Source organism: Acinetobacter sp. YH12233 (genome assembly GCF_013417725.1).
Taxonomy (GTDB): Bacteria; Pseudomonadota; Gammaproteobacteria; order Pseudomonadales; family Moraxellaceae; genus Acinetobacter.
In genome coordinates, this window is record NZ_VPDK01000001.1 from 171087 (window position 1) to 228757 (window position 57671).

Sequence of the window (57671 nt, forward strand, 5' to 3'; positions counted from 1 at the left end):
CCGAAAAGCAGCAGCCTGGCATTGGTCCCTGTCTAAACTCACCTTGCCACATCCGCTAGTCCGTGTAATGCTGATTGAACAACTGTATCGCGCCATGAGCATCAACCATAATCATCCTTATCACCGTGCAGGCTGATCTGTTGATGCGTTCTGATTATGCAACGTTTTGTTGAACAATCCCCCCTGCCTTTGCTTCTCTTTTTATTGCATGATTAAAACATTGAATTAATGTGGTTTGACTTATGAACTTACAGACTTTGCCCGGCTTATTTATTTCTCATGGTTCCCCTATGCTCGCGCTCAATTCTGAGCAGGTTGGCCCGGCATTGCACCGTTTAAGCCTGAATCTGCCACGTCCAACTGCCATTATTGTTATGTCGGCACATTGGGAAAGTGAAGCTCTGGAAGTCAATACAGGTATTCGTCCTGAAACCTGGCATGACTTCCGTGGCTTTCCACCTGAGTTATATGAGTTACGCTACCCTGCTCCCGGCAATCCAGAGCTGGCTGAGCAAGTCTTGGGCTTATTGGCCAATGCCGGGTTCTCTGCACATGCCAACAGCACCCGTCCACGTGATCATGGCGTCTGGATGCCGCTCTTACATATGTATCCAGAAGCAGACATCCCGGTGGTTGAAATTTCTTTACCAATGTCGATGAGTGCAGAAGAGATTTACAAGATTGGCCAGACGTTGGCGCCACTTCGTGAGCAGCAGGTTTTTCTGATCGGGTCAGGCAGTATTACCCATAATTTGCGTGAATTGTCCTGGCAGGGAAATAGCGATGAAGTTCCGGAATGGGCATCGACCTTCCGCAACTATGTGGCCAATAAATTAACCCATAGCGATTTTGATGCCGTTCTGGACTGGCAGTCTATTCCTCAGTTAAAACGTAATCACCCAACGCTGGAACACTTTGCGCCGCTATTCTTTGCCATGGGCACCGGCAACCGTTTCAGTATCGTGCATAGCAGTTTTACGATGGGCGCTTTGGGAATGGATATTTATCGTTTTGACTAACCGATAGCTCCGCTTATTTAAAATCTGACTTTTTAATTTGGATACATTTTGTTAGCAAAAGCTACGATTTGTATCCATATTTTTTGTTAATCTCTTGATTATAATCACGTTGAAACTTTAGCACATAGAATATAAACCAATGAAATTCAGTATTTTTGCGCTTGCCCTGCTCCCTTTGGCTTTAACTGCATGTCAATCTTCACATCTTCCTGCCACTTCAGGAGATCCGGCTATTTCTACTCTATCCACCACATTAAAAACGCCTACACAAATTTTGCCCGCTTATACTTGGGAACTTGATCGTGGGCTGCAACGCCCGATTGTTCTGAGCTTTGATCAGCAAGGCAGACTGAGTGTAGCTTCTGGCTGTAATGGCCTTGGCACGAGTTGGACTGTTAAAGATAATACCCTGAGTACTGGTGACATGATGGGCACCATGATGGCGTGTGATGCACCATTAATGGAACAGGAACGTTTTATCAGCCAGCTTCTGCAAAAGCGTGATATTCCGTTTAGTCTAAATCTAAGTGATGCCAATCAGCCGAAACTGAGTATTACTACAGCTGATGGTCAAAAATATGTCTTTACCGGAAAAATGACACCGGAAACCAAATACCAAGGTCAGGCAGAAACCATTTTCCTGGAAGTTTCGCCACAGACTAAAGCCTGTACGGGTGTAGCTCAGCAAACCTGCTTACAGATGAAAGAAATCAAATATGATGAAAAAGGTTTAAAGACTCAAGTAGATAAAGACTGGACTTTATTTTACGATCAGATTGAAGGTTTTCAGCATACACCGAATGAGCGTCAGATTATTCGGGTCAAACGTTATGAAATCAAAAATCCGGCAGCTGACCAGTCTAAATATGCCTATATATTCGACATGGCTGTAGAGCGTGAAACAGTCAAAGGCACTCTTTAAAGATAAAATCTGAACATAAAAAACCGAGGCATTCGCCTCGGTTTTTTTTAAGCTTAAACTAAGTCAGACTTAGAATACGCCTTGAGAAAGCATTGCATCAGCAACTTTTACGAAGCCAGCGATGTTTGCGCCGTCTACATAGTTTACAGTACCGTCTTCTTTAGTACCGTATTTCACACAGTTGCGGTGAATTTCTTTCATGATCGCATGCAGACGTTCGTCAACTTCTTCGAAAGTCCAGCCTAAACGCAATGCGTTTTGAGACATTTCAAGACCAGAAGTTGCTACACCACCGGCGTTAGATGCTTTACCTGGAGCATAAAGGATTTTCGCTTCAACGAATTTCTCAACTGCTTCAAGTGTAGAAGGCATGTTCGCGCCTTCAGCAACACAAATTACGCCGTTTGCAAGAAGCGCTGCTGCATCATTCGCATCAAGTTCGTTTTGAGTCGCACATGGAAGCGCGATATCACATTTGATACCCCAAGGACGTTGACCTTCAAGGTATTCAAAACCGTGTTTAGATGCAAATTCAGAGATACGGCCACGTTTAATGTTTTTCAGTTCCATCACTTCAGCAAGAAGCTCTTCAGTGAAACCGTCTTTAACGTGAACAGTACCCGCAGAGTCAGATAGAGAAACAACTTTAGCACCCAGGAACATTGCTTTTTCAGCAGCATACTGGGCAACGTTACCAGAACCAGAGATTGTTACCACTTTATCTTTGAAGCTTTCGCCACGAGTTTTCAGCATCTCTTCAGCGAAATACACTGTACCGTAACCAGTTGCTTCTGGACGAGCCAGAGAACCACCGAAAGTCAGGCCTTTACCAGTGAATACACATGAAGTGTCATTGCTGAGTTTTTTCATCATACCAGCCATGTAACCAACTTCACGGCCACCCACACCGATATCACCCGCTGGGATATCTGTATTAGAACCAAGATGACGATAAAGCTCGATGATTAACGCTTGGCAGAAACGCATGATTTCGCCTTCTGATTTGCCTTTAGGGTCAAAATCAGAACCGCCTTTACCACCGCCCATAGGCAATGTAGTCAGGGCATTTTTGAAAGTTTGCTCGAAACCGAGGAATTTCAAAATAGAAAGGTTCACTGACGGGTGGAAACGCATACCACCTTTGAATGGACCAATCGCTGAGTTGTACTGTACGCGGAACGCACGGTTAACCTGTGTTTGACCTTGGTCATCTACCCAAGCAACACGGAACTGGATCGCACGCTCAGGTTCAACTAGACGTTCTAGTAAACCATGTGCTGCGTATTGTGGATTCTTTTCAATGAATGGCCACAAACTGGTCATCACTTCTTCTACAGCTTGAAGAAATTCGGGTTGATGTGCATCACGTGATTTTACGTAATCTAGGAACTCATTAAGTGTGTTGTATTTCAACGCTTAATCCTCAGCAGAAAATGGATCAAAATTGGTCAAATTTACAATCAATGTTAAATTTTGGCGCAAAATATTAAATATCTTTTGTAACTAATCTACAATACTTTTTTGAAAAATAGTTTAAATTTAATTTGATAACAATTATTTATATTGATTATGAATATTTTTTCTGTGTGCTTAAATGCCAATTGAATCAATGCTTAATTGTTAATTTATGCCTGATAATAATGCACAAAGTGACCTTTAATCGTGCATAACTTAGTTCCTTAAAAACATGTTAAAATTGTTAAATTGACATATTTTGTTTCATTCACTCTAAGGCTCAGCCCGAGCAGCCTAGGTTATTCATGAATTCGCAGATCTCTCTAGTCCAGTCTATTGATGCTTTATTGCCTCAAACCCAGTGCGGTTTATGTGGTCATCGTGATGGCTGCTTGCCCTATGCTCAATCCATTGCTAAGGGCGAAGATGCCAATAAATGTGTACCGGGTGGACAGCCCGTCGCTGATGCTCTGGCAACATTGTTAAATCGTTCTAAATTGCCCGCTGAAGAAAGTGTCTGGCCCATTCAGACGGATGGTCGTCCTCAGCGCATGAAAGCCATCATTCGTGAAGATGAATGTATTGGTTGTACCAAATGCATCAGTGCCTGTCCGGTCGATGCGATTATTGGCTCAGGTAAATTAATGCATACTGTGCTCACTGACTTGTGTACCGGCTGTGGACTCTGCATTTCGCCTTGCCCGGTAGACTGTATTGATCTGGTCGAAGATCTTCAGCCTTTGCCAACTGAAGCTCAGCGTATTGCTGAACAGGATGACTTGCGTAAACGTTACTATGCGCATATTCAACGCGAAGAAAAACGTCGCATTGACCGTAAGGGCCCTGTCGTTCGTGCCGAGATTAATACTGCCCTATTTGCCCAGTTCTCTGCTCAGGTCGATCAGGTTCCTGTCATTGAAATCGTGCAAAAACCAGCTGATGAAGTGGTTACACTTGATGCCAAAACCACGATTGAGCTTGCCAAATTACGCACACAAATCAAAAAGTTAGAAAAACAGCTTTCGGTCCGCGAGGATGTACGCAAACGTCTGCAACTTGAAGAACTGACCCAGCAATTACAGGCTTTACAGGGATAAGATCATGACTACAGTAACAGCTAAGCCTGTAAAAAACATGACTAAAAAACAGATTCAGACTTTCTTTGAGCGCCTGCGTGAGCAGCGTCCGAATCCAAAAACTGAATTGAATTATTCCAGTCCATTTGAATTACTGGTTGCAGTGACCCTGTCTGCCCAAGCTACGGATGTGAGCGTGAATAAAGCCACCGATAAACTGTTTCCGGTCGCCAATACACCGGAAGCGATTTATGCACTCGGCGTGGATGGGCTGAAGGAATATATCAAAACGATTGGCCTGTATAATTCCAAAGCTGTGAACGTCATTAAAGCCTGTGAAATGTTAATCAAGAAGCATAACAGCTTAGTACCGGACAATCGTGCAGATCTGGAAGCTTTACCGGGTGTAGGACGCAAAACAGCGAATGTGGTGCTAAATACCGCCTTTGGCCAACCGACCATGGCTGTGGATACGCATATTTTTCGTGTTGGTAACCGTACCGGTTTGGCGGTGGGTAAAAACGTGCTTGAGGTCGAGCATCGTCTGGTCAAAGTGATTCCAAAAGAATTTATTATTGATTCACATCACTGGTTGATTTTACATGGTCGCTATTGCTGCATCGCACGTAAACCGAAGTGTCATGAATGTGTGGTCGCCGATGTCTGTAACTGGCCAGACCGTTTTGAATTTGGCGCAGGTCGCGCAATTCCGGTGAAAAATATTGAAGCTGAACGCTAGGTTCAGCTTTTTAATTTAAGTACTCGAAAAGTTTTTTATTTTTTATTTTTTATTTTGCTCAGCCTGTTCTTGCTTGCGCTTTTGCTCAAGCTCGGCCTGTAATTTGGGATGCAGCTGACGCTCAGGCACCTTACCCACATTCTCAGCACGTTCTTCCTGACGTACTTTTTTCAGCATCTTGAAGCTGACATAGAACAGCGCAAACAGTACTGCCAGAAATACAATCATCAATCCCAATACAGCAAATTTCACAGCAGATCCTTTTGAACAACGCAATAAAAAGAGCCCTAATATGACTTAGGGCTCTTTGAAAGTCAAAATGATCGGAAACCGATTATTTTGCTTGATCCAGAATCGCGAAAAGCTCTTTTTGAACTTCTTCGATTGGACGTAGACCATTTAACTTGTCATAAGTCGGTGCATTTTCGCCTGAAGCTGCACGGCCTTGATAGAAGCCAACCAGCTGTTCAGTTTCAGTGTGGTATGAACCTAAACGGCGACGAATAGTTTCTTCCTGGTCATCTGGACGTTGTACCAGATCTTCACCAGTTTCATCATCTTTACCTTCCACTTTTGGCGGGTTGTAAACGATGTGATAAACGCGACCAGACGCCGGGTGTTGACGACGACCAGATAGACGTTGAACGATTTCTTCATCCGGCACATCAATTTCAATTACATGATCAATTGCAATGCCTTCTTTTTCCAGCGCTTCAGCTTGAGGAATCGTACGTGGGAAACCATCAAAGATACAGCCATTTGCACAGTCAGGTTGTGCAATACGCTCTTTGACCAGACCAATGATCAATTCATCAGAAACCAAACCGCCATTGTCCATGACGCTTTTAGCTTGTAGACCTAATTCAGTTCCTTCACGAATTGCAGCACGGAGCATATCACCGGTTGAAATTTGTGGGATATTGTAGCGCTTACAGATCAACTGAGCTTGTGTACCTTTACCTGCTCCAGGTGGTCCGAGTAAGATAATGCGCATATATAAACATCCTCATTTTTTAACTATGTATAAGATACCCAGCTGCACACGACCAAAACGTGTGCTGCTCTTTGGCATCTAATTATAAGAAAGCCACAAACAAATGGATTAAACCCGCAACAAAACCGGTAACTCCCCCCAGGACAATCAAGATCCATTCATCTTCCTGAAAAGCAGGACGTAATAGATTCTGAAACTCGTTAGGCGTCAAATCACGTATGCGGTCTCTAAACATTTGATAGATCTTCTGTGCACGGCTCGCATTAAACGCAGGGTCGCTTACAGGCACCATCGTAATTTCAATCGAGCGATCGATCAAGTCTGTCTTGAGTTTTGCATACTCTTTTGGTCCTAAAGACAACTGTAAAGAGGTCCGAACCAGCGGTGTTTCCATAATTTCGTTAATATGACGTTTGACAATACGGCGGGTTTTATCTTTTTTACCACCATACATCATTTCTGTCATGATCGATTTTAGCGTAATCAGATCTTCTGTGACCACACTTGCAAATACGTCAGAGACTTCCTCCTGACGTTTCATAAATGCGCCTTGTATGTTATAGGTGCCAATTCTTGGAATCACCGGCTTGATCCAAGGGAATCTATGATCGGCTGTACGCTTAAAGAATTGCGGGTATTTAATATAATGCGGTTCTACCGGATTAAACACCATCCAGATCGCAATCCAGTTAGTCAGGAAGCCCCAGATAGCCGCCCAGAACGGTACGGTCCAGTGCCATGGCACCACAAACCAGACCACCATCTGGAACAGGCCAAAGAACATCCCGATCAGGGCACTGATATGCCAGATAAAGTTGATTTCTTTTTGGCCAACTTTCAGGAACATGCGCACCATTAAACGGCGATCACCTTCCATTTGACTGACCACCATGTCGCGCATATCCACTAGTGACTCGACGTTCATGGTCAGTTCAGTCACCAATTCTTTTAATACCTGTGGCAGCTGTTTATGGGCTTGGGCATAAATACGGCGCTTGATTGAATAAGGCAAGTTTTCCCATAACACCGCATTTCGGTCCATCATGACTTCATCAATCAGATGTTCCAGTTCAAAACCGACCTGTTCCCCGATAATACGTGCCATATCATCCGGGTCCATTGCCTGCAAGAACTCTTGGATAGAACCCAATTTAGACAAGGTATTATCCGTGATAATTCCTGATATTCTTCCAGCTTTACGCGGCACAATACCTTGCCAGCCAACAGGAACAGGCCCGACATGAAAACCCCAAAAATTAATTGGATAAAACACCATTTTTAGCGCCATCCACACGTGAGCCCATGTTACGAATGCGGTCACCGGGATAATGCTGAGCACTGCCCAAAAATCTGGGCGATTCAAGAAGGCTTGCCACAATTCATTGACGTACTCAAGCATGCATAAATTCCATATTTAATTTTTTGTTCACAGAATACAGGTATTAATAAAGTTGAATATTTTGTCTATAAACCGATACTTAAAGTATAGGAGAATTGTAGTCTGGGTTCAGTTTCGGCTACAACGCGACCATTACTGTCCTGTAATTTCTCCCCCGCCCCAATACCGATACTGAAACTGCTGATCCGTTCTGAACTAAGCAAAACATACGCCAGATCAATGCCCCCACCTAAACGGCTTTCGTATTTGCCATCAACCTGTTTGCTATCGATATGACCGGCATAAGCCCCTACATAATAACCATTTTTGTCCTTGCCGGTGAGGTGTGCAGGATAACGAAAGCCAACTTGTGCTCCAACTGTACGATCATCGTTGAGAAAAGCACCACCTTTCACATAAGCAATCCCATAAGGATTCACCCATTCAGTGTTTAGATGGATAAGTTTTTGGGTAAAACCGACCCCAACATTAAATGCTTTAGGCTCACGATCCTCAGTTCTGTTTGTCGTATTATTCACTTGATCATGTGCATATACCCCATTTGCAAAGAATGCAAATGCCAACAAAGGGTAAACTTTGTTCATTCCTTCACCATCTTCCTTAATTATAGTTTTTGGTAGAGTCCTATTTTTATTTAATTTTGACTTTATCAGAATTATTAAAACTCTTGTACACAGCACTTTACAATTTTCATGTCTGCAAAGTCAAAGTTTAAACACAGGAATTGCTACAGCCAGTTTTCCATTATCAAATCCCGTACAGTTGCGCTAGAATACTCCACTTTGATTCCTTTCCCTCTGGTCTTAAGTCGATCGCGTATGAAGCAGCACTTTCCTTTAAAAAATGCACAACAAGAAAAGCGCATCTATAGCAGTCGGGTCTGGATCTCTGTCGGTATTGTGGTTTTCTTTATGCTGCTGCTGGTCAGCCGCTATGCCTATTTGCAAATTTTTAATTTTGAAACCTTCTCTACGGCTTCTGACCAGAACCGTATTCGTCTGCAGCCTTTAGCGCCAGCACGCGGTTATATTTACGATCGTAACGGTATTTTACTTGCCGATAATTATCCTGTTTTCACAGCTACCTTAAGCCGCGCCGATGTGCAGGATATTGATGATACGCTGAAACGTCTTACACCTATTCTGGAATTAACCGAAGAAGATATTGAACGTTTTCAGGCACGCATCAAGACGGCGCGTAAAACTGAGCGTGTGTCAATCAAGTTGAATCTGAATGAAAATGATATTGCCCGTTTTAGTGAGGTGAAATATCTATTTCCGGGCGTCAATATTGAAACGCAGATGACCCGTTATTATCCGCATGGTGAACTCTTCGCGCATGTGATTGGTTATGTTGGCCGTATTAATGACAAAGAACTCAAAAAAATTGATAAGGATCTCTATGCCGGATCTAACCTGATTGGGAAAATCGGGGTAGAAAAATACTATGAAGATTTATTACATGGTGTGCCGGGTAATGAATCTGTTGAGGCTGATGCTTTCGGTAATGTTCTGCGTCACTTAGGCCGTAAAGAGCCGGTACGCGGTAATGATCTGTATTTATCACTGGATTATGGTCTACAAACCATTGCCACTGAACAACTGGCCGGTCGTCGTGGTGCTATTGTCGCGATTGACCCACGTACAGGTGAAATTCTGGCGCTGGTTTCCAGTCCAAGTTTTAACCCTAATTTATTTGTCACCGGGATTAGTAGCAAAGACTATTCAGGCCTTCGTGACAGTTTGGATCAGCCACTTTATAACCGTGCGGTTCAAGGGGCTTATCCTCCAGGTTCAACGATCAAACCGATGTTTGGTATGGGCGGTCTGCATTATGGACTGGTCGACTGGAGTACAGCGATTTCTGACCCGGGCTACTTTACCTTACCGGGCGATAGTCACCGCTTCCGTGACCATAAGAAAACTGGTCATGGTGCTGTGAATCTGCATAAGGCGCAAGTGGTGTCCTGCGATACCTATTTCTATGTCATGTCCTACCGCATGGGCATTGAAAAAATGAATAGCTGGATGCGCCAGTTCGGCTTTGGCGAAAAAACCGGTGTGGATTTACCAAGTGAAAGTTCAGGTCTTTACCCAAGTCCTGAGTGGAAAATGCGTACCCGTAAATCTAAATGGTCACGTGGTGAAACCATTTCAGTGAGTATTGGTCAGGGTGCATTTACCGCCACACCATTACAGCTCGCTATGGCAACTGCTATTACGGCGAATCAAGGCTCACATGTTACGCCTCACGTACTACGTGAAAGTAAAGGTGCCAAACCTTTTACAGTACATAATGCCCCTAATGGTAAAATCGACTTTAATGGTCAACCAGATGACTGGATCAAAATGCGTGATGCGATGATCGATGTGGTTCAGTCAGGGACAGGTCGCGGAATCCGCACGCCGATGTATCAAATCGCAGGTAAAACCGGTACAGCACAGGTGAAAAGTATTGCCCAGGGTAAGCGCTATAATGAAGCCCTGCTGACTGAACGCCAGCTGGATCATGGTCTGTTTGTTGGTTTTGCACCTGCTGAAGCCCCTGAAATTGCAGTAGTCGTTGTCTGGGAAAATGGCCGACATGGTGGTTCTGCTGCACAACTGGCTAAACCGTTATTTGACTACTGGTTACTGTCTCGCGATAAAAATCCGATCCATCCTGCCGGCCATCAAATCAGTGGTGGTCTCATGACAGCAGGTATTAAACCAGGCGAATTGCCAAGTGGACCAAACCTGTTAAGTGCAGACCCGAATGCTACCCCAACTCAAGAAGGCAGTCAGGCGACCCATGCACAGCCAAACAATCCGCAACCTGCAACTTCTCGCTCTGCTCCTGCAGCCAATGACGATCAGGAATAATTCATGAAAAACCAACTTAGAATTATTGGTGGTGACTGGAAACGCCGTCAATTGGCTTTTGCCAGTATCGAAGGATTACGCCCCACACCTGATCGTGTGCGTGAAACTTTATTTAACTGGCTGATGTGGGATGTCCAGAATGCCTGTGTCTTGGATCTGTGTACCGGTTCAGGTGCTTTATCTTTTGAAGCATTATCACGTGGTGCAGCTTCAGTGGTGATGATTGAGCCGGATCGTACTCAGGCACAATTCCTCACCCAAAATCTGGAATTACTCAAAGTCACCAAAGCACGTGCGCAACTTAAAGTTGCGACAGCACAACAAGCATTAACCAGCCTGAAACAGCAGTTTGATCTGGTCTTTCTAGACCCGCCTTATAGTTTGGATCTATGGGAAACTCTGGCTACTCAGGCTGATTCACTGATTAAAGAAGATGGTTTTATTTATGTAGAAGCCGATCGTGAACTGAGTACATTAAAGTTACCAAGTTCATGGCGTTTGGTTAAAAATACCAAAGCCGGTACAGTACGCGCAGGGCTATATCAGAAAAAAGCGGTTTAAGACCTACTTATATTCAATGCTCAAATAAAAAAGGACTCCTTAAAGGAATCCTTTTTTATAAATGGAAGGTAACGATTAACGATTACGACGCCAGTCCCGATCGCCTCTGTCGCGTTTCCAGTCACGATGATCTTTATGTTTTTTCCAGTCCTTATCACCACGATCCCGATCATAATGTCCATTACGATCATGATGACCGCGATAACCTTCATCCCAAGGATCAACCACACAGCCTGTTAGCGCTACTGCCAATACAGATGACAGTAATATCATTTTTTTCATGTTCATCACCTCTATACCGCACTCAATTAGTATCAAGTGATTTCATGAAGAGTACGCGGAGCCATTGTTGCACTCTTGTATGATTTTGTTCATTTTCCATACTTAATTAAAGGATTTGTCTCGGATTTAATAAAAATCATTTATGCATATTTACACTTAGATTCGCATAAATACAGCTAAGGATCTGCTTGGTTTTTCTAGCCATATTTTGAATACTACAAACTTTTCCAATATCCTGATTTTTATGACCTGGCTACTCTTTATTCTTGGTGCAATTATCGCAGGATTTGTACAGGGACTTACCGGTTTTGCTTTTGCATTAATTGCCATGTCATTCTGGGTATGGGGATTAAGTCCTCAACTTGCTGCGCCCTTAGTAGTTTTTGCCTCGGTGTGGAGTCACCTCATTTCATTATCCAATGAACCTAGACTTCCTCATCTGCACCGAACCTTATATCTACCTTATTTAATTGCTGGTCTGATCGGTGTCCCACTCGGCACCTGGTTACTGAATATCGTTGAAGCGAGTGCTTTTCGTATTTTGCTTGGTATATTTCTCGTGATCTGGTGTCCACTGATGTTGCTTAATCCACAGATTAAATTGATTCAGCATTCAGGTAAAACTGCGGATGCAGGGATTGGTTTGGTTGGCGGCATCTTAGGAGGTTTAGGGGGATTCTGTGGTTCTGTACCCTCTGCCTGGTTAATGCTGAAGCAACTGCCGAAAGAACAGCAGCGCTATATATTGCGTCATTTTAATTTTGCCATACAGGTGTTTACCTTAGCCGCCTATTTACTGCAAGGCACCTTAAATCAGACTCACCTTCCCTATATGGCGGTACTCATTCTGGCTGTAAGTATTCCCGCTATTTTAGGCGCACGTCTGTTTCATCGAATATCAGAATTACGTTTTAAACAGATTGTCTTAGGCTTACTCTTCAGTTCGGGCTGCTTTCTCCTGATCAAGGAAGGCATTGACTCATTTTCGCGATAGAGCAGCTCTAGAGCCTTACATCACTTTGCTTTCAGCCCTATTACTGTTATGTTAGCCCGAATGATTCTCAGGCGGATATAAGCGATGCAAATTCGTGATCAAATTGTACTTGTGACTGGTGGTGCCCGTGGATTGGGACTAGCCATTACCCAGCTCCTGATTCAGGAAGGTGCACGTGTGGTAGTAAATTACCATAGCAGCAAAACCCAAGCTGAAGCTTTGCAAAATCAGTATCCTGATCAGGTCTTTGCCTGTCAGGCAGATGTAACACAAGCTGATCAGGTACAAGCTTTATTCACTGCCAGCAAGGCCCATTTTGGAGAAGCCATCCATTCCGTCATTAATAATGCGCTGGTGCAGTTTGAGTTTAATGGCGATGAGCGACCTAAAGTTGAAGATCTGACCTGGGAAAGCATGGCCCGTCAGTTTAGTGGAGCAGTTCAAGCCTGTTTAAATACGACGCAAGCTGCATTAGAAGATATGAAACAGGCACATTTTGGTCGTATCGTGAATATTGGGACTAACCTGGTTCAAAACCCTGTCGTTCCTTATCATGATTATACGACTGGGAAAGCGGCGCTATTGGCCTTTACCCGAACTACTGCGCAAGACCTGGGTCAGTATGGGATTAACGTGAACATGCTTTCAGGCGGATTACTGCAAACTACAGATGCAAGTAAAGCAACGCCTGACTTTGTCTTTGACCTGATTGCTCAATCCACTCCTTTACGTCGCGTGATTACACCTGAAGAATTTGCGTCTGCTATTTTAATGTTCCTGTCACCTTATTCACGTGCAGTGACAGGTCAAAACCTGATTGTCGATGGCGGACTGGTTAAAGGTTAAAGATCGCCAAGGAAGAATGAGATTCTGAATTTTATTCTTCTATTTTTTGACCAGTTGTTGAATAAAACTACTTTTGCATAGCGCATTTACTTCTACAATAGTGCGCTCCCCATCAAAGTTCATCTATTTTCTATGAAACTCCTAACGGCATTGCTCAATAGCATGTTACTGGCAGGTTGTATGTCCAATGATCTTAAAAAGTCAGAACAGCTTCTGCGAAACTTCAATTGTGCCAAGATTGATACAGCGCAAATGCCACACAGTAGTATGACGGATTATTATCAACACATGCTATACAGCAGCAAAACCAAGGTCGAATCTTATATTGAGCAATATCATCAAGGAGAAGAGCTTTTTGACCTGCCTTTATATGAAGTGGTAGAACAGCAATACAATCTTTATAAAGATGCCTGCCAGAATCTGGGGGGAATTTTATCTGAAGAGAATCAAAATTAAATTCGGTATTTATATATCGTACAGAAAAGCAGAGTCCATCCCTCTGCTTTTATTTTTCCTGAAATTAAAAATAGCGTTGATCAATACTGAATTTTTCAGGAAATTTAGGTTCAATATTGGCATAGAACGTCATGATCTCAGCCATATCCTGTTCATAATTTCCTGTTGGATAAATGATTTTACCAACACCCGCTTCTTTTTTTGCATAATCCATATAAGCTAGCGCAATCGGCACACCCGCATTGATCGCCACGTGATAAAAACCAGTTTTCCATTGTTCCTGACGGGCACGTGTACCTTCCGGCGTAACCAGCATGACTAGTTTAGGATGCTCTTTAAATAGACCTGTCATGACCTGAACCATGCTTGGACGTGGCTCACCCGGTTGTTTGGGACGACGGTCAATACCAATTCCACCCATTGCACGTACAAAAGGCCCAAATGGAAATTTCATATAGCTGTCTTTAATGGTCAGACGCACATTCACTTTTAATGCCTTTAAGGCCAAACGTGCATATAGTGCATCCCAGTTACTGGTATGTGGCGCTGCAATCATCACACATTGATCAAGGTCTTCGGGCCATTGGTCATCGGTTTTCCAGCCCATTAAATTTAAAGTTTTCTCAGCTAAATTTTCAAACACAGCTACATCACAATCATTATCAAAATTTCGCCACAGTCTAACAATGCAGCAGAATATAGATAGTGCATCCTGATCAATAAAACATCAATTAATATATATTTGTATTTTTAAGCTTTAGGAAGAATTTCAATTTATTGTTATTTGAATATTTCTTCTTTCACTACCTATTGCAAGCTCACTCTTTTAAGCAAATAGTGAGTTCAATTTATTTTACTGATTTATATATTTTTCCATCCTAATTTTAGGATATGTCGATTTTAGCTTTCTTTCTATACTTCGCTGACATAATAAATTTCAGGAAGATTTTCATGAAAAAGACTTTAATTTGTCTTGCCTTAGCGGGGTTACTTACAGCATGTGGCGGTTCAGATAATGATCGTACAGAGGGTTCATCACCTGTTCCACCTACAGCTCCGGTCGGGACCGAAACTGGTGTACTGACAGATGGAATTATCTCAGGGGTAACATATATCACCAGCAGCGGTGCGGAAGGGGTTACTAATGAAAAAGGTGAATTTAAATTTAATGATGGAGAAAAGGTTAAATTCCTGATTGGTGACGTACAACTAGGTCAAGAAATTGAAGCGAAAGAACGTGTTACTCCGTTAGATTTAGCACAAACTGAAAATGCACGTACCAATCTGATGGTGCTTTTACAGTCTTTAGATACAGATAGTAATCATGACAATGGGATTAGCATCAGTACTGAAGCTGCTAATGCCCTTCTTAATAAAAGTTTAGATTTTTCTAAGGCCCCTACAGCATTTGCTACAGACGTGGTATCAACAGGCGTAGTTACCACAGAAAAATTGATTACACCTGAAAAAGCTGCAGAAAACTTCCAGTCAACTTTCTATAAAGATATTGCCGGTACTTGGGAAATTGGCCGTAATGCAAACAGCGCTGTTCTAATCCATATTTTAGAAGATGGCCGTTATGCCTTAGGTCAAGCAGAAGCTGCTGATGGTGATGGAACGCCTGGCATTGAAACTGGAGAGTTAAACTGGAATGCAACTACCAGTGTAATTTCACCGCGTATTATTCAAGACAGTAATGGTGAATGGGGACTCTCACATCCTGCAGGAGGCAAACCTTATACGTTAAACTATGATGGAACGACCTTAATTCTGACAGAACCGGGGATCAATACCGAATACCGTTTAAGCCGCGTCAAACAGTCTGCTAATGGTCTGGTAGGTGCATGGAGATTTAGTGACATCCATTTATTTGCCTTCTTTGACACAAACTATTATTTCTTCCTGGACACTGAAGGCGGAGATGATTGTGGCTGGCCTGGTATTGAATATGGCAAATTTATCCTCTCAGGTAATACACTTACGACCACTGAAGTTTTATTCGATACCAATGAATGTGGCGGATTACAAGACAGTTCCGATGGCAGCAAGACCATTGCAAACATCAATGTATCGGCTGAAACTCTGATCTTGCATCCACAAGGTGAAGGTCCTGTAACATTACAGCGCGTTAGATAATGAGCACTGCCTACCTAAAGAATTATCTTTAGGTAGGTTTAATTAATATGTTCAAAATGAATCGTACATCCCATCAATAAGTGCATCAGCTCAATTTGTGAAGTGCAGTCAGTTTTTTCATAAATATTCTTAAAATAAGTGCGTACTGAACTTAAAGTGATCCCACATTTCACTGCAATTTCTTCTAATTTATAGCCATTGATTAAAAGTTCACACAAATCAAATTCACGTTTTGACAGTTGATATGCTTGCTGCAAATAAGCTCTAGATAATGAATAATGCCGGTTTTTGTCTGTCATAAATACAGCAATCTGATGCTGAGCTTCAGAAAATTGCTGCATTTTTCTCAACCTTTTAAAAGGCACAACAGTGAGCATCAATTGCTGTCCTTTAGAATCCTGCAAAGCCAAGACCCCGCCTATTTCACTCGACATACTGGTATCTTCCAGCAAAGCACTCGATAGCAATCTTTCCAGACGTTCCTGATCACCTACCGGTGTTTTCAGCCGGTTATGCATATCCATTTCCAGACATGTTGAAGCTTCAATCATGCTTTGTGCTAGTGGATTTGAATAAGATAACTTGAGATCCTGATCCAGCAAAATAATACCGATTTTTAAACAGTCTAATACGGTATATAAGCTGATATTGTCTTGTTGTACCAAACTGATTTGCCGATGAATCTGTAAAGAGCGACGCAAATGTATGCCGATCCGTTTGAGAAAATTCAGTTCAGCTGCTTCAAAACCTTGAGTGTGTGGAGCACGATGTAGTCCCATGACTGCCCAGCGATAGTTTCCTCTGTCCAGCAATACTCCCGCCATATACCCTATCCCTGTAGGCTTAAGGCATTTTTCATAAAAAATATACTGTTCTGTTCCAGGTTGATCTGCATAATGACGGCAGTCCTGATTAAGTGCCTCCCCCATATCAATTTTATTCCATAAAGGCATATGCAGCTTCATGTCAATGACCCGAATCCGTTCCTCCTGATAAGCAGCCAGACTTTCTTCCGGGATATTGTAAGTATAAACAAAGTCATAGGCTGGATTGAATTGATCAAGGCCGGTAAAAATTGCACTATGACTCTGGGTATATTGCACAATATCCTGAATGACCTCTAGCCATAAAGCAGGCAATAAAGCAGCATCATATATTTTCGCGATGATATTATTTTCCTGTTCTGCTTTCATGACCGCTCTTATTAATAATTATTTCTATCAAATCATAACCTTAAGGTTTATAAAATAAAACTAAAGAAAACCTATCGCTTATTTTGTATTTTAATTATCTTAGTTTCTCATCTACATATATTTAATCCGTTTCACTTAACGAATCAATTTTTAACAAGATCTCTCTGTATATTGATAGCTCATACTTTTAATGTAAATCCTAATACAGAAGAACAAGAGGATGATCTTCAATGAAAAAAATATTATGGCCTGCTTTATTGGTAGTAACAGTTACTAGTTTAAGTGCATGTTCTAAACAGAATGACCGCGATATGGTCAGTGCAGATACTCAATCTAATACCACAAATGCTCCTGTTACTACAGAGACTACAAATAGTCAAAGCAATATGAGTACTAAGATGAGCAGTAATGCCACTGCCAACTCAAACTGGGCAGGTGAATATGAAGGTGTTTTCCCGTGTGCTGACTGCGAAGGTATTAAAGTTGAACTAGATCTTAATCCTGACAAAACTTATGAATTGAGTGAGGAATATTTAGGTAAAACTGGAAATAATGAAACTGAAACCAAAGGTAGCTTCACTTTCGATCCTCAACAACCTTCTATTATCGTCCTAGATGGAAAAGCTGAAAACCGGAAGTTTTATGTAGGTGATAATTTCGTTGAAGCTCGTGATATAGAAACAGGTAGGGAAATACAGAGTAATCTGAATTATAAATTAGTTAAAAAATCACCTTAATTATTTTCTAACTTAATAAAAAATCCCCGCAAATGCGGGGATTTTTTACATCATATGATCGAACGATGAATTACATCATACCGCCCATACCACCCATGCCGCCCATATCAGGCATAGCTGGTTTTTCTTCTGGAATTTCAGTAATCATACATTCTGTTGTTAACATCAAGCCAGCAACAGAAGCTGCATGCTCAAGTGCAGAACGAGTTACTTTAGCAGGGTCAAGAATACCCATTTCCAGCATGTCACCGTATTCGCCTGTCGCAGCGTTATAGCCATAGTTACCTTCACCGTTCTTCACAGCATTGATCACTACAGATGGCTCATCACCAGCATTGGCTACGATTTGACGAAGAGGAGCTTCGATTGCACGACGAAGAATGTTGATACCTACGTTTTGGTCATCGTTAGCACCAGTCAGACCATCAAGTGCAGATGCAGCACGTACCAGTGCAACACCACCACCCGCAACAACACCTTCTTCAACTGCAGCACGAGTTGCATGAAGTGCGTCGTCTACACGGTCTTTCTTTTCTTTCATTTCAACTTCAGTTGCAGCACCGATTTTGATAACTGCTACACCGCCTGCCAATTTAGCAACGCGTTCTTGAAGTTTTTCTTTGTCGTATTCAGAAGTAGATTCTTCGATTTGTGCACGGATTTGCTGAACACGCTCAGAAATCTGATTTGCATCACCAGCACCATCAACAATCACTGTATTTTCTTTAGATACAGTCACTTTGTGTGCAGTACCTAAGTGTTCAAGTGAAGTTTGATCTAACTGCATACCGATTTCTTCAGAAATCACAGTACCGCCAGTCAGGATCGCGATATCTTGAAGCATTGCTTTACGACGGTCACCGAAGCCAGGTGCTTTAACCGCACATACTTTGATAATGCCGCGCATGTTGTTCACTACAAGTGTAGCCAATGCTTCGCCTTCAACATCTTCAGCGATGATAAGAAGAGGCTTACCAGTTTTCGCAACAGCTTCTAGAACAGTGATCAATTCACGGATGTTACTGATTTTCTTGTCAACCAACAGGATGTATGGGTTTTCAAGTTCAGCAGTTAAAGTGTCTTGTTTATTTGCAAAGTATGGAGAAATATAACCGCGGTCAAACTGCATACCTTCTACAACATCAAGCGAATCTTCAAAGCCTGAACCTTCTTCAACAGTGATTACGCCTTCTTTGCCCACTTTTTCCATTGCTTGTGCAATCAGAGAACCAACAGTGGTGTCAGAGTTTGCAGAGATCGAACCGACTTGCTCAATCGCTTTAGAATCAGAAGCTGGTTTTGCAGTTTGTTTAATATTTTCAACAACAGTTTTCACTGCAAGGTCGATACCACGTTTCAGATCCATTGGGTTCATACCCGCAGTTACTGACTTAATACCTTCGTTCAGTATTGCTTGAGCCAATACAGTTGCAGTTGTTGTACCGTCACCTGCGATATCATTGGTTTTTGAAGAAACTTCACGAACCAGTTGCGCACCCATGTTTTCGAATTTGTCTTTTAGGGTGATTTCTTTCGCAACAGATACACCATCTTTAGTGATGTGCGGTGCACCGAAAGAACGGTCGATTACAACGTTACGGCCTTTAGGACCTAAAGTCACTTTCACCGCATCTGCAAGGATGTTCACACCAGCGATCATTTTTGAACGAGCTGAATCACCAAATTTTACGTCTTTAGCTGACATATTTGACTCCGAATATTGTTATATCTTTACAAAATCTGAATTGGAATGAGTAAAACGATCTGGCGCAGATTAAGCTTCTAATACTGCCAGAATGTCAGACTCTTTCATGATTAAAAGTTCTTCGCCGTTTACTTTTACAGTTGTACCTGCATAAGTACCGAACAATACTTTGTCGCCAACTTTTACGTCTAACGCGCGTACGCCATTGTCAGTGATTTGACCATTACCAACTGCAATGATTTCACCTTGTGCAGGTTTTTCAGCAGCAGAACCTGGAAGTAAGATGCCCCCAGCTGTTTTTGTTTCTTCTTCAACACGACGAATAACAACGCGGTCATGTAATGGACGAATGTTGCTCATAAATAACTCCATCAGACTAAGTCTTTTTTAGATCACCGATGACGACTTATTTATTCCATTGGTCATCATCAAAATTTTTTGATGTCCTTTTTATGGAGATGGAATAAAACGCTTCAAGGGCAAAAATGAAAAAAAATTGGTTTTTTTTTAATTTTTTGATGGATTGCGTATTTTTTGTCTATTTATTTATGGGATCAGGCTGTGGAACAAAGGTTTTTAACTGTTCATCAAAACAATATTGCGTAATTTTTCCTGTTTCATCAATTGCATTAAAGCTATTCGGCTGATTCTTATGGAGCCGATGTGACGCAGAAGTCCCTGCATGTACATCATAAACCGGATGATTTCCTCCCAATTCGAATATACGGTTCAAATCATAGACTGCGGTACGATGCAAATGCCCATGCAATACAGCAAACAGCCCATGCTGCGACCAGGACTCCAATGCAATTTTGGCCATCAGGGGAATATCCTTAAAACCCTGCCTATTCTGAAATGGCACATAAAAAGGTTGATGACTGACAATAATCTTGATTTTGGAATCAGGTGCCTGCTGTAGTTTCAGGTCAATCCTTTGAATCTGTTCGAGTGATAAATGCCCTTTAGTATGATATCGACGTCTAATCGAATTTACCCCAATCAGATAAAAATGTTCGGTTTCTAAAACAGGCTCGAGTTCACCGAAAAATAATTGATAACGGGTAAATGGAGTAAATAATCGATTCCATAAATGATAAAGCGGAATATCATGATTCCCCGGGATCACAAGATAAGGCGTATTCAACTGATCCAGAAACCGTTTACAAGCAAAGAACTGCCCCAAACGTGCTCGCTGGGTGAGATCGCCGCTGACTACCACCGCTTCCAATGCATGATCCCGACAAAATTGTTGGATGGCTTCCAAACATTCAGGCCTTTCTGTACCAAAATGCAGATCAGAGAGATGCAGAATCATGAGGCACCATTACACTTAAACTATTTTTTAAAACTGAAATATTTAAAGGTGGTGTCATTTCTACCGTTTCTCCATCTATAGCTACCATTAATTTTTTGCGTTTAGACTCAATTCGCACCTGATCTGCAGCAAAACTATAGACATCAGAGGCTTGATCAATCTTGCCCCGAATTAACTGATATACCAGCTTGAATAACGTCAGCTTGTCACTTTTGGAGACCACAACCCCAGCCACCTTCCCTTGCTCAGCAGCTTGGGCAATCCGCATTTTCATGTCTGCCAGTTGAAGTGGATTATTACCAAAGAAAATCAGTGGAGTTTTGACCGGATATTTCTTTTGGTCTACCCAGATTTCTAGTTTTAATTCTTTACGGTCACGAATCAACACATCGAGTGCTGAGGTATAGGCATGTAAAGGTAGTCGACCAAAAATACGGTTATAGTCTTCACGTTTTTTAATAAATAAAGGATATAAGCCCAGACTAGCATTGTTCAGGTAGATTTCCTGATTAATACGCGCTACATGGATACATTTGGTTTGACCCGTTGCAATGACTTGTGCGGCTTCAACCAAATCTAAAGGAATATCCAGCAATCTTGCCGCATAGTTAAAAGTCCCTAAAGGCAATATTCCGACTGGAATATCAGTTTCAAGCAGGTGTTTGGCGACTGAATTGAGCGTTCCATCTCCTCCAGCCGCCACGATCACACCATGATCTGGCGATTGTTGATGCCGTTGCAGCACTTCAGCAATGACTTTTTTAAACTGTTCTGGAACGTTGATTTCAAAGGCTTTAGTCTCAAAATCATGCGCTGCAAAAATATCTAGTAATTGCTCATATTTTTCTTGTTGGTCGAATAGACGGAAACCAGAATTATGATTATAAATAATGGATAAGGGTTTAGATTGATTAGACATTTTTTACACAGATTGATGCACACCTATTGGCATTTTGTCCAATTCATAAACAATTAATAGTTGCTTTATGTAAAATTCGAATGGCGACCATTTATTTAATCAATAACAAATATAACTGAACAATTTTATTTAAAGGTTTGATTTAAATAAAAATAATTAAAATAAATACCACACATAAAGCTAATAAATACATATTTAAGATTTTGAATTTATTTATATCTTATTGTTTTATATAAATTTAAACAGAAAATAGCATAATATTCCAAATAAAATCCAGCACTTCTTTAGTCTTATTTTTTTGATGATTTTATGCTTTAATACAGCCACTTTTTTTCATATTTCATCTGGCCAGTATTTTATTGACCAGATTGTACTTTGTACAAAATTTTGTACACATTTGAGATAGGCCTCACCATGACCCAAGTGAACGCACCAGAATTCGTTCGTCACCCTAAGCTTATTGCATGGGTGGAAGAAATTGCTAAATTAACAAAACCAGCAAAAATTGAATGGTGTGACGGTAGCGCAGAAGAATATCAACGTTATATCGACTTGATGATCGCTAACGGCACAATGCAAGCGCTTAACCAAGAGAAACATCCTGGTTCTTATCTTGCAAATTCTGATCCTTCTGACGTTGCTCGTGTTGAAGACCGTACTTTTATCTGTTCTGCAAATAAAGAAGACGCTGGCGCGACCAATAACTGGGAAGATCCAGCAGTTATGTGCGAAAAATTGAATGGTCTGTTTGACGGTTCAATGAAAGGTCGTACCCTGTATGTGGTTCCATTCTCTATGGGTCCTTTGGGTTCACACATTGCGCACATCGGTATCGAATTAACTGACTCTCCTTATGTGGCAGTCAGCATGTCTAAAATGGCTCGTATGGGTAAAGCTGTTTATGACGTTCTAGGTACAGATGGCGAATTTGTCCCTTGCGTACACACTGTGGGTGCACCACTTGAAGAAGGTCAAAAAGATGTTGCTTGGCCTTGCAACAAAGAAAAATACATCGTGCACTACCCAGAAACTCGTGAAATCTGGTCATTTGGTTCTGGTTACGGCGGTAACGCATTGTTAGGTAAAAAATGCCTGGCTTTACGTATTGCATCTTATATGGGTCGTCAACAAGGCTGGTTAGCTGAACATATGCTAATCCTTGGCGTGACTAGCCCTAAAGGCGAAAAACACTACATCGCAGCTGCATTCCCATCTGCTTGTGGTAAAACAAACTTCGCGATGCTGATTCCACCAGCAGGTTATGAAGGTTGGAAAATTGAAACTGTAGGTGACGATATTGCCTGGATCAAACCAGGTGAAGATGGTCGCTTATATGCAATCAACCCTGAAGCTGGTTTCTTCGGTGTAGCTCCTGGTACAAATACCAAAACTAACCCGAACTGTATGGCAACGCTTCATAAAGACGTGATCTATACAAACGTTGCTGTAACTGACAACGGTGAAGTTTGGTGGGAAGGTCTGACTAAAGAAGCTCCTGCGAATCTGACTAACTGGAAAGGTCAACCACACACTGGCGAAGAAAAAGCGGCTCATCCGAATGCTCGTTTCACAGTTTCTGCTGGTCAATGCCCTTCTATCGATGCGGATTGGGAAAATCCAGCGGGTGTTCCAATTTCAGCGTTCATCTTCGGTGGTCGCCGTGCAGACACAGTGCCTCTAATTTCAGAAGCATTTGACTGGGTTGATGGTGTTTATAAAGCTGCAACCATGGGTTCTGAAACAACTGCTGCTGCTGTTGGTCAACAAGGTATCGTTCGTCGCGACCCATTTGCGATGCTTCCATTTGCTGGCTACAACATGGCTGACTACTTCACTCACTGGTTAGAAATGGGTGAGAAAGTTGGCGAGAAAGCTGCTGCTGCTGGTAACAAGCTTCCTGGTATCTACAACGTGAACTGGTTCCGTCGTGATGCTGAAGGTAACTTCGTATGGCCTGGTTTCGGTCAAAACATGCGTGTTCTTGAGTGGATCATCGATCGTTGTGAAGGTCGTGCTGATGCTGTTGAAACTCCAATCGGCCGTGTACCTACTTACGAACAGCTAAACTGGACTGGTTCTGATTTCACTAAAGAACAATTTGACCTGGTAACTTCTCAAGACAAAGATCAATGGATCAAAGAACTTGAAAGCCACACTGAATTGTTCAACAAATTAGGTGATCGTCTGCCAGAAGCGTTGAAAAAACGCCAAGCTGAACTTCTTGAAGCGGTTAAATCTGCTTAATTGCTGATTTAATTTTAAAAAGGTCGCGTAAGCGGCCTTTTTTATTATCTTAAGATAAGGTTAAAGCCAATTTTTTAATCTATTTTACATCTAAATAAAAACTACCTTTACCATTCATTAATCCCCTTAAAGAACAGCATTTAACCAGTTAATCTAATATAAAAATCAAGCAATTACTCTAAACAAATGGTAAATTTATGTTTTATAAAAATATTTGAAAACTACATTATTTATTAAGACTAAAGTCCTATAAAAAGAGAAAACTTGGAGGCGTATAAGTATATGAAATCTCCTCACTTTCTCTCTCACTAAAACATAACTTTTTAGATTTTATAGCAATGAAAATTTAAAAAAGATGTGTTTTACAGCATTCCTTTGGAGCAATGTTGTGAATCAGCCACTTCCTGAAGCTGCTACACCGCAGCTTGATCGTAAAACACGGGTTAAATCTATTCTCGGTGGTTCTGCAGGTAACCTGGTCGAATGGTACGACTGGTATGTTTATGCAGCCTTTACCTTATATTTCGCTTCACAGTTCTTCCCTAATGGCGACAATACCGTCAAACTTCTTCAGGCTGCTGCTGTATTCGCACTTGGTTTCTTGATGCGTCCGATTGGCGCATGGATTATGGGAATTTACGCTGACCGCAAAGGTCGTAAAGCAGGTTTGACCCTATCCGTTTCTCTAATGTGTGTAGGTTCCTTGATTATTGCCTGTGCACCCACCTATGATTCAGTGGGCATGCTCGCCCCTGCGCTGCTGTTATTTGCTCGTTTATTACAAGGTTTGAGTGTAGGTGGTGAATACGGTTCAAGTGCCACTTACTTGACTGAAATGGCAGGTAAAAATCATCGTGGTTTCTACTCAAGCTTCCAGTATGTGACCCTGATCTCAGGTCAACTATTGGCACTCTGTGTCTTGATCTTCCTACAACGCACTTTGACTGAAGCACAACTCACTGAATGGGGCTGGCGTATTCCCTTCCTGATTGGTGCATTCTTAGCGATTGTGGTGTTCTGGATCCGTCGCGGTCTGGTAGAAACACAATCTTCAAAACAGGCTGTTGAACAGGCGAAAAAAGGTGGCCCTAAATCCGGTGCCTTAGCTTTATTCACTAAATATCCTAAACAGGCATTTACCGTGATCATGCTAACTGCAGGTGGTACTTTAGCTTTCAATACTTTCACTACTTATTTGCAGAAATATCTGGTGAACACCTCAGGATTTGAAAAAACCACAGCGACTGAAATCACGACTCTTGCGATCTTTGTATTCATGCTCTTGCAACCTGTGATTGGTGCACTTTCTGACAAGATCGGCCGTAAGCCAATCATGATTGCCTTTGGTGTGCTTGGTGTACTATTTACCATTCCTATCTTTAATGGCTTAGGCTCAACTACCAACCCAACTACAGCATTCATGCTGTGTATGAGTGGTATGGTGATTGTGACTGGTTACACAGCGATTAATGCCGTAGTGAAAGCTGAGCTATTCCCTGCCCATATCCGTGCCTTAGGCGTAGCTTTGCCTTATGCGATTGCCAATACACTATTTGGGGGTACAGCAGAACTGGTGGCTTTAAGCTTTAAAAATGCCGGCCATGAAAACTACTTCTTCTATTACATTACTTTTATGATTGGCCTGTCGCTGCTCACTTATGTCTTTATGAAAGACACTAAAAAGCACAGCATGATTACTGATGACTAAGTAACTGTATTGCTTTAGGAGCTTTCCGGATGGAAACATTCGGAAAGCTTTTTTATTGGAATTTTATGTTTACTGCCATTCCGCTATTTCGTTGCTATGGCATACTTGTCTGATAAAAATACGGGAAATCATCATGATGAAAAAAACAGTTTTTTTACTCGGCTTAACTATCGGCACTTTAGGCCTGACAGCATGTCAGACGGCACCTCAACAATTTAACGGTCAGACCGGTTATGAAATTCTGGAACGTTCAGAAAATTCCGCAACCTTAAGCTATACATTAGCAGGACGACCAAGTCAGGATGAAAACAGGTTACAGGCTGCTTGCAGACAAGTTCTTGGAACCTCTAAAAGTTATAATATCCAGATTATTAATAGTCAGGAAATAGTTAACCCAACTCCTGAACAGGTTCAGTATGGCCGTCAACTCGGGGATAGCCGCACCCAAATCAGTTTGAGTAATACACCTGATTTATATAACAGTGAAAATCCGGGTGCCCGAGAGGCATTAGAAGCTCGCCCTACCACTGTACGTGTGATTCGTTATACTTGCTCATAAAACAGAGCATAAAAAAGGGCTTGATGCCCTTTTTTTTCTTTTTCAATTCTTGGATGTTATTTAGTTCGATAGAAGCTGACATTACGGAATTCTGGTGATTCATCCAGATCTGGCCAGGTAGTCGCACTACGTTCATCCAGTTTGAGATATTGCGGATGACTAAAATTTTTCACCCGACTATCTGCGACCCAGACTTCTGGTGCAAATTTCAGGAATTCATCCAGGAAGAAACGGTTACACTGATCATAAAGCACATCTGCCGCTAGCAGTATATCCACCTGTTCTGCTTTATAGAGATCATCCAGATATTCCAGCTCAACATCATTTAACTCAGCATTGGCACGACAGGCATTCAGACTGACCTGATCGATATCACAACAGATCACACGTTTGGCTCCTGCCATTTTCGCTGCAATAGCAACAACACCTGATCCTGCACCAAAATCTAGTACCACTTTGTCTTTGACATGATGCGGTTCAGCCAGCAACCACTGTGCCATGGCCAATCCTGATGCCCAGCAGAAGATCCAGTACGGCGTATCATTCCAGATACGACGAATCACTTCATCATCTAGTTTGTCTGTCGGAAAGACTGGTGGAATCAGCCAGAGTGAAATCGGTGTTTCTGGTAGCTGCTGTGCCATCAGTTCACAATTAGGAATAACTTGGTGTAAGGCTTGAAGTAAATGCTCAGGGGCTTTAGGAAATTGGAAAGTACAGCTCATGAAGAAAGCCTTGATGCGAAAATATCTTTATTGGAATTTATACATTAATCGGATACATGACCACGTCATTCGCAGCTGTTCGAGGCAGGCTGAAATCTAATTCGTCCTGTTTTTGCGACACATCAACCACGCAAAAGAAATATGACGAGTTCTGCGAATGACAAATGGTTTTGGTTACTTTTGCCGAAACAAAAGTAACGAATGAGCTTCTTACATCTATAGTCACAACGATACAACTCCGCCGTAACTAATTAAAATTTCAATTAACCCAAAGCCTTCTCAGCAGCTTCTACAGTTTGACGAATCAGCGTAGTGATTGTCATAGGACCTACACCACCCGGAACTGGGGTATAAGCAGAAGCGATTTCTTCGATACCGACTAATTGAATATCACCCACACCACCGCCATCACGTGGGTGGAAGCCAGCATCAACAACCACTGCACCTGGTTTAATCCAGTCTTTCTGGATCAGTTCAGCTTTACCCACAGCACCTACAACGATGTCAGCCTGTTTTACAAATTCAGGCAAGTTTTGAGTACGTGAATGGCAAATGGTCACTGTAGCATTCGCTTCAAGCAACATTGCTGCCATTGGTTTACCTAGAATCGCAGAACGACCAACCACTACAGCATGTTTACCTGCGATTTCAATATTGTTTTCTTTCAGGATGGTCATGATACCTGCAGGAGTAGCAGAACCGTAAGCTGCTTCACCCATCGCCATACGACCATAGCCCAGACAAGTCACACCATCGACGTCTTTTTCAAGCGAGATAGCATCAAAACAAGCACGTTCATCAATTTGCGCAGGTACTGGGTGTTGTAAAAGAATACCGTGAACATCCGGATTTGCATTCAGTTTTTCAATTTCAGCAAGCAATTCTTCAGTAGTCGTTTCTTTTGGAAGCTCAACTTTTAGTGAATCCATACCAACACGGCGGCAAGCATTACCTTTCATACGTACATAAGTTGCAGATGCGCCATCGTCACCCACCAAAATAGTCGCAAGAATTGGAGTACGACCTGACTTTGCTTTCAGCGCTTCTACGCGAGTTAACAAGTCAGCTTCAATTTGCTTCGCCAATGCACGACCGTCTAAAACTAATGCCACGGCACTTCTCCCAAGTGTTGATATGAATCAATTTTGCACATTCTACATGATAATTCTGAATATTTTCCGCCATATGCTGTTTTTATGCGCATACAAATGAATATCCTATTGTTTTTTTTTCAGAGCTTGATAATATACGCATCAACAAGACGCGGCGGGGTGGCAGAGTGGTCATGCAGCGGACTGCAACTCCGTGGACGCCGGTTCGATTCCGACCTCCGCCTCCAATCTTGTTAAAGCCCGAGTGGTGAAATCGGTAGACACAGGGGATTTAAAATCCCCCGCCCACAAAGCGTGCCAGTTCGAGTCTGGCCTCGGGCACCATTCTTCTACTACTGAAGATGGTGCAAATAAAGAACCCAGCGAAAGCTGGTTTTTTTATGCCTGTAATTTGCTAAATCTAATTCTCAATAGAATTCTATAAGCATTCAACAACCTGCTCTGCTTTCAAAATATTATCCAGCAGAGCGTAAATAACCTTCCAGATCCTGTTCCAGTTTTTCCTGAAAATGAATCGGCTCAATGATCTTTACATACGGTAGCCAGTAACGTACCAGTGGCAATAACTGCATTTCATGACGAATCTGACAACTAATTAACAATTCTCCAGACTCTGATTCCTGTTCGATCTGCTGTTCCGGAAATAAACGGCGCTCTTTAAAAAATACCGTGACTTCAGGTTGCACCTTCATCAAAACCTGCTGTTTTTGCTGACCAAACCAGATGCTGTCTTCATCTGCCAGCATTTTCAGAACTTCAGGATCATGCTCAAAGCTTTCATTTTCAAAAACCAGTTTGACTTCCTGCAACTGACTTAAACGATAAGTTTTGAGTTCAGCTTCAGTGACACCAGCCAGATACCAGATGCCATGATGATGAATCAATCGGTATGGCTGGATGATTCGTGCCTGATCGGAATATTGCAGCTCAATCTGCTGCCGTTTATAGATCGCCCCTGCAAGCAGCTTGAAATGCTCGGCAAACTGTTTGGCATCTTCAAAATAATAGCCTTTTGCCGAAAATACCTGATTTGCCCGCTCATCCAGCAATTCACGAATAAAAGATATATCCAGTGCCGGATACAAGTCACTGATTCCGGATAACTGTGCAAAATTCTGGATATCCTGTAACTTGAAACGCCCTAAATATGAAGGTTCAAGATAATAGCGTTTAGTATTTTCATCCTGTATGAGCGGTAAATACGCATTTAGACGAACAAAATCACGCTCAATGGTACGGGTGCTGACCTGAAATTCTCGTGCCAGCTCCTGCACACTCAACTGATGCCCTATATTAAGTTTGGTTAAAATATTTGCCAAACGGTCTGCGAGGCGCTCATGCGTTGACGCATTGCCCTTCATAAATACCCTCTTCGTGCCGCTTGTGCAGCACAATGAATCATCTGCTTAGAATTTTTAAATTATGGGAAAATTATACAGCCAAATAAAAACGAGATTAGAGTTATTCACTTCAACTTAAGGCTAATAGCAAGGTGTTTTTTAAGATTTTTTACGACGTTTGTAGTGAGGTTTCGGTGCTGAGTGGCTCAGCCGTTCCATATAGCGTTCCAGATGCAACATGGCTTGATACAGCTTGTGTAGATCGGAACGAAGTAACTGATTACGGATAATCGCTTTATGCAAACGCTTCAATGCACGAAAGCCATGTTCATGCGTATAAGGGGTGGACACTATCTTCATAATATACTTCCTTTTAATACGTGACATTTCATCAAATACCAAACAATTTAGTCAGATTATATTTAAGCGCTAATTTACTCCTCAGTTTTGACAGGTTGTGTCGAATAATCGACACTTTTTACCGTTTTTTAAAATTTATATCCCTATTTCAAGCAATTAATTTAAATTAGTTATCTTTTTTTATGCAAAATAAAAGCCAACAAAAGTTGGCTTTTAGTATTTCTATCACAAGAATAATTAGATGATTTCCACCACAATCTTACCGATATGTTCACCCGTATCCATCGTTGCATGCGCATCCTGAATCTGGTCAAATTTGAAGGTTTTATAGATCATCGGTAAACATTCACCTTTTGCCCAGAGTGGTGCCACATGCTCTTTCAGGCCTTGGGCAATTTCAGCTTTCTCAGCCGTATTGCGTGCACGCATGGTGGAACCGGTAATGGTCAAACGTTTCATCATGATTTGACCCAATTTTACATCCTTAGCTTTAGCGCCGCCCAGGAATGCGATATACACCAGACGACCATCACGACGCAGCAGATTCAGATTTTTCTCTAGGTACGGCGCACCCACCATATCCAGAATCACATCTACACCGGCATTATCCGTAGCTTCATTGATGACCTGCTCAAAGTCTTGGGTCTTGTAATTGATTCCTGTGGTCAGATGTGAAATCGCCTGAATTTTTTCATCACTGCCTGCTGTCGCGAAGGTTTTGATGCCTAATGATTTGCACAGCATTAAGGCCGTGGTTCCGATTCCGCTAGTTCCGCCATGAATCAGTACAGTCTCTCCTGCCTTAGCCTTACCCATCTGGAACACATTTGCCCAGACAGTGAAAAAAGTTTCAGGAATCGCTGCAGCCTGTACAAAACTCACACCTTCAGGAATGTTTAAAGTCTGGCTTTCAGGCACGACGCAATATTCTGCATAACCACCGCCATTGGTCAGACCACAGACTTTGTCACCTACTTTAAACTGGCTTACTTCATTCCCGACTGCAACCACTTCACCGGCAACTTCCAGACCCGGTACAGGAGTCACTCCCTTAGGCATTGGATACAAGCCCTGACGCTGCAAGATATCCGGACGGTTAATCCCGAAAGCATGTACCTTGACCAGCACTTCGTCTGCTTTAGGCTCAGGGATGGCAACGGTTTCATAAGCGAGTTTCTCTACACCACCCGGTTCTGTAATGATGACTTGTTGCATGCTGTATTGCGTCATGGATTCTTTCCCTAATATTCATGTTTCGTATTTTTCGAACTTATTTGAACATAGAAATGCTATGGATTGAAGCAGCATGGACTTATGTATAATCAGCTGCCTATTTAGTAAATTGATATAAGACCATTGATGACAATAATTATAAAAGCGAAAACAGAGGATATCGACGCTATTCTTGAGATCTGGTTCAAGGCTTCTTTAAAGGCACATGATTTTATTCCGGCTGATTATTGGAAAAATCAGCTGCTTCCAATGCGGGATCAATACCTACCTCTGGCAGAAAACTATGTCCTTAAAGAAAATCATACGGTGCTTGGCTTTGTTTCATTATTAAAATCGGAAAATATATTAGCTGCACTTTTCATTGATCCTGAGCAGCAAGGTGCTGGCTATGGCCGCCGTTTAGTTAATTTCTTAAAACAGCAATGCGATCAATTACATTTAAATGTCTATAATGCAAATACCTCAGCAGTCAGTTTTTACCAGAAGCGGGATTTTAAGATTATCAGTCAGGGAGTTGATGAGAATACTGGCCACGCAGAACTCAGTATGAGCTGGTTCAAGCCTTGATCTAATAAATATGAGGTAATTTCCATGTCAGCAGTTACTATCTATAACGAAGATAATTACCGCGAGTTTGAATGGTTTGAAGGCTTTGCTGTGATCCGTTTCTATGCTGACTGGTGCAAACCCTGTGTGCAGAATTTTCCAGTCTTTGCTGAATTGGCAGCACAATTTACCGAACATAAGCCAGCGATTAAGTTTGGCAAAATCAATGTCGATCAATCACCAATCCTAACCCTACGCTATAACGTCTATGGCCTGCCTTCCACCCTGATCTTTAGAAATGGACAGATCATTCAATGTATTGCTGGTGTCAAAAGCCTGACTGAAATGAAAGCCATATTGTCTCAAGTATTGGATAACTTCTCAGACTAATCCACTCCGACCAATCCCTATTTGGCAGACCGATCTGGCATTTCTACAAACTTCATCAGGAATTTACGTACTAGTGGCAGCACGACCAGAATCAATGGAAATGCCATCAGCCACGACATGCTCCAGGCATGCAGCCATAGAGAAATAAATTGGTCGCTCCAGCCTTTATTAATGAACATGTTAAAGCAGGAAATTGCACCACTCATGATGCCAGATAGAATCAGCGGCATCAGCCAAGCCAAATGTTTCGGGTGAAATTTTGGGAGATTGTTACTCATAGATGACCTTTTTACTTACTTCTCTTTTTTAAATTGATTTCGTGCTTTTACGGTTTGCTTCATATCGCGCTTTTATAGATGGTTAATCTTAGCTGCAGCCTGTTCAATCTGATCTGCGATTTCTTTGATCTGTTCAGCATTAATATCTGTTTGCAGTTTTAAACGTAGAGAAGCTTTGAGGTTCTCCATGGCTTGATTGATATCGCTATAGCGCTCATCAGTCTGAATACGTCGACGGGTTTCAAAGCGACTCAGGATTAGCTCAACAGCCTCTTTTTGAGCAGCAAGATGTTCAATGCCTTGAGAGGAAATGCTGTAGCGTTTACGCTCATCTGCTGTGATTTCTGCGGTAATGAATTGCTGTTCTTCCAGATAATTAATCGTTGGGCAAATCGTACCTGTACTCGGTTTATAGTTTCCGCCTACGAGCGCTGCCACGTCTTTGATAATGTCATAGCTGTACTTGGGTGCTTGAGCAATAAAATGCAGTACCAATAGCTTCATCTGCCCTGCTTCAAAGAGGCGTTTTCGGGGCTTGGGAGAGTTTTCTCGTTCTTCTGATAGGACAGAATCAGGAGTTTTAGACATAGTAAGATATATCTTAAATTGAATTAAGATATATCTTATCACAGGTAGATATAAAATTAAAAACTAAACTACTTTCGTATTAATTAGCGGCAATTTTTTATATTTTTATTTAGAATTCAAAGATATTAATCATAAATAGCGGTTTTAATCAATTTAATGTCAGAATTGAAACTCAAAGAGTTAGAAAAACTTTTATCTCAAGCAAAGAATTACAAACTAGATTTAAGAGAAAAGAATTTTTTTGAAACTGGTGCTCGTGGACATTATGAAAACCCCACCACAGATGTACTTGCATTTTTTCTTAATCCGGAAGAACCACATAATTTAAGTCACATCTTTCTTGATGCTTTAATTTCTTGTTTTCCTCAAGCAAGTCAAGCTCTTCACTTCGAAGAAGTAATTTGCGTAAAACGAGAAGTTCCTGTCTTAAAAGAAACGAATACTTACGCTCGTATAGATCTCTTCATTGAAACAACTACGAGTATCTTTGTCATTGAATGCAAAATTTACCATCACCAAAATGACAATCCGTTTGGCTTATACAAAAATTATGCTGAACAACGTGCTCAAAACACCCCAACAAACAAGAAAGTATATTGTGGTGTTCTTTGCCTTGATGGCTTCACACATGAAACTGATTGGCAAGGAATTTCTTATAGAAAGCTAGTTCAAGAATTAAAACCGAGATTAGCACAAGACACTTTTAATCAGCCATTTAATAAATGGATGATGTTTGCCAGAGAATTTATTTTACTTTTAGAAAGCTATTACCAAATGAATATTAACACTGAAAATTTAAATTTTATTCTTAATAATGCTCAAGCTATTGAAGATCTAATTAATTTAAGAGAAAAAACTTTTGATTCACTTCATGAATACATAGGAAATTTTATTCAGAATGAATTAAATGGGAAGTTTATCTACAAAAAGTCTGATGAGCATAACAATCATAAAAAAGAATTTTGGTTTGCAAATAGCAGGCTTGCTCCTAATAATTGGAGTGCCACAACTTTAGAAATCAAAGACTACAACTCTTCTCCTAGTTTTAAATTAAATATTTATTTGCTTATTAATTCAAATATGGATACTAATAAATTAAAAGAAAAATTTCCTGCTTTTGATCTTTTGTTATCAAATGAGAACTATCAATGGGAAAATAAACAATATTTAAAAGGTCAATATTCACTTTCTACATTAGATTTAGCAGCAGTAAGTAAAATTTGTGCAGATGCATCTAAAACTATCACCGAGATATATTTAGAAAATGAAAAAAATTGTCAGCCTAATTAAAACAGACATCACCAACTTAAAAGTAGATGCCATCGTTAACTCAGCCAATAAATCCTTATTGGGTGGAGGTGGCGTAGATTACATCATCCACAAAAAAGCTGGTGCCGAGATGCAACAGGAATGTCGCAAAATTCATGATGAAATTGGTGGCTCACTTCCGAATGGTCAAGCGGTAATTACCACAGCCGGGAATTTACCTGCCAAATATTTGATCCATACCGTTGGTCCTCGCTGGTTAGGCGGTTCTAAAAATGAGGCTGAAGAACTCTGTAATGCTTATCTAAACAGTCTAGTTAAAGCTAATGAGGTAAAGGCAAAAAGTATCTCCTTCCCTAATATCTCAACAGGTGTATATAACTATCCGAAACAGGAGGCAGCAGAAATCGCAATTGGAACAGTACTTTCAAGCCTACCCAACTTTGAACATATCGAGCAGGTGTATTTTGTCTGCTATGACCAAGAAAATTACAATATTTATAAGTCTATTCTGTCCAACTTGGATGACCCCAAAATTCAAATTAACATCATCTAAAATAGAAAAACCCGCCTTACAGCGGGTTTTTTAAAAACCGGTCCTGTCTTATAGACGAACCAATTCCACAATTTTCTCAGCAAGTTCTTCAACCGCTTCTTGTGTGTAAGTTACATCTGTACCTTCTGCAAGGTCAGTAATTACCACCACACCAGTTTCACGAACCAGAGCAACCTGTTCAGCAGTCAGACCAGCTTTCGCAATTGCAACCACACCTTGTTGGATCAACAGGCTTTCAAGTGCTTGAGCATTTTCCAGTGCTTTTGCAGTTACAGTTACTGCAGCAGGTTTTTGACCTAAACGTGCAGCACGATCTTCAGCAGTTACAGGCTCGTTGTGTGCAGACCATTCCACTGCGGCTTCAACCATACCTGCACCAACAGTTACGTTGTTTAGACGGTCGATGAAAATGAATGAACCTGTATAACGGCTGTCTTGATAACGGTCGAATACCACTGGCGCATCAAATTCAATCGTTACGTCAGCAATCGCATTGAGATCCAGCTGCTCAACTTCCATTTTTTCCAATGTATTTACATTGGTACGGTAGTTAATTTTCGCAACTTTCGCTGGAATGGTCTGAGTACCAAACTTCACGTTATAAAGTTTGCCAACCACTAACGGTTGATCGTTCATCCATACTACAGATGCGCGAGCAGAACGTGAAATCAGCGGTTGTTCGCCAGCTTTCACCAACACGTTACCGCGTGAAATATCAATTTCATCGTTCAGTGTTAAAGTAACAGCTTGACCCGCTACAGCATGATCCAGATTACCATCAAAAGTTACGATTTCTTTAACTGTTGATTTCTTGCCAGATGGCAGTGCAACAATTTCATCGCCAACTTTCACTTCACCCAATGCGATGGTACCGCAGAAACCACGGAAGTCGAGGTTAGGACGGTTGACATACTGAACTGGGAAACGGAATCCATCTTTGCTGGTATTACGCGTAATTTCAACAGTTTCCAAAGTCTCCATTAAGGTCTGACCTTGGTACCACGGCGTACTTGGTGATTTGTTTACAACGTTATCACCGTTCAACGCAGAAATCGGTGTGAAAATAATATTTTCAGGTTTACGATCGCCCAACTGGTCAACGAACTTGTTGTACTCAGCCTGAATTTCATTGAAGCGTGCTTCAGAGAATTCAACCAAGTCCATCTTGTTCACTGCAACCACGATATTACGAATACCTAAAAGGCTCGCAATGAATGAGTGACGACGTGTTTGAGTCTGAACACCGTAACGCGCATCAATCAGGATGATGGCAAGGTCCGCAGTCGACGCACCTGTCGCCATGTTACGGGTGTACTGTTCGTGTCCCGGGGTGTCGGCAATGATGAACTTACGTTTTTCAGTAGAGAAATAACGGTAAGCCACGTCAATCGTAATACCTTGCTCACGTTCAGCTTGCAGACCATCTACAAGAAGCGCCAAGTCAGGTGCATCGCCAGTAGTACCCACTTTTTTAGAGTCACGAGTCACGGCTTGCAGCTGATCTTCATAAATCAGTTTTGAATCATAAAGCAGACGGCCGATCAGGGTTGATTTACCATCATCCACGTTACCGCAAGTCAGGAAACGCAATAAGTCTTTATTTTCGTGCTGTTTCAAATAAGCCAAAATGTCTTGGCTAATAAGTTCTGATTGGTGAGACATCGCTCATAGCTCCACAAATACGTTGAAATCGGTTTCTTTTAATCCCTCTAAATCTCCCTTTGTTAAGGGAGACTTTTTTCTCCCCTCTTTGAAAAAGAGGGGCCGGGGGAGATTTCTCTTAGAAGTAACCTTCCTGCTTTTTCTTTTCCATCGAACCTGCTTCGTCATGATCGATCATACGGCCTTGACGTTCAGATGTGGTCGCTAAAAGCATTTCCTGGATAATTTCCGGTAAAGTTGTTGCAGTTGATTCAACCGCACCCGTTAATGGGTAACAACCTAAAGTACGGAAACGAACCGATTTCATTTGTGGCACTTCGCCTGGATTCAGGCGCATACGCTCATCATCAACCATGATCAGTGTACCATTACGCTCAACGACTGGACGTTCAGCAGCTAAGTACAATGGAACAAGTTTGATATTTTCTAGGTAGATATATTGCCAGATGTCTAGCTCAGTCCAGTTAGACAATGGAAATACACGAATACTTTCGCCTTTGTTCACTTTACCATTGTAAAGGTTCCAAAGTTCTGGACGCTGGTTTTTAGGGTCCCAACGGTGTTTAGAGTCACGGAATGAATAAACACGTTCTTTGGCACGTGATTTTTCTTCGTCACGACGTGCACCACCGAAAGCAGCATCAAACTGATATTTATCCAGTGCCTGTTTCAAGCCTTGGGTTTTCATAATGTCAGTATATTTAGAGCTACCATAGTCGAATGGGTTTACGCCCGCATCACGACCTTCTTTGTTCTGATGCACGATCAGATCAAAGCCATGTTCTTTGGCCATGTTGTCACGGAACTTGATCATGTCTTTGAATTTCCAGCCGGTATCTACATGAAGTAGCGGGAATGGAAGTTTTGCAGGATAAAACGCTTTCAGTGCTAAATGCAGCATGACTGCTGAATCTTTACCGATTGAATAAAGCATAACCGGATTTTCAAACTCGGCAGCAACTTCGCGAATGATGTGAATACTCTCAGCTTCAAGCTGTTTAAGATGAGTAAGTCTTTCCTCATTTAATGACATGGACAACCTGCGTATTACACGTGTACTTATTACACTTTATAAAATTTATATTCATTATAGTGATTAACTTTTCATAACGATTGCTTGTTTTGTGATATTCATATATTAAAACGTCATATAAAAATTCACTAATATCAACTATCAGTTTTTATGAATCTGATAGCTTAGCTAAATAAAGACAATTGATTGTTTAGTCAAAGCACTCTGGAAGATTACTTTTAGCAATGAAATGATATATTAATCATCTAAACGGACAGTTCACATCGTGGTGAAAAAAAATTAGAGTAGGATTAGTTCTTCCAATTTATAAACTATGTATGCCTTATAACGAATTTGATTTAGATACTTTAAAATCCCGTCTGGAACAAGCAAAACTTGCCGGTTTTATTTACCAGCACCAGCAACATATTTTGGTTCTTCAGGAACCCTATACTGAAGATGGCAGTCCTTTAAACATTTATATCCAGCATGAATTGACCGCGGATCAGATTGGCCTGCAGTTTGGCCTGCGTAAGCTGAACGGTCAATGGGAATACCTGCTCGGTATGACTTATAGCAACCAGCAGGCAGGTTACGAAATAGGTGCCGGCAATCTGAGAAGTGATCAAAAAGCTTTCAATCTGCTTTATGCTTTCTATAACTATCCTAAAGCCTTTTTCTTGGTGGCCCTTCCTTTGTCTGCAAATACTCAGGCATTGGAACAGGCTCTCGATGAACAACTATTTAATCAGCCTGAACTTAAATTTCTGGAGACTGCAGTAAAAACCAATCCAATGGGCGAACAGGTGCAATGGATGAAGAACTATATCCTGCAACAAGCCCTAGAAATGAAAGTCCGTATCCAGACCGCCATCCTTTAATGCTTTTATACATCTACATAGGAATAGAAAAGCAGACGTATATCAATTGCTTTTCTATTCTTGAGATAAAACCTCAGATTCGCCCACCTATAAAATAGTCGACATTTATTTGCAGCTAAGAAAAACGCATCACATATTGTTAAATTTTGGATTTTATCAAGCTATCCCGATTGGGATTTTTGTTGTTTTTTGCTTACAATTTTATTAATAACTGTTATCTTTAACAGGGTCATAAAATTTCTATAAAACCATAATTAGAGACAGAAACTCATGTGGGAACTGTTCATTCATCCTTCCAACATTGTATTTAGTATCAGTTTAAGCCTGATGCTGATGTTTGCTGCCTTGGAATGTGTCTTGCTGATGCTGGGAGGTGGTTCCCAGAATATGTTCGAACAATTTCTGCCTGAAGAACCGCTTCATCCGGAAGTAGGTATTGATCAGCAGACCGGCCTGTTCAATAAAGTATTCGACTGGCTTTATCTGGGTCGCCTGCCTCTCTTTATCTGGCTCATTATTTTCCTGACCAGTTATGGTCTGAGCGGTTTATTGATCCAAGGCCTGTTCGAACGATTTACCAGTCAGCTTTTAAATGCATGGATTATTTCCCCTGCCTGTTTATTTTTATGCATGCCGATTGTACGTGGGCTGTCCGTGCTTGCTGCCAAAATTCTGCCTCAGGATGAAACCATCGCGATCTATAGCGATGAACTGATCGGACGAACCGCCACGATTATTCTGGGAGATGCCAAAGCTAACTCCCCTGCTCAGGCCAAAGTTCAGGATCAGCATGGTAAGACCCATTATGTGCTGGTCGAACCTGAACGCAATGAAATATTTAATCAAGGTCAGACAGTGGTTTTGACTCAAAAAACTAAAAATGGCTTTCAGGCTATTGAACTTTAATTAAACCAATTTCCTATAAAAATTAAGCTTGCCCAAAGAGACTTTATAACAATGCTAAATTTTGATTTATATAATGTTTTGATTATTGCGGGGATTATATTCGTTGGCCTAGTCACCTTCGGATTAATCATTGCACGTTTATACCGTCGTTCCAGTAAAGAGATTTCCTTTGTACGTACCGGTTGGGGTGGTGAAAAAGTGATTCTAGGTGGTGGGGCTTTGGTGCTACCGGTGCTACATGAAATCATTCCCGTCAATATGAATACCCTACGGCTGGAAGTCCGTCGTGCCGATGATCAGGCGCTGATTACCCGTGATCGCATGCGTGTCGATGTCATGGCTGAATTCTATGTGCGCGTTAAGCCTACCGCCGATTCGATTGCAACCGCAGCACAAACTCTTGGTCAAAAGACCATGTCGCCAAACGAATTAAAGAATCTGGTTGAAGGTAAATTTGTCGACTCTTTACGCGCGGTAGCTGCTGAAATGGCGATGGAAGAGTTACATGAAAAACGGGTCGACTTCGTACAAAAAGTACAGCAAGTGGTATCTGAAGATCTGCACAAAAATGGTCTGGAACTTGAAACTGTTTCTCTGACAGGTCTAGATCAAACCGGCTTTAAATACTTCAATGCCAACCAAGCATTACAAGAGAAAATGGAATTTTTATTTAAATTACTGTTTTACAAAAAATATTTTATAAAAAATTCCATATTTTAAAAATTCCATATTTTTTCCCATTTTTCCAGATATTAAGCCTAAAAACTCCATTTTTCGAACTTAAATAATTATAAAGTCCTAGCAGGATATCAGTAATCTTAGACCACCACGTACACTTATACTTTAGTTAAAATCTTGCTGCTTTAATATATTACGGTTCAAAACAGTTTTCTAAAAATTCAATTATTGGTGCATCTAATGCTGATAACCAATCATGTAATTCTAATATATCTAATCTTCTATCTAAATTTTCTACTTTCGCAATGTAGGACTGTGGCTTTTTTAGAGATGTAGCTAACTCTACCTGAGTTATATTTTTAAACTCACGTATTTGAATTAAATTTTTGATCAATTTTTTGTATCTAGGGTCATGTATTGAGCTCATAGCCCAAGATGTTGTACTATTAAATAAAATATCCCAAAATAGGATATTTTCTTGTTAATTTGTTCATGCGGTATATCTATATGTCTATAAATCATCAGCTTAAAAGCTGTTTGTTTGATTTTTTATCAAATCGCACATTCTCTGGCTATGAGTTCAAAGACTTAAGAAATCTATTTATCTCTTGCTATCCTGAATTTAGTTCAAAAAAATATTATTCAAAAATCTATCAAAATGTTAGAGAACTAGCTTCGTTAGGTCTAATATTAGTTGATACAGCAACTTGCACCTATAAATACACTTCAAATTACACACGTACAGAATTCTTAACTTTCAGAGACAACAATGCGTCAGATCAGATCAAAGGCAAGTTATTACTAGAATATGATAGAGTCTTATTGACTATAGATCAGCTTCGTAATGAACTTCATATCTATGAATTATATCTTGATAAATTTCCATTACTTGCAGAGATTATCAGGAAGTTAATAAGTAAAAAAAGAAATGAAATAAATCTCTTAGAATGCGAGAAACAAGCAATCACTAATTTGCTAGAAGCCTGCTAAAGCTTCTAGCTTCTAAATTAGTGGGTTATAAAACTTTATTCTCAATTTGATCTAAAATGCATATCAATCTTCTAACAGTAGAAGCATCTCCTTTAGCTTTCAAATGATCAAACTCAGTAGATAGGTAAGTTTGTTTGATTAAATCACAATTCTTATGAATTGGATTATTGATAAGCCATAAAGCTAGAAAATCAATTTTTTTACTCAAAGAACATTCAGATTCACCAACCTTTTCCATTCCTATAATTTCTTCAAAAGTCCAAGTTTTATCAAATTGTCTTGCTACAGATGGGGGTATTTTCTTTCTATAATGCTCTACATCGAAACCTAATAATTCTTTTAAAGTTGGTTGAATTTCACTACTTGTCGCATAAGAGGGATTTGATCTAGCATATTTCTGAACAGGTAGATAGGTTCTGTTCTTCTTAGATAGTTCGGGAAGCACTAATTGTAAAATATCCGAGTCACTAAAAGGTAAATCATCAAAGATAATATCTTTTAAAATATCCCAACTACTTACACCATTAAGCCCGATACGTTCTCCCGATTCATTCTGGGCAACGCCAACACCAACTACGAATTCCAGTTCTGAATTTTCAGCAGTTGCTTCATCAAAGTCTTTTACAGCAATACGTCTATCAGCATCTTCTGTTGTCTTCACTATATTATAAATTTGCTCTTTCAATGCCCGTAATAAGTGAACAGGTATTTTTCTTTCTGAGTGTTGAAGTGCTTTATAAATTTTTGAATAGTCGTGCGTTCTAATATGCGTGAAATAAAGTTTATTTGAACCAACAGTCATTAAAACAGATTCTAATTGATCTTTGTCATCATCAGGTCTTGTTATAAAAATTAGATTCTTTGCCAGTCGTTCTAATTGCTCTTGAGATTCCATCATATCCGCAATGAGACTTAGCAAATCCATAATATTAGTATCTGTTATAGAATAGCCAATAAATATAACTGGATTCTCTAAAAATATTGATAATAGCTTCGCTGCTAAATATGCATTTTTTTTATTAAAGTTTTGATAATCATTTTTTGTCAGCACTAAACTTGAAAAGTTGCTACAACACCCGTGAATCTTAAATATCTCACCAATAGATTGAGGATTTCTGAAGAACAAATCTGATTGTCCAACATAGACATTCAATTTAGGAAATATCGTTTCAAGCAACCGATCCCAATTGGTCGTGATGATACCATCTATGACAACATCTGGGTTTAATAGTTCTTGTAACTCAGGATTACCTTCTATTTTTTCTTTAATTTCAACATCTTCCAAATATCTACTTATTTCATATTTAAGAGGAGTCTCTATCGCATGAACCCAATTCTTATTTTGGTAAATTTCAGGTTTATCTTTATTTAATTTCCACCATTCATTAGAAAAATCACCTGCTAATGCTAAAGCAGCAGCAGGATAGTCATTACCTGCTGTTCCTAAATAACTATCAAATGGCATAGCGGTTGAAAATTTAGATAATAAGCCTCTCCAATCAGGAAGGTCTAAATAACGTCTAGAAAAGCCTGAGCCAATAAACAAAAATGGGGCAGAAATTGATTCACTCAGTATTTCAGCCAATTCTTTTTCAATATCTAAGCCTTGTGTCATTCTTCCACCCCAATAAATTTTATTAATTAAAAACTTACGTATTTCTTAATATTTTTCAATACATAGAAGCTTAATTATCACAAGTCAATTCTCTTATGATTCATGACATGAAAAATTGCATGACCCTAGGATAACTCCTGCAATCCTAGATCGAATTGTTCATAGCTTGTATATATCATTAATAGTAGTCCACTAATTCCAATTAAGAGTAGTCCACTAATTTCGATTAAATGTGGTCCACTGAGTTTATAAAAAGCGAGATCCTAAGATTCTCGCTTAAATCTTAATTTTAGGTGCATATTCCTACTTAGATGAATATACACAGTTGCATACCAACTTGGACAATGATTCTCACTTTAATTGAACACTCTAAAAAGATTAATCATATCCATTTATTTTGAAAGTCTGCACCTGCTGAATTTGGTATTATTGACGGTTGATGAATATTAATCGTTAATGGAATCGGAAAATCGTTTCCAATAAGTACAGCTTCCCCTGGTTGTAAACTAGGTAAAAAATCTGAAGCTGCTTTATCAATTTCACCACAAGCACGTTCAATAATTTCTCTATCTCGATCATTAGTAAGCCTATGAACAATTAATGTGCCTAATTGGCTTAATACGCCTTCAGTTATATCCCTTGGTCGCTGGGTTGCCAAGCAAATATTTAGACCAAATTTACGTCCCTCTTTAGCAATCAACTCGAATGCATCCAATTTAGCGATGGTGTCTTCATTACCAATAGCTTTACCAATAAAGTTATGGGCTTCATCTAAAAAAACAACAATCGGCTTATCTGAGAAACTCCTTGCTCTCGCTTGACTCAATAGATGACGACCAATAGCATTTGCAACAATTTCTCGAGCTTTAAACTCAAATCCGACATCACTTAAATCAATTCTTAAAATTTTCTTGTCTGACCTATTAAAATGATCAATTTTTTGCATGAGTGTGGGCAGCTCAGCTTTTGGCCTGAAGACAAATTCAAAAGTTTTAGATGTTGTTATTCCGTGAATTCTTGATACCAATGAAAGGCAGTAACTAAAGCTTTGTTGATCTTCATTCCATTTCCAATCCGATTTAGAGGTAGGTGGCCAAACACATTCTTCTCGAATTTGTTTGCTGAGTCTCATAGCATTGAATGGTGTTGATGGATGCTCAATTAAGCTCATTCCGCCAATAGAACGAATACATACTTTCCATGATTCTTCTGTTGTTCCAATTTTAATAAATACACCATCAGAAATTTTATCTAAATGTAATTGCTTGTTTTCCAATATATTAACTAATCGTAGGCTTCTAATAGCATCTCTAAATTTAGGGCCTTGTACTTTTCCTGAAGGTTCGAATAGAGCTATAAAATCAGTTTCTTGGAAGCATTCTGCTGGCAAACTGACAGCACAAGAACCAATAGCTGGGCTAATGGGATCACTCAAATGCACATTTTCAATATCATCGCCAATGAAATCTTTATATTCTCCAGTTGGATCAAGAATAATTATTTTCGAGTTAAATCTTAGACATTCCTCCAATATTTTGGCTGTCGTATAACTTTTACCACCACCTGTTGAACCTAAGATTCCAAGGTGGCGACCAAATAGTTTTTCAGGTGTTACATTTATATCGCAGCCCTGATCTAAATCTATGAAACCTAAATTTAGTTCAACCTTTGGTGTTCCTTTATTCATTCTTTTAGGAAGCTGAGCGATAAGTTCATGAGGTGCTGAATAGATGAGATCATTAATATTTGGATAATATTCAACCCCAGCAGTTACATACAAACTGTCCATTTGAATTGTGCCAAGAAGTTGGATTCGCCCCGCAATATCTAAATTAGATTTATCTAAATCATCTTTTTTTATTTCAACGATACGACCGAGAATTAAGTTCACCTGACTTTCAATCAATATGAACTCACCAACTTCTCCCTTTCCATAACGTTTTCCATGGTAGTAGGTTGCTTGATGTTGTAAATTTATATACTCGAAATTTACAGAATTGGCAGTAACAGCATTTACTTTTCCAAAAAGTAATTCAGGTTTGATTACACCACTATGCATGTGTACCTCCAAATAATTTTTTCATATTTTCATGAAGATTTTCAGCAGGAGATAAAGCCGTAAGATCAGGAATAAGACTTGAAAATTGCTGAAAATCACAATTTAGAAAGAAAACCTCATCATTCTTTCTATCATCTGCAATTTTTTTAAATATTCGCCAATACTTGGACGTTTCAGATGGTGGCTTTTTGAAATCACTTTCAATAGTAGGAGAGACAATAATAACTTTTAAATGTGGGTTCGAGAGTATTGCCGATAGTATTGGCTCGGATAAATGATCATCATTGAATCCAAATCCAGCAATTATTAAACATGTATTCGGCTCTCTTAAACTTTGAGAAAAGCGAGCAATTAACTCTAAGTGGGGCTGTATATATGATTGTTGATATTTCCCCTTAGCAGGAAAAATCATACAGCTATCCTCAGCCGTTACATTTTCTGCTTGCTTAATGATATAAGGACTAGTTTTATCACGACTCCAGTTTGTCGAACCGTGAAGTTTATAAAGTTGGTATACACCCTCTAGATAATGAATATTTGTTGAAGATGAAGTTGCGTTTCTTCGAACAATATCCATATCAAAAAACCTTGCATCATAGATCCGAGGCATAGAGAATGAAAAACCATCAATTACAGTAATACCTAATAGTCCAGCGGCATCTTCAAAGCAGGTATCATAATTGGTTGTAAAAAGCTTAACTCTAGGATCTTTTGATTTCCTTCTAGCCAATTTCCTAATAAATTCTTTATGACCAATAAGTTGCGTATCTTTATCAATGATAAAACGGCATTTATGGAGAATTAGTTCTTTGCATTTATTTATAAAAATTTCAGTTTTTCCTTTTTCGTCTCCAACTTGTAAATAAGCTTCACAATGAGATAGGCATACCTCTATGTTTTTATTCGTCTTAATATCAACATCAAACTTACTCTCAGTGAAACATTCGTCGGCAATTGCATCCATGTCACCAGTAGTACATGCTTCCCATAAATCCCACATTCCGGGACCTTTTACAACATCACCTAATGATGTTCCACTTCCAGCCAACACCATAATATTAGGCATCTGAAGAGCTGATTTTAATTTCCCTTTAATATCAGACTCAAAAGTTTCGTTCTCAATTCCGTCATCTTTATCAGCAGAAACCCAAACCTGCTTTAATGAATTATAATATTTATTAGTCATATTATTACCTATTTAATAATCTAAGCCACCGCTTCATTAAATGCTTCAACAACCCCAAATATGTTGTCAGCATCTGCTTCGCTAAACACACCGTCAATTCCTTCATAGTGGATTTGATTGAAAGGTGGTTCATAAAGTTGTGCCGCATCCAGTACACCGTTTTGAGTCAAATGCTCAATTAGCATTTCCACAAAACGTATTTGTTTCTCGTTATACGTTGAGCCTTGCAAATACTTAGAAAAAGCTTCCTGAACCGCCTGACGCTCTAATCCCACCAGAGAACGAATGAAGAGAGGTAAGGATTTCTCTGTTCCAAAACATTCTTCAAATTTATCTCGGCTTTCAACTTCTTGCGCTTCAAAAACAAAGCGTTCTAACTCACTTAGATCGGTCGGTGTCAATGCTAAACCACGCTTGAGCTTGGCAATGGTAATGTGGTCTTCATTCGCCTTAATAAAGCTCTCTACACGCTTGCGGTACTGGCCAAGGTTTACGCCACTTGAAACGACTGGTATATCGACTGCTTGCATTTCTCCAATTTCATCATCAAGCATGGAGTAGACAATGGTTGAGGTTGATTTCTCTATGAGTTTGACCAAAGCGCGAATACGTTTACGCATCGCCTCAAGCATTGGCAATGTAATGCCTTTCCAATATTCCACGGTTTGAATGTCTTGAATTAGCGCAATCTGTTCTGCAACAACAGGAATATTTTCTTTGCTTTCCAGTTTAGAAGCAATTTCAATCACTTTATTGGCATAACTCTGAATCGCTGTATTGTTCTTTTGCAATACTGCCAACTCAAGGTTGTAGCAAAGCATATCAAACAGTTTGGCTTCTAAGGTTTCAGGCTCAAGTTGGTTTGGTAATTTAGAAATGTGTTCTCGTAACGTACCAATGGCAAGGTCATCTAAGTTGTTCCAAGCATCATCATTTTTGAAGTGTTCAACATGCTCAAGTTCAGATTTCACAATGAAGTTGTCATTATTCATCGACTTTACTTCGGTCTGTAAACTCTGACGTAGATCTTGCTGTACAGCTTTTAGCTCTTCGGTGGCATCGTCCTTCGCATTGAGCAGACTCAGGATATTTAAACGTGCTTTAAACAAACGTTGTCCAAGTGGCTCTGTGGTCGATACAGGTGCACCATCAGGGTTTTCATTGAAGTATTCAAAGTTAGAGCAATAGTCGAAAATAAAGAATTCTTTTTTATCTTTTTCAGGGCTAAACAATTCTTTGCAGAGGCGTGTACCACGCCCAATCATCTGCATAAATTTCACTTTAGAGCGTACAGCTTTAAAGAACACCAGATTGACCACTTCAGGCACATCAATCCCTGTATCCAGCATATCCACTGAAATCGCAATTTGCGGTTCAGGTAAGTCTTTCTTGCTGAAGTCATCAATTAAGCTTTGTGGATACTTAGTGGCATGGGTAATGACACGGGCAAACTTGCCATCATATTGCGGATAATTTTCATTGAAGCGATCAGCAATAAACTGGGCATGTTTTTGATTGACGGCAAAGATAATGGTTTTACCCAAACGATCTCCACCTTCGGTCTTAATACCATTTTCCATCAAGTGCTTGAGCATTAAATCAATCGTGCCTGTATTAAACAGCTCTTTATTAATCTTGGATGCTGAGACTTCTTCAGGTGCATCTTCATCGCCCCAATTTAGACTGTCCCAGTGTTGTTTTTCCTCTTCTGAGAGTTCGTCATATTTCACGCCTTCACGCATAAATTTAAGCGGAACAGAATAAGCTTTCGGTGGCACAAGATAGCCATCGGCAATAGCTTGATCGAGGTCGTAGTAATCGGTTGGGACACCGCTTTCTAAGCCAAAGAGTGCGTATGTATCACGGTCAACTTCATCTCGTGGCGTTGCGGTTAAGCCCACCAGTAGGCTGTCGAAGTATTTAAAAATTTCACCAAACTTTTGATAGACGCTGCGGTGTGCTTCATCGACAATAATCAGGTCAAACATGCCTGTACCGAATTTACGTGTGCCATCGGCATTCATTTCATCAATCAAACCCATCATAGTTTGATAGGTAGAGAAATACACTCGACCGACTTGGTTCTTATCATCCAGTAAATTGACAAATGAGGCATCTTTTAAATTGGCTTTAAAGGCATTGTGCGCCTGATTGACCAAAGATGTACGATCAGCAAGGAATAGCGCCTTTTGTACCACATTTGCTTTCATTAGCACATCGACCAGTGCAATGGCGGTACGGGTTTTACCTGTACCTGTTGCCATAATTAGCAAGCCAGCACGTTCTTTACGTTGGAAAGCAGCTAGCATGGCTTTGATGGCACGAGTTTGATAGTAACGCTCGACAATGTCCGCATTGATCGGGAAGCTACTTAAATCAGGGTTGTTCTTCCGTCTTTCGATCAGACGTTTGAGTTCTGCCTGCGTATAAAAGCCGTGAACTAAGCGTGGTGGACCACCTTGCACATCATTCCAGATTCGGGTTTTATAGCCATTGGTATAGAAAATAACAGGTCGTTGTCCTGTTTGTTGTTCTAAGCAATCTGCATAGAGTTTAGCTTGTTGTTGTCCAATATCAGGATCGGTCGAGGTGCGTTTAGCTTCAACCACAGCCAAAGGCAAGCCATTGGCATCATACAGCACATAATCCACTGCACCTTTACCCGATGGACTCGGCATACCTGTTACAGCAACTTCCTCTCGAACCGATGTACCTATTTCCCAGCCTGCTTCTTCAAGCATGAGGTCAATTTTAAGTTTTCGAGTTTCGTCTTCTTTATAGTCGGTATGGTCTTCGATTTTGCTGTTGGCAATCTTGGCTTGTTCAACGTCTGCACGTTTTTGTGCAAGTTCAGCATCTATGTTGGCTAATAGTTTTTCACGCTCTTCTAAACTTGCAGACAGTTCAAATAGTTTTTGTTCACGTTCCCGTAAAGCTTTATGTTGCTCCGCAAACTGTTTTTCTTTAGCTTCTGTTTCTTTTTGCAGTTGTTCTTGGTTGGCGGTGATTTGCTGAGTATTGTCAGCATTTGGTATTAGTTTTGGGTTAAATAAAATCGACTGAGAACGGTCTTTTGAGGGTGAACCATAGTTCCGTTCAAACCACACATACATCAGGAATAAATGGCTGATGTGTTTTACCGTTTCTTCGGTAGTGAGATGTTTGAACTTTTTCCCATGTACGGCACTGTTGCCGACCATGCGGATGTTGTCCATTTTGTCCCAAATATAGGGCGGAATCAGGTCTTTAAATTTGAGGTCGTTGAGTAAGTTATGCAGTGAAGCATCATAGGGTTGGGTCAGTTTTTTATCGTATTGATACAGCCATAGCACAAGGTTTTCAAGCGAAGTACGAGCCGCAGCAAGGGCAAATTGTGGGGAAATATACACGAGCTTTTCGGCTTCTTTGGCGGTGGCTGCCAAGCTTTTAAATTCAGGTTCTAAAAACGAGAAGTTGCTCATGTATATACCCTCAAATTTTAAATTAAATTTTATAAACTGCCGTTAAATGCTTGGTTTTGTAATGATTGAAATAAACTCTCTTGCATAACAAGAGCCTTTTGCAGTAATTCTTTCTGGAACTCAACTTTATCAACTATTTTACAAAAATCTAATATCTTCTCTTCATTTGGGAAAATAATTTCAGTTTCTTTCACAAAAGAGACGTTTAGAGTAGGCTGACTTACAGTACGAGTATTTTTTTTAAAGTAATTTTGAATCGCTTCAGTTTTTAGACACTCAGCAACAAAATTAATAATTCTTTTATCTTGTAAAGGAACTCGTGTAATTGCTCTTGCAATATTGAAACCAATGGCTTTATTTGGAACTTTAGCAATAGTACCTATTGAGCCAACACAGCTAACTAAAATTTCATTCCCTTTTAATCTAGATCGACTGTAGTCTTTCTCAATTTCAGGATCTATTGTTTTTATTGAAGTAAAAGACAATATTCCACCATCTATATCACCAACCCTAATGAGTGGAATTCCTCCTTCAAAGTCATTCCCTGGCTGAACTACTCCGTAGTTAACTCGATCTTTTGCATCACAAATATCTCCTAAAATTACTTTGTTCCACTTTTTAGGATTCTGTTCAGGATCACCAAACATATCAATAAACGTGGCTTGTAAAAGCTGATCTAACTTTTCAATCGCTTGCTGACGTTTTTGGCGTAACTCATCCGCCTGATCCAAAATAGTAGCAATTCGGCGTTGTTCTGCAAGTCGTGGGAAAGGTATTTCCATAAGCAGTAATTGCTTAGGGCTTAAATTAGGTTGAGCTGCACCACCTGCATTTTTCAATAGACCATCTAAAAATTCACCACTAAAAAAGAACTTTAAATAATCGGCTGTAATTTCATCTTTAGCTCTAATGATTGCTACACGCTGATTAATATAAGAACCCACATCAGCATCCGAAGCAACTGCAATTTTTCCAACAGTAGCCCCTGATAAAGCCATTAAAATATCTTTATTTTGAATTTTAAAATTATCAGAAATCTTATACTGACTTGCATCAACAGTTAATGCTGCTTCTGTTTGAATAGAACCCTCTTGTAGATCACCAATTCTAATAACTTTGTCATTCCCAGTTCCAAACCATTCACTTTTAAAAGCATAACCAGAAATAACGGTCGCAAAATCACTTAAAAGTTTTTTATCTGAACTCACTTAAGCATCTCCTTAAGCGCAGCCATTCCTTTTAAAATATCCTGCTCAATCGCTTCTAAATCCGCCAAAATTTTACTTGGTGCTTCATATTCCACTTGCTCGTACACCACTTCTTTATAACGGTTAATCGACAAATCATATCCATTGGCAGCAATATCGGCTTTATCCACCATAAAGCTTTGCTCTGTGGCTTGACGTGTGCTTTCCGCTTCAAGGTTTTTAAAACGAGCAATAATGTCAGGAATGTTGTTATTTTCATGCTTAGACGCATCGAGTTCATTGCGCTTATCATCCAGCGAATAACCATCCGCCTGCATATCATAAAACCAAACTTTATCCGTACCGCCCGACATAGTTTTGGTAAAGATCATAATGGCAGTTGAAACCCCAGCATAAGGCTTAAATACACCTGACGGCATGGAAATAATCGCCTCTAGCTTTTGCTCTTCCACAATCTTTTGACGCAAATCTTTATGCGCTTTCGATGAACCAAATAACACGCCATCAGGCACAATCACCGCAGCACGACCACCTGTTTTTAACAAACGTAAGAACAAAGCTAAAAACAGTAATTCAGTCTTTTTGGTTTTTACAATCGCTTGTAGATTTTTGGCACAGCTTTCATTGTCCAAACTGCCTGCAAATGGCGGATTGGCTAAAATCAAACTGTATTTTTCAGCAATATGTGAATGTGCTTCACTCAAAGAATCACGGTTTTCAATTCGTGGGTTTTCAACACCATGCAGCATCATATTCATCGAACCAATACGAAGCATGGTGCTGTCAAAGTCATAACCAAAGAAAGTGTCGGAGCTAAAACGCTTAGCCGCTTCAGGATTGGCAAAAATCTCAGTACTGTAATGATCGTTTAAATATTCACTTGCCGCTACGAGAAAGCCCGCTGTACCGCACGCAGGGTCACAAATGGTATCAGTTGGCTTAGGCTGCATCAATTCCACAATCATCTTAATGATATGGCGAGGGGTACGGAACTGACCGTTTTGACCTGCCGAAGCGATTTTACCGAGCATGTATTCGTAAATATCGCCTTTGGTGTCTTTATCATCCATTGGTACATCGGCAACCAAATCCACCACTTTGGTTAACAGTGCAGGCGTAGGAATGGTAAAACGTGCATCCTTCATATGATGGCTGTAGGTGGTTTCGTCTTCTGCACCTAAGTTTTTAATGAAAGGAAAGACTTCATTGGCAACGGTATTATATAAAGTTGCAGCATCGCCTAAAGTAATAAACTTTGACCAACGAAGATGATCTTGCTCAGGCGTAAAAATTGGATGTTCTACAGCAGTTTTTAAGCGGTTAGCTTTCTTTTCTTTCGTAATCTGAATTTCATCGAGTCGGCGAATAAATAGCAAATAAGTCATTTGCTCCATGACTTCTAAAGGATTGGAAATACCGCCACTCCAAAATGCGTTCCAAATCTGGTCAATTTTGCTTTTAATTTCGCCTGTAATCACGTAGATGACTCTCAAATTTCTTTGAGAGTATTGTGAGATAAATCAACAAAAAAAGCTATTTGAATTAAAGGAGATGCGACAGGGTTTGGCGTTATATTTATATCATTCCAAATCACGAGGCTCTGTACTAATGTATCTATTCTGCTAGTCTATAATTTAACCCATTTAAAGCAACATAAGGTTTTAGACAGGCTTTCTTGCACAAAGATTTAAAAAATAAAATACCTCTAAGTGACTCAAATTTAAGGCACAACTCGGGTGTGAGGTCTGCCTAATTCTGTAAATTTATTTAATATGGCTACGCGTGCATGAATCTCATTCACTTGGCTATCAAAACTCCTTGCACTGAGTTTATCTCCTAATAACTTGATGCAATGCATCTTAGTTTCAACCAAACTTCGCTGATGATAGCCTGACCATTTTTTCCATAGTGCCCTACCTAAACGTTTAACTGTTCGAAGTAACTCATTTCGCTCTAGCGAGCTGCTCTTTGTATCTTTCCATGGTTTCGCATTTTTTCTAGGTGGAATCACCGCATGCGCTTGCCGATCGGCAATGACCTGACAGCATTTCTTGGTGTCATAAGCTCCATCGGTATAAACAGAATCAATCTGCTCATCTTGTGGAATCTGATCAAGTAAATCACCAAGTACCTGTGAATCACTAACATTATTGGTTGTGAGCTGAATAGCGCGTATTTGCAGGGTTTTAGCATCTATACCAATATGTAATTTACGCCATTGGCGACGATATTCGGGTCCATGTTTCTTGCGTTTCCATTCACCCTCACCTAGAAACTTCAAGCCAGTGGAATCGACAAGTAGATGCAGTCCATTGCAACTCTGCTCATAGCTAATTTGAATATCAATATGCTTTTGTCTTCTACAGAGGGTGGAGTACGAATATCACTGATATTCGGGGCTGCTCAGCCACAGAGTTTAATCAGGCTTTGAGCAAAGCCAGTGACCATACGCAAAGAAAGACGGAATAGAGATTTGATCATTAAACAGCATTGAATCGCTGTATCGGAATAAGTTTGATTTCTTCCGTGCTTGCCTTGTGGTTGTGCATACCATTGGGTCTTCGGATCAAACCAGATTGAAATATTCCCTCGCTTGATTAAAGCACGATTGTAGGATGACCAATTTGTTGTACGGTAGATTTTAGATGTAGGCTTCTTCATCTTATATTGCTGAAGAAGCCTTCAAGAATAGCTTTGTGCAACAAAGCCCATCAGCTGTAGAAGGAATTTTATTAGATTTTATTGATAATTTTTCAATGCAAGGCAGTTTACTTATTACAAGCCAATTCTCTTATGATATTTGGTATGAGAAATTTAATGACCCTACGATTGCTGATGCAATTTTAGATCAAATTATTCATAACTCTTATACATTCGAAGTTAGTGGAGACTCGATGAGAAAAATTGGATCTTTTGATGAAATCGCCACTCTTTAAGAGTGGCAGATTTTAGGTGTGATATACATAATAGGCTCTTTTCAATATTTATCATTGTTCTCGCTGAAAGGGTAATACTTTTCCACCTTGTCTATAGACTTTCAGCATGTCCTTTAAATTTTTGTTTTCTACTATCAATGAATTTACTTGCATTAATAAAACATCATAACGAGCCTTTAATTCACTTATTTCATCCTTAGTTTCTTTAACCACTGCTTTTAATTGCTTTTGGGGACGTTTATCACCATTATCATTAAGGCTTTTCCTTGCAATCTCAGCCTGCTTAATTTTAATTTTGAATGCTTCAAACTCAGGATTATCATTTCTAATTGAACTAGGATCACGACCTGCTTCTAGCGCCACTGTAGCCTTGTTAATCTTATATTTAGTATTGATCAACTTTGGGTGAGTGGGTTTATTTAATATCAATCTCTGCAACGCAGCTTCATAGTTCTCAAGCATCCTAGACATTTCTATTCTCCAATACTGAACGTTTTGCTAATACATTATCAATTGCTTCGATCTCTATTAGAAATTGTTTATATGAAATGGAGTCTTCTTCAAATTTAGCCAATTGCGATAAATAGTTAGCTTTTGCTTTATTCAATGCAATTACTGAATCATCATCAAAGATCGCCTCACTACAAGTCACACATGCAGTAGCATACGCAAAAGATAACTTATTACATTGACCTATCTTAGCACAGCCACCTAAAGGAGTTTTTTTGTAGGACAAACGATTTTCTTTTACATATTTTTGAAGTTTCTTTCTGTCTGTAAAAAACACAGGTATATCATTTGAATTTCGAACAAGCTCATAATTTGTACCTTTTGCTCCAAATAAAGTTGAAGAATTATCTACTACCTTTTCACAGAATGAATTGAACTTAAATAATTCTTGTTCAGTCTGATATTCATTAATAAAGTCTTTCTCCATATTAATTTTCTTTGCATTGTGAAAATTATTGCTGTACCACAAAGTCATATCAAAACTAATATGTTTCAATTGTTTTTTAAGAGTAGATAATTTCACTATACTACTTCGGCTACAATATACAGCTAAACTTCTTCTAAATTGATGATAATTAAGCTGCCATGATTCACCAACAACAAGATCATACTCACTTTCCCAATCAACAAGTAAGTTAAAATTAGTTAATTCTTCTAAATCAGACTCTTCAAACAAAATTGGTTCAATAATTTTATATATATTCTGACTTAACGTAGCAGTTGCCAAAGTTGGGAACTTATATAGGGGATGTACTCCTACCTCATGGTTTTGCTGATTAAATATAGGCAATAAAGGATATTTCTCTAAAGGAATATCCTTGCATTCTGCCTTTATATATCCTATATCAATCACAATTTTATGAATTTTTGCGATAGTTTGTAAGGTATCTAGTACAGGTAGAACTTGTTTAGAAGTTACCCAACTACAGCTTTTTATTCCAATTTTAGTAAGTTTATTCGTGTATCCATTCAGGATATATATTTTCTTTTCATCTATATTGTTTTCTATTACTTCCAAACAATTATAAGGAAGACTAGAAAGCTCATTTTTTCTCATGCCACTAAAACAAGAAATATAAGCACTTCCTAATGATTGGATATATAGGAAGTGACTAATAATATGTGATCTAGTCGTAAGAGAATATTTTTTAAAATATGCTCTTAGCTCATCAGGAATTTTAAGCTGTTTAAAAGGAACACTGATACCACCACTTGCTGCTCTTCTATAAAATCTCTCATTACTAAAAAATTCTAATAACTGATTTTTAATTAGCTGAAACTCATCAAAAAAATCCGTTGTTTTTTGCATAAAATCTGCAAGTATTTTTGTAGGAATCAAAGGGGTTTGCTTTATTGAATCAATAGCTTTACTTTCAATAGTTCTAACTATATTTAAGCTTTCTTTTGAAAAACCAAAACCTTCTATTTCATAGAAATAGCCAGTTTTATTTACTAATTCAAATATATTTAAATTTTTACCAATATTAGCTTTAGTATCAAAACTAATAGAATCAATAATAGCATTTAAGCAAAACCTATTATTTTCAATATTAGCAAAGTCAGAATTAAATTCTTCACATAGTAGTGCCAGTCTTCGCAACATTCTATATTTCCCAATAATTGTTCTGAATGACAATGCAGAGGTATTATTTACACCTTGATAAATATAAAAATATAAACAAAGCTTCAAATAGAATTTTGATTTATCACTTAGCTTATCTTCAATACTAAAATTAATAATTGTTGTTTGAGTATATGATGAAATATACTTGCTGAAATCCCATATATCATCAGTAAAAAAACTCAATGGAGTATTATTTTCCGTATAGGTTACAATCGTAGATTCATCAGGAAAACTGGCATTAAACTTAACTTTATTTAAGTTAATAAAATTTTTTTTAAGCATAAAAATCCACCCCTAAGTCAGCAAATAATTCCATTATAACTTCCCAATTTTCATCTAAATAACCTTGATTCACTTCATCATTAATAAATGAAATTAAAGGAATAATATGATTATTTTTATCACTAATATATTTTAAAATTTCATCCACACGAAATTTTACTATTTGCATTTCATCATTCGGATCGGGATGAAGCTCAGCGATTTTCCTTAAAGATAATAATTTTCTTATATCTGTTTCTTCTGTAAGCACAACATAATCTTTACAAAACAGACATGATGCAGGATTTGAACAATTAGGTACTTCAATATTTTCGTTAAAACCCTCTGCTCTAGCTGGTTCAGCATTAACACAATGTCCAGCTATTGTATTTTTACTATCCAAATCTGTTATTACAGGAATTAATTTATCAGTATTTCGATTATTAAATATCATCTGACTATAAACTTCATTAAAGAAATTAGTCATTTGTATATGTGTTTGTTCTCTAGTAGCTTCAGTATAGTGTTTAATATTTACCGACTCAGTATGCCCTAATCGTTCCGCAACAAAGTCTAAACCTTCTTCTAAATTTTGAACAATATTACTATTACTACGTCTAGCATCTTTAGGATTGATCCAAGTTTCTTTCCCAATAATTGAGAAATACCATAACTTAAAGTTGAGAAAATCCTTAAGGCATAGAGGACTAATTACTTCGCGTGTGGTTACAAAAAAATCAAGAGTAAAACCAAAGAATAGAGAGTCCTTAATTAATAATTTTAATCCTTCACCATACTCATTTAATATTTTCTCTCTAAATATTAAATAATCTTTTAGTGCTTTAACCATTTTTTTAGTTATCGGAATTTCAACTTTTTTACCACCTGCACGAGCTTTGCTAGCGATCAGCTTGTGATTCGAAGTGTCATTTTTGAGCTTCTCTACATCTGATGCTTTTAATTGGAAAACGGTAGATTGATTACAACCTGAATCCATTATCAATAGAGTTGCCATACTTGCTACTGCTAAATTGATAATCTTCAAACGTTCTTTACTATTAAGTTCATTGGCTCTTAATACCGATTTTTCATAGAGATTATAAGATTTTTTAAGATCAAAAGGTAAATCCTCTTCAGACGTTTTAAAACGCACAGACAATTCCGATACATTGTCTATTTTTTTGGCATTTTCCACTGTTTCAAGACGACTAAGAAAGCGTCCACTTACTGAATCAATAAAATATTTTTTTTGGTTTTCTCTTGGTGTTTTTATCATATAAACATATTTATATATATGTTTTTTATTATCATTGATATCAACAATTATAGGAAGGTTATCTTGATTTAATATAAAATCAGATAAAGTATAGTAAAGTTTCTTACAATGACTTAAAAAAATACTATACTCTTCGTCAGAATATACTTTTTTCTCTTTATTACCTGAAGAGAAACTTTTGATTTCAACATAATTCTTTTTAAATGATTTTCCACTTAATTCACAGTTAGATGCAATAAACTTAAAACAGATTTGTTGTTGTGAGGCATATTTTTCTGTTGATACAAAATCAGGATTACTCAATCCTTCTCTTACCTTATCAAGCATTATAGAAGTATATTTTTCATAGATTTGGTGACAATTATTAATATCATCAAATTTTAATTCTATTCCATTTTTTTCACTTATATCATAAAGATCATTTACAGTTACGCGAATTTTGCTTAATTTGGTAAAACTACCCTTAACTGTTAAAGAAATAATTTGATCACTTAAATAATTTCTAAGTGCTTTAGCCATTTCAGGATGATAAGTCTCTTTAACCACTTTTGCACAATGAGTAAATTTACTTGTTTTTGTTCGCTTACTAAAACACAAAGCTCCATAATCAAAATAAAAATCATCATTGCCGTTCTTAACAATTAATACAAGTGATTCTATTGGATAACCATTTTCAGAGAAATTACTGAAATCCTCAATTCTTATAAAATTGACTGGTCTTTCTTCAAATTTATTCTGGTTATTAACTTGCATTTAATTATCATACCTATAGATTGATTTCATATATTGCTCACTTACTCGTTCATAAGCTTTATTACGTGCATGGTAATTAATATAACTTTCAGTAATTATCCTACTAGAATGTCCCATTCTTTCTCTAATCTCTTCTAAT

Annotated in this window: 55 protein-coding genes, 2 tRNA genes and 2 pseudogenes (2 of these 59 cut by a window edge); 26 read left to right on the forward strand and 33 right to left on the reverse strand. The window is 39.4% G+C overall.

Annotated features, from left to right (window positions below; genetic code table 11):
- From rlmH to FTV12_RS00960, 3 genes are all read left to right on the forward strand, one after another.
- Positions 1-136, forward strand: the 3' end of a protein-coding gene (rlmH, locus tag FTV12_RS00950) for a 23S rRNA (pseudouridine(1915)-N(3))-methyltransferase RlmH (RefSeq protein ID WP_004782895.1). It extends 347 nt beyond the left edge of the window; the window shows 136 of its 483 coding nt (coding positions 348-483); its start codon lies beyond the left edge, outside the window; the stop codon is at positions 134-136.
- Positions 137-242: 106 nt separating this feature from the next.
- The gene (locus tag FTV12_RS00955; RefSeq protein ID WP_180033399.1) at positions 243-1019 is read left to right on the forward strand and encodes a class III extradiol ring-cleavage dioxygenase; all 777 of its coding nucleotides are present in this window, start codon (positions 243-245) and stop codon (positions 1017-1019) included.
- Between the two features lie 139 nt (positions 1020-1158).
- A complete protein-coding gene (locus FTV12_RS00960; RefSeq protein ID WP_180033400.1) occupies positions 1159-1941 on the forward strand; it encodes an META and DUF4377 domain-containing protein in 783 nt (260 codons plus the stop codon).
- A gap of 69 nt (positions 1942-2010) precedes the next feature.
- On the opposite strand, the gene gdhA is transcribed toward FTV12_RS00960, so the two are convergent.
- Positions 2011-3354: an NADP-specific glutamate dehydrogenase gene (gene gdhA / locus FTV12_RS00965; protein WP_004782901.1), complete on the reverse strand. Its 1344-nt coding sequence runs from the start codon at positions 3352-3354 to the stop codon at positions 2011-2013.
- Between the two features lie 347 nt (positions 3355-3701).
- Between gdhA and FTV12_RS00970 the strand changes: the two genes are divergently transcribed.
- Together FTV12_RS00970 and nth are read left to right on the forward strand one after the other, a co-directional pair.
- Positions 3702-4493 (forward strand): RnfABCDGE type electron transport complex subunit B, encoded by a 792-nt coding sequence (locus FTV12_RS00970; RefSeq protein ID WP_180033401.1) that lies wholly within the window; start codon positions 3702-3704, stop codon positions 4491-4493.
- A 4-nt stretch (positions 4494-4497) separates the two neighbouring features.
- Positions 4498-5211: an endonuclease III gene (gene nth, locus FTV12_RS00975; protein WP_180033402.1), complete on the forward strand. Its 714-nt coding sequence runs from the start codon at positions 4498-4500 to the stop codon at positions 5209-5211.
- Positions 5212-5253: 42 nt separating this feature from the next.
- Here the strand turns inward: nth and FTV12_RS00980 are convergent, their stop codons facing one another.
- The 4 genes from FTV12_RS00980 to FTV12_RS00995 form a co-directional block, all read right to left on the reverse strand.
- Positions 5254-5463 carry a hypothetical protein gene (locus FTV12_RS00980; protein ID WP_004782905.1) on the reverse strand — a complete coding sequence of 70 codons (210 nt, stop codon included), beginning with the start codon at positions 5461-5463 and terminating at the stop codon, positions 5254-5256.
- Between the two features lie 82 nt (positions 5464-5545).
- Positions 5546-6205 (reverse strand): adenylate kinase, encoded by a 660-nt coding sequence (gene adk / locus FTV12_RS00985; protein WP_180013961.1) that lies wholly within the window; start codon positions 6203-6205, stop codon positions 5546-5548.
- A gap of 82 nt (positions 6206-6287) precedes the next feature.
- Positions 6288-7604, reverse strand: a complete 1317-nt coding sequence (locus FTV12_RS00990; protein ID WP_034170491.1) for a membrane protein — start codon at positions 7602-7604, stop codon at positions 6288-6290.
- 65 nt (positions 7605-7669) lie between these two features.
- Positions 7670-8188, reverse strand: coding sequence for a hypothetical protein (locus FTV12_RS00995; protein WP_034703685.1), 519 nt, complete (start codon positions 8186-8188; stop codon positions 7670-7672).
- A 234-nt stretch (positions 8189-8422) separates the two neighbouring features.
- Here FTV12_RS00995 and mrdA point away from each other — a divergent pair, with 234 nt between their 5' ends.
- Positions 8423-10465 carry a penicillin-binding protein 2 gene (gene mrdA / locus FTV12_RS01000; RefSeq protein WP_180033403.1) on the forward strand — a complete coding sequence of 681 codons (2043 nt, stop codon included), beginning with the start codon at positions 8423-8425 and terminating at the stop codon, positions 10463-10465.
- A 3-nt stretch (positions 10466-10468) separates the two neighbouring features.
- Entirely contained in the window at positions 10469-11026 is a 558-nt protein-coding gene (gene rsmD / locus FTV12_RS01005) for a 16S rRNA (guanine(966)-N(2))-methyltransferase RsmD (protein ID WP_180033404.1), read from the forward strand.
- Positions 11027-11101: 75 nt separating this feature from the next.
- Here rsmD and FTV12_RS01010 read toward each other — a convergent pair whose 3' ends face one another.
- Positions 11102-11308 carry a hypothetical protein gene (locus tag FTV12_RS01010; protein WP_004782913.1) on the reverse strand — a complete coding sequence of 69 codons (207 nt, stop codon included), beginning with the start codon at positions 11306-11308 and terminating at the stop codon, positions 11102-11104.
- A 244-nt stretch (positions 11309-11552) separates the two neighbouring features.
- On the opposite strand from FTV12_RS01010, the gene FTV12_RS01015 reads away from it, so the two are divergent.
- The 3 genes from FTV12_RS01015 (at position 11553) to FTV12_RS01025 (ending at position 13604) form a co-directional block, all read left to right on the forward strand.
- Positions 11553-12302 (forward strand): sulfite exporter TauE/SafE family protein, encoded by a 750-nt coding sequence (locus FTV12_RS01015; RefSeq protein WP_180033405.1) that lies wholly within the window; start codon positions 11553-11555, stop codon positions 12300-12302.
- An 84-nt stretch (positions 12303-12386) separates the two neighbouring features.
- Positions 12387-13148, forward strand: a complete 762-nt coding sequence (locus FTV12_RS01020; protein ID WP_125278718.1) for a 3-oxoacyl-ACP reductase — start codon at positions 12387-12389, stop codon at positions 13146-13148.
- Positions 13149-13280: 132 nt separating this feature from the next.
- The gene (locus FTV12_RS01025; protein ID WP_180033406.1) at positions 13281-13604 is read left to right on the forward strand and encodes a hypothetical protein; all 324 of its coding nucleotides are present in this window, start codon (positions 13281-13283) and stop codon (positions 13602-13604) included.
- 64 nt (positions 13605-13668) lie between these two features.
- Here the strand turns inward: FTV12_RS01025 and FTV12_RS01030 are convergent, their stop codons facing one another.
- The gene (locus tag FTV12_RS01030) at positions 13669-14247 is read right to left on the reverse strand and encodes a 1-acyl-sn-glycerol-3-phosphate acyltransferase (RefSeq protein WP_125278720.1); all 579 of its coding nucleotides are present in this window, start codon (positions 14245-14247) and stop codon (positions 13669-13671) included.
- Between the two features lie 308 nt (positions 14248-14555).
- On the opposite strand from FTV12_RS01030, the gene FTV12_RS01035 reads away from it, so the two are divergent.
- Positions 14556-15740: a hypothetical protein gene (locus tag FTV12_RS01035; protein ID WP_180033407.1), complete on the forward strand. Its 1185-nt coding sequence runs from the start codon at positions 14556-14558 to the stop codon at positions 15738-15740.
- Positions 15741-15778: 38 nt separating this feature from the next.
- On the opposite strand, the gene FTV12_RS01040 is transcribed toward FTV12_RS01035, so the two are convergent.
- Positions 15779-16933, reverse strand: a complete 1155-nt coding sequence (locus FTV12_RS01040) for a helix-turn-helix transcriptional regulator (RefSeq protein ID WP_180033408.1) — start codon at positions 16931-16933, stop codon at positions 15779-15781.
- Between the two features lie 230 nt (positions 16934-17163).
- On the opposite strand from FTV12_RS01040, the gene FTV12_RS01045 reads away from it, so the two are divergent.
- A complete protein-coding gene (locus FTV12_RS01045; RefSeq protein WP_180033409.1) occupies positions 17164-17670 on the forward strand; it encodes a copper resistance protein NlpE in 507 nt (168 codons plus the stop codon).
- A 70-nt stretch (positions 17671-17740) separates the two neighbouring features.
- Here FTV12_RS01045 and groL read toward each other — a convergent pair whose 3' ends face one another.
- The 4 genes from groL to FTV12_RS01065 all read right to left on the reverse strand — a co-directional run bounded on the left by groL (position 17741) and on the right by FTV12_RS01065 (position 21609).
- Complete coding sequence (groL, locus tag FTV12_RS01050; protein ID WP_005234685.1) at positions 17741-19375, reverse strand: chaperonin GroEL; 1635 nt, start codon at positions 19373-19375, stop codon at positions 17741-17743.
- A gap of 69 nt (positions 19376-19444) precedes the next feature.
- Complete coding sequence (gene groES, locus FTV12_RS01055; RefSeq protein WP_004646315.1) at positions 19445-19735, reverse strand: co-chaperone GroES; 291 nt, start codon at positions 19733-19735, stop codon at positions 19445-19447.
- Between the two features lie 178 nt (positions 19736-19913).
- Positions 19914-20690 carry a metallophosphoesterase gene (locus tag FTV12_RS01060; protein ID WP_180033410.1) on the reverse strand — a complete coding sequence of 259 codons (777 nt, stop codon included), beginning with the start codon at positions 20688-20690 and terminating at the stop codon, positions 19914-19916.
- Positions 20671-21609 carry a diacylglycerol kinase family protein gene (locus tag FTV12_RS01065; RefSeq protein WP_180033411.1) on the reverse strand — a complete coding sequence of 313 codons (939 nt, stop codon included), beginning with the start codon at positions 21607-21609 and terminating at the stop codon, positions 20671-20673. Before FTV12_RS01065 ends, FTV12_RS01060 begins: the two co-directional genes overlap by 20 nt.
- A 414-nt stretch (positions 21610-22023) precedes the next feature.
- Between FTV12_RS01065 and FTV12_RS01070 the strand changes: the two genes are divergently transcribed.
- The 3 genes from FTV12_RS01070 to FTV12_RS01080 all read left to right on the forward strand — a co-directional run bounded on the left by FTV12_RS01070 (position 22024) and on the right by FTV12_RS01080 (position 26120).
- A complete protein-coding gene (locus tag FTV12_RS01070) occupies positions 22024-23853 on the forward strand; it encodes a phosphoenolpyruvate carboxykinase (GTP) (protein ID WP_180033412.1) in 1830 nt (609 codons plus the stop codon).
- Between the two features lie 355 nt (positions 23854-24208).
- The gene (locus FTV12_RS01075) at positions 24209-25561 is read left to right on the forward strand and encodes an MFS transporter (protein WP_218949106.1); all 1353 of its coding nucleotides are present in this window, start codon (positions 24209-24211) and stop codon (positions 25559-25561) included.
- Positions 25562-25697: 136 nt separating this feature from the next.
- Positions 25698-26120, forward strand: coding sequence for a hypothetical protein (locus FTV12_RS01080; protein WP_034590028.1), 423 nt, complete (start codon positions 25698-25700; stop codon positions 26118-26120).
- Positions 26121-26176: 56 nt separating this feature from the next.
- Here FTV12_RS01080 and FTV12_RS01085 read toward each other — a convergent pair whose 3' ends face one another.
- Both FTV12_RS01085 and folD read right to left on the reverse strand, forming a co-directional pair.
- Positions 26177-26845 (reverse strand): methyltransferase, encoded by a 669-nt coding sequence (locus FTV12_RS01085; protein ID WP_034704932.1) that lies wholly within the window; start codon positions 26843-26845, stop codon positions 26177-26179.
- Positions 26846-27108: 263 nt separating this feature from the next.
- The gene (gene folD / locus FTV12_RS01090) at positions 27109-27957 is read right to left on the reverse strand and encodes a bifunctional methylenetetrahydrofolate dehydrogenase/methenyltetrahydrofolate cyclohydrolase FolD (protein ID WP_180033413.1); all 849 of its coding nucleotides are present in this window, start codon (positions 27955-27957) and stop codon (positions 27109-27111) included.
- A 153-nt stretch (positions 27958-28110) separates the two neighbouring features.
- Between folD and FTV12_RS01095 the strand changes: the two genes are divergently transcribed.
- Both FTV12_RS01095 and FTV12_RS01100 read left to right on the forward strand, forming a co-directional pair.
- A tRNA-Cys gene (locus FTV12_RS01095) sits at positions 28111-28184 on the forward strand.
- 11 nt (positions 28185-28195) lie between these two features.
- A tRNA-Leu gene (locus FTV12_RS01100) sits at positions 28196-28281 on the forward strand.
- Between the two features lie 131 nt (positions 28282-28412).
- Here the strand turns inward: FTV12_RS01100 and FTV12_RS01105 are convergent.
- The 3 genes from FTV12_RS01105 to FTV12_RS01115 form a co-directional block, all read right to left on the reverse strand.
- Positions 28413-29318 (reverse strand): YafY family protein, encoded by a 906-nt coding sequence (locus FTV12_RS01105; protein WP_180033414.1) that lies wholly within the window; start codon positions 29316-29318, stop codon positions 28413-28415.
- A gap of 138 nt (positions 29319-29456) precedes the next feature.
- Positions 29457-29657 carry a hypothetical protein gene (locus FTV12_RS01110; RefSeq protein ID WP_004782944.1) on the reverse strand — a complete coding sequence of 67 codons (201 nt, stop codon included), beginning with the start codon at positions 29655-29657 and terminating at the stop codon, positions 29457-29459.
- A gap of 237 nt (positions 29658-29894) precedes the next feature.
- A complete protein-coding gene (locus tag FTV12_RS01115) occupies positions 29895-30887 on the reverse strand; it encodes an NAD(P)H-quinone oxidoreductase (protein WP_180033415.1) in 993 nt (330 codons plus the stop codon).
- Between the two features lie 129 nt (positions 30888-31016).
- Here FTV12_RS01115 and FTV12_RS01120 point away from each other — a divergent pair, with 129 nt between their 5' ends.
- Both FTV12_RS01120 and FTV12_RS01125 read left to right on the forward strand, forming a co-directional pair.
- Positions 31017-31457, forward strand: coding sequence for an N-acetyltransferase (locus FTV12_RS01120; RefSeq protein ID WP_180033416.1), 441 nt, complete (start codon positions 31017-31019; stop codon positions 31455-31457).
- A 24-nt stretch (positions 31458-31481) separates the two neighbouring features.
- Positions 31482-31826: a co-chaperone YbbN gene (locus FTV12_RS01125; RefSeq protein ID WP_180033417.1), complete on the forward strand. Its 345-nt coding sequence runs from the start codon at positions 31482-31484 to the stop codon at positions 31824-31826.
- 17 nt (positions 31827-31843) lie between these two features.
- On the opposite strand, the gene FTV12_RS01130 is transcribed toward FTV12_RS01125, so the two are convergent.
- Both FTV12_RS01130 and FTV12_RS01135 read right to left on the reverse strand, forming a co-directional pair.
- Complete coding sequence (locus FTV12_RS01130; protein ID WP_180033418.1) at positions 31844-32104, reverse strand: DUF2798 domain-containing protein; 261 nt, start codon at positions 32102-32104, stop codon at positions 31844-31846.
- Between the two features lie 72 nt (positions 32105-32176).
- Positions 32177-32692, reverse strand: coding sequence for a PadR family transcriptional regulator (locus tag FTV12_RS01135; protein WP_180033419.1), 516 nt, complete (start codon positions 32690-32692; stop codon positions 32177-32179).
- 156 nt (positions 32693-32848) lie between these two features.
- On the opposite strand from FTV12_RS01135, the gene FTV12_RS01140 reads away from it, so the two are divergent.
- Complete coding sequence (locus FTV12_RS01140) at positions 32849-33982, forward strand: PD-(D/E)XK nuclease family protein (RefSeq protein WP_180033420.1); 1134 nt, start codon at positions 32849-32851, stop codon at positions 33980-33982.
- Positions 33957-34514 carry an O-acetyl-ADP-ribose deacetylase gene (locus tag FTV12_RS01145; protein WP_180033421.1) on the forward strand — a complete coding sequence of 186 codons (558 nt, stop codon included), beginning with the start codon at positions 33957-33959 and terminating at the stop codon, positions 34512-34514. The genes FTV12_RS01140 and FTV12_RS01145 overlap by 26 nt, the downstream gene beginning before the upstream one ends.
- A gap of 48 nt (positions 34515-34562) precedes the next feature.
- On the opposite strand, the gene cysN is transcribed toward FTV12_RS01145, so the two are convergent.
- Both cysN and cysD read right to left on the reverse strand, forming a co-directional pair.
- Positions 34563-36176 (reverse strand): sulfate adenylyltransferase subunit CysN, encoded by a 1614-nt coding sequence (cysN, locus tag FTV12_RS01150; protein ID WP_180033422.1) that lies wholly within the window; start codon positions 36174-36176, stop codon positions 34563-34565.
- 118 nt (positions 36177-36294) lie between these two features.
- Complete coding sequence (gene cysD / locus FTV12_RS01155; RefSeq protein ID WP_034170514.1) at positions 36295-37209, reverse strand: sulfate adenylyltransferase subunit CysD; 915 nt, start codon at positions 37207-37209, stop codon at positions 36295-36297.
- A gap of 317 nt (positions 37210-37526) precedes the next feature.
- On the opposite strand from cysD, the gene FTV12_RS01160 reads away from it, so the two are divergent.
- The 3 genes and pseudogenes from FTV12_RS01160 to FTV12_RS01170 all read left to right on the forward strand — a co-directional run.
- Complete coding sequence (locus FTV12_RS01160) at positions 37527-38069, forward strand: hypothetical protein (protein ID WP_166136988.1); 543 nt, start codon at positions 37527-37529, stop codon at positions 38067-38069.
- A gap of 270 nt (positions 38070-38339) precedes the next feature.
- Entirely contained in the window at positions 38340-38975 is a 636-nt protein-coding gene (locus FTV12_RS01165; RefSeq protein WP_004782965.1) for a YqiJ family protein, read from the forward strand.
- A 51-nt stretch (positions 38976-39026) separates the two neighbouring features.
- Positions 39027-39620, forward strand: a pseudogene (locus FTV12_RS01170) (flotillin family protein); the annotation flags it as partial.
- Between the two features lie 226 nt (positions 39621-39846).
- Here the strand turns inward: FTV12_RS01170 and FTV12_RS01175 are convergent.
- Positions 39847-40080 (reverse strand): helix-turn-helix domain-containing protein, encoded by a 234-nt coding sequence (locus FTV12_RS01175; protein WP_180033424.1) that lies wholly within the window; start codon positions 40078-40080, stop codon positions 39847-39849.
- 80 nt (positions 40081-40160) lie between these two features.
- Between FTV12_RS01175 and FTV12_RS01180 the strand changes: the two genes are divergently transcribed.
- Entirely contained in the window at positions 40161-40643 is a 483-nt protein-coding gene (locus FTV12_RS01180) for a hypothetical protein (RefSeq protein ID WP_257220863.1), read from the forward strand.
- A 25-nt stretch (positions 40644-40668) separates the two neighbouring features.
- Here the strand turns inward: FTV12_RS01180 and FTV12_RS01185 are convergent, their stop codons facing one another.
- The 7 genes and pseudogenes from FTV12_RS01185 to FTV12_RS01215 all read right to left on the reverse strand — a co-directional run bounded on the left by FTV12_RS01185 (position 40669) and on the right by FTV12_RS01215 (position 52833).
- Positions 40669-42258 carry an SIR2 family protein gene (locus FTV12_RS01185; RefSeq protein ID WP_180033426.1) on the reverse strand — a complete coding sequence of 530 codons (1590 nt, stop codon included), beginning with the start codon at positions 42256-42258 and terminating at the stop codon, positions 40669-40671.
- Positions 42259-42640: 382 nt separating this feature from the next.
- The gene (locus FTV12_RS01190) at positions 42641-44317 is read right to left on the reverse strand and encodes an ATP-binding protein (RefSeq protein WP_180033427.1); all 1677 of its coding nucleotides are present in this window, start codon (positions 44315-44317) and stop codon (positions 42641-42643) included.
- Complete coding sequence (locus tag FTV12_RS01195; RefSeq protein WP_180033428.1) at positions 44310-45503, reverse strand: SIR2 family protein; 1194 nt, start codon at positions 45501-45503, stop codon at positions 44310-44312. Before FTV12_RS01195 ends, FTV12_RS01190 begins: the two co-directional genes overlap by 8 nt.
- 20 nt (positions 45504-45523) lie before the next feature.
- Complete coding sequence (locus tag FTV12_RS01200) at positions 45524-48964, reverse strand: DEAD/DEAH box helicase family protein (RefSeq protein WP_180033429.1); 3441 nt, start codon at positions 48962-48964, stop codon at positions 45524-45526.
- Between the two features lie 29 nt (positions 48965-48993).
- A complete protein-coding gene (locus tag FTV12_RS16655) occupies positions 48994-50172 on the reverse strand; it encodes a restriction endonuclease subunit S (protein ID WP_180033430.1) in 1179 nt (392 codons plus the stop codon).
- Positions 50169-51650, reverse strand: a complete 1482-nt coding sequence (locus tag FTV12_RS01210; RefSeq protein ID WP_180033431.1) for a class I SAM-dependent DNA methyltransferase — start codon at positions 51648-51650, stop codon at positions 50169-50171. Before FTV12_RS01210 ends, FTV12_RS16655 begins: the two co-directional genes overlap by 4 nt.
- Before the next feature lie 242 nt (positions 51651-51892).
- Positions 51893-52833 (reverse strand): annotated as a pseudogene (locus FTV12_RS01215) (IS5 family transposase).
- 35 nt (positions 52834-52868) lie between these two features.
- Here FTV12_RS01215 and FTV12_RS01220 point away from each other — a divergent pair.
- Positions 52869-53108, forward strand: coding sequence for an ATP-binding protein (locus FTV12_RS01220; RefSeq protein WP_373687217.1), 240 nt, complete (start codon positions 52869-52871; stop codon positions 53106-53108).
- A 51-nt stretch (positions 53109-53159) separates the two neighbouring features.
- Here FTV12_RS01220 and FTV12_RS01225 read toward each other — a convergent pair whose 3' ends face one another.
- The 4 genes in view from FTV12_RS01225 to FTV12_RS01240 are tightly spaced (each overlapping or abutting the next) and all read right to left on the reverse strand, a layout consistent with a single transcriptional unit that may run on beyond the window.
- On the reverse strand, positions 53160-53579 hold the full coding sequence (locus FTV12_RS01225; RefSeq protein ID WP_180033432.1) for a hypothetical protein: 420 nt from the start codon (positions 53577-53579) through the stop codon (positions 53160-53162).
- Positions 53572-55524, reverse strand: a complete 1953-nt coding sequence (locus FTV12_RS01230; protein ID WP_180033433.1) for a hypothetical protein — start codon at positions 55522-55524, stop codon at positions 53572-53574. The genes FTV12_RS01225 and FTV12_RS01230 overlap by 8 nt, the downstream gene beginning before the upstream one ends.
- Positions 55517-57532 carry a hypothetical protein gene (locus FTV12_RS01235; RefSeq protein ID WP_180033434.1) on the reverse strand — a complete coding sequence of 672 codons (2016 nt, stop codon included), beginning with the start codon at positions 57530-57532 and terminating at the stop codon, positions 55517-55519. The genes FTV12_RS01230 and FTV12_RS01235 overlap by 8 nt, the downstream gene beginning before the upstream one ends.
- On the reverse strand, positions 57533-57671 hold the end of the coding sequence (locus FTV12_RS01240; protein WP_180033435.1) for a site-specific integrase. Its footprint extends 1250 nt past the window's final position; 139 of the gene's 1389 nt are visible here — the last part of the coding sequence; the start codon falls outside the window, past its right edge; the stop codon is at positions 57533-57535.

Excerpts from the sequence above, each read along its gene's own strand:
- FTV12_RS00955 (WP_180033399.1), top strand. The coding sequence starts at position 243 with ATGAACTTACAGACTTTGCCCGGCTTATTTATTTCTCATGGTTCCCCT.
- FTV12_RS00960 (WP_180033400.1), top strand. The coding sequence starts at position 1,159 with ATGAAATTCAGTATTTTTGCGCTTGCCCTGCTCCCTTTGGCTTTAACT.
- FTV12_RS00970 (WP_180033401.1), top strand. The coding sequence starts at position 3,702 with ATGAATTCGCAGATCTCTCTAGTCCAGTCTATTGATGCTTTATTGCCT.
- nth (WP_180033402.1), top strand. The coding sequence starts at position 4,498 with ATGACTACAGTAACAGCTAAGCCTGTAAAAAACATGACTAAAAAACAG.
- adk (WP_180013961.1), bottom strand. The coding sequence starts at position 6,205 with ATGCGCATTATCTTACTCGGACCACCTGGAGCAGGTAAAGGTACACAA.
- FTV12_RS00990 (WP_034170491.1), bottom strand. The coding sequence starts at position 7,604 with ATGCTTGAGTACGTCAATGAATTGTGGCAAGCCTTCTTGAATCGCCCA.
- FTV12_RS00995 (WP_034703685.1), bottom strand. The coding sequence starts at position 8,188 with ATGAACAAAGTTTACCCTTTGTTGGCATTTGCATTCTTTGCAAATGGG.
- mrdA (WP_180033403.1), top strand. The coding sequence starts at position 8,423 with ATGAAGCAGCACTTTCCTTTAAAAAATGCACAACAAGAAAAGCGCATC.
- rsmD (WP_180033404.1), top strand. The coding sequence starts at position 10,469 with ATGAAAAACCAACTTAGAATTATTGGTGGTGACTGGAAACGCCGTCAA.
- FTV12_RS01010 (WP_004782913.1), bottom strand. The coding sequence starts at position 11,308 with ATGAAAAAAATGATATTACTGTCATCTGTATTGGCAGTAGCGCTAACA.
- FTV12_RS01015 (WP_180033405.1), top strand. The coding sequence starts at position 11,553 with ATGACCTGGCTACTCTTTATTCTTGGTGCAATTATCGCAGGATTTGTA.
- FTV12_RS01020 (WP_125278718.1), top strand. The coding sequence starts at position 12,387 with ATGCAAATTCGTGATCAAATTGTACTTGTGACTGGTGGTGCCCGTGGA.
- FTV12_RS01025 (WP_180033406.1), top strand. The coding sequence starts at position 13,281 with ATGAAACTCCTAACGGCATTGCTCAATAGCATGTTACTGGCAGGTTGT.
- FTV12_RS01035 (WP_180033407.1), top strand. The coding sequence starts at position 14,556 with ATGAAAAAGACTTTAATTTGTCTTGCCTTAGCGGGGTTACTTACAGCA.
- FTV12_RS01040 (WP_180033408.1), bottom strand. The coding sequence starts at position 16,933 with ATGAAAGCAGAACAGGAAAATAATATCATCGCGAAAATATATGATGCT.
- FTV12_RS01045 (WP_180033409.1), top strand. The coding sequence starts at position 17,164 with ATGAAAAAAATATTATGGCCTGCTTTATTGGTAGTAACAGTTACTAGT.
- groL (WP_005234685.1), bottom strand. The coding sequence starts at position 19,375 with ATGTCAGCTAAAGACGTAAAATTTGGTGATTCAGCTCGTTCAAAAATG.
- groES (WP_004646315.1), bottom strand. The coding sequence starts at position 19,735 with ATGAGCAACATTCGTCCATTACATGACCGCGTTGTTATTCGTCGTGTT.
- FTV12_RS01060 (WP_180033410.1), bottom strand. The coding sequence starts at position 20,690 with ATGATTCTGCATCTCTCTGATCTGCATTTTGGTACAGAAAGGCCTGAA.
- FTV12_RS01065 (WP_180033411.1), bottom strand. The coding sequence starts at position 21,609 with ATGTCTAATCAATCTAAACCCTTATCCATTATTTATAATCATAATTCT.
- FTV12_RS01070 (WP_180033412.1), top strand. The coding sequence starts at position 22,024 with ATGACCCAAGTGAACGCACCAGAATTCGTTCGTCACCCTAAGCTTATT.
- FTV12_RS01075 (WP_218949106.1), top strand. The coding sequence starts at position 24,209 with ATGTGTTTTACAGCATTCCTTTGGAGCAATGTTGTGAATCAGCCACTT.
- FTV12_RS01080 (WP_034590028.1), top strand. The coding sequence starts at position 25,698 with ATGAAAAAAACAGTTTTTTTACTCGGCTTAACTATCGGCACTTTAGGC.
- FTV12_RS01085 (WP_034704932.1), bottom strand. The coding sequence starts at position 26,845 with ATGAGCTGTACTTTCCAATTTCCTAAAGCCCCTGAGCATTTACTTCAA.
- FTV12_RS01105 (WP_180033414.1), bottom strand. The coding sequence starts at position 29,318 with ATGAAGGGCAATGCGTCAACGCATGAGCGCCTCGCAGACCGTTTGGCA.
- FTV12_RS01110 (WP_004782944.1), bottom strand. The coding sequence starts at position 29,657 with ATGAAGATAGTGTCCACCCCTTATACGCATGAACATGGCTTTCGTGCA.
- FTV12_RS01115 (WP_180033415.1), bottom strand. The coding sequence starts at position 30,887 with ATGACGCAATACAGCATGCAACAAGTCATCATTACAGAACCGGGTGGT.
- FTV12_RS01120 (WP_180033416.1), top strand. The coding sequence starts at position 31,017 with ATGACAATAATTATAAAAGCGAAAACAGAGGATATCGACGCTATTCTT.
- FTV12_RS01125 (WP_180033417.1), top strand. The coding sequence starts at position 31,482 with ATGTCAGCAGTTACTATCTATAACGAAGATAATTACCGCGAGTTTGAA.
- FTV12_RS01130 (WP_180033418.1), bottom strand. The coding sequence starts at position 32,104 with ATGAGTAACAATCTCCCAAAATTTCACCCGAAACATTTGGCTTGGCTG.
- FTV12_RS01135 (WP_180033419.1), bottom strand. The coding sequence starts at position 32,692 with ATGTCTAAAACTCCTGATTCTGTCCTATCAGAAGAACGAGAAAACTCT.
- FTV12_RS01140 (WP_180033420.1), top strand. The coding sequence starts at position 32,849 with ATGTCAGAATTGAAACTCAAAGAGTTAGAAAAACTTTTATCTCAAGCA.
- FTV12_RS01145 (WP_180033421.1), top strand. The coding sequence starts at position 33,957 with ATGAAAAAAATTGTCAGCCTAATTAAAACAGACATCACCAACTTAAAA.
- cysN (WP_180033422.1), bottom strand. The coding sequence starts at position 36,176 with ATGTCTCACCAATCAGAACTTATTAGCCAAGACATTTTGGCTTATTTG.
- cysD (WP_034170514.1), bottom strand. The coding sequence starts at position 37,209 with ATGTCATTAAATGAGGAAAGACTTACTCATCTTAAACAGCTTGAAGCT.
- FTV12_RS01160 (WP_166136988.1), top strand. The coding sequence starts at position 37,527 with ATGCCTTATAACGAATTTGATTTAGATACTTTAAAATCCCGTCTGGAA.
- FTV12_RS01165 (WP_004782965.1), top strand. The coding sequence starts at position 38,340 with ATGTGGGAACTGTTCATTCATCCTTCCAACATTGTATTTAGTATCAGT.
- FTV12_RS01175 (WP_180033424.1), bottom strand. The coding sequence starts at position 40,080 with ATGAGCTCAATACATGACCCTAGATACAAAAAATTGATCAAAAATTTA.
- FTV12_RS01180 (WP_257220863.1), top strand. The coding sequence starts at position 40,161 with ATGTCTATAAATCATCAGCTTAAAAGCTGTTTGTTTGATTTTTTATCA.
- FTV12_RS01185 (WP_180033426.1), bottom strand. The coding sequence starts at position 42,258 with ATGACACAAGGCTTAGATATTGAAAAAGAATTGGCTGAAATACTGAGT.
- FTV12_RS01190 (WP_180033427.1), bottom strand. The coding sequence starts at position 44,317 with ATGCATAGTGGTGTAATCAAACCTGAATTACTTTTTGGAAAAGTAAAT.
- FTV12_RS01195 (WP_180033428.1), bottom strand. The coding sequence starts at position 45,503 with ATGACTAATAAATATTATAATTCATTAAAGCAGGTTTGGGTTTCTGCT.
- FTV12_RS01200 (WP_180033429.1), bottom strand. The coding sequence starts at position 48,964 with ATGAGCAACTTCTCGTTTTTAGAACCTGAATTTAAAAGCTTGGCAGCC.
- FTV12_RS01225 (WP_180033432.1), bottom strand. The coding sequence starts at position 53,579 with ATGTCTAGGATGCTTGAGAACTATGAAGCTGCGTTGCAGAGATTGATA.
- FTV12_RS01230 (WP_180033433.1), bottom strand. The coding sequence starts at position 55,524 with ATGCTTAAAAAAAATTTTATTAACTTAAATAAAGTTAAGTTTAATGCC.
- FTV12_RS01235 (WP_180033434.1), bottom strand. The coding sequence starts at position 57,532 with ATGCAAGTTAATAACCAGAATAAATTTGAAGAAAGACCAGTCAATTTT.